56 protein-coding genes and 1 other RNA gene (2 of these 57 cut by a window edge) are annotated in these 54,711 nt (G+C 69.4%); 27 read left to right on the top strand and 30 right to left on the bottom strand.

Annotated elements, in window-relative coordinates; all coding sequences use genetic code 11:
- Together ilvN and JJ685_RS10875 are read right to left on the bottom strand one after the other, a co-directional pair.
- Window positions 1–479, bottom strand: the 5' portion of a protein-coding gene (gene ilvN / locus JJ685_RS10870) for an acetolactate synthase small subunit (RefSeq protein WP_201674251.1). 13 nt of this gene lie to the left of the window's left edge; only the first 479 of its 492 coding nucleotides appear in the window; it begins with the start codon at window positions 477–479; its stop codon lies beyond the left edge, outside the window.
- A 214-nt stretch (window positions 480–693) separates the two neighbouring features.
- Window positions 694–2,469: an acetolactate synthase 3 catalytic subunit gene (locus JJ685_RS10875; protein WP_201674252.1), complete on the bottom strand. Its 1,776-nt coding sequence runs from the start codon at window positions 2,467–2,469 to the stop codon at window positions 694–696.
- A 278-nt stretch (window positions 2,470–2,747) separates the two neighbouring features.
- On the opposite strand from JJ685_RS10875, the gene JJ685_RS10880 reads away from it, so the two are divergent.
- The 6 genes from JJ685_RS10880 to JJ685_RS10905 are packed head-to-tail and all read left to right on the top strand — an operon-like array spanning window position 2,748 to window position 6,021.
- The gene (locus JJ685_RS10880) at window positions 2,748–3,314 is read left to right on the top strand and encodes an RNA polymerase sigma factor (protein ID WP_201674253.1); all 567 of its coding nucleotides are present in this window, start codon (window positions 2,748–2,750) and stop codon (window positions 3,312–3,314) included.
- On the top strand, window positions 3,311–3,727 hold the full coding sequence (locus tag JJ685_RS10885) for a DUF3619 family protein (RefSeq protein ID WP_201674254.1): 417 nt from the start codon (window positions 3,311–3,313) through the stop codon (window positions 3,725–3,727). The genes JJ685_RS10880 and JJ685_RS10885 overlap by 4 nt, the downstream gene beginning before the upstream one ends.
- Before the next feature lie 12 nt (window positions 3,728–3,739).
- Window positions 3,740–4,510, top strand: a complete 771-nt coding sequence (locus JJ685_RS10890) for a DUF3106 domain-containing protein (protein ID WP_201674255.1) — start codon at window positions 3,740–3,742, stop codon at window positions 4,508–4,510.
- Window positions 4,507–5,001, top strand: a complete 495-nt coding sequence (locus JJ685_RS10895; protein WP_201674256.1) for an RDD family protein — start codon at window positions 4,507–4,509, stop codon at window positions 4,999–5,001. Before JJ685_RS10890 ends, JJ685_RS10895 begins: the two co-directional genes overlap by 4 nt.
- Before the next feature lie 31 nt (window positions 5,002–5,032).
- Window positions 5,033–5,437: a diacylglycerol kinase gene (locus tag JJ685_RS10900; RefSeq protein WP_201674257.1), complete on the top strand. Its 405-nt coding sequence runs from the start codon at window positions 5,033–5,035 to the stop codon at window positions 5,435–5,437.
- Window positions 5,434–6,021 carry an LOG family protein gene (locus tag JJ685_RS10905; protein WP_201674258.1) on the top strand — a complete coding sequence of 196 codons (588 nt, stop codon included), beginning with the start codon at window positions 5,434–5,436 and terminating at the stop codon, window positions 6,019–6,021. The genes JJ685_RS10900 and JJ685_RS10905 overlap by 4 nt, the downstream gene beginning before the upstream one ends.
- 194 nt (window positions 6,022–6,215) lie before the next feature.
- Here the strand turns inward: JJ685_RS10905 and JJ685_RS10910 are convergent, their stop codons facing one another.
- Window positions 6,216–6,554, bottom strand: coding sequence for a P-II family nitrogen regulator (locus JJ685_RS10910; protein ID WP_201674259.1), 339 nt, complete (start codon window positions 6,552–6,554; stop codon window positions 6,216–6,218).
- A gap of 25 nt (window positions 6,555–6,579) precedes the next feature.
- Entirely contained in the window at window positions 6,580–8,244 is a 1,665-nt protein-coding gene (locus tag JJ685_RS10915) for an NAD+ synthase (protein WP_201674741.1), read from the bottom strand.
- A 7-nt stretch (window positions 8,245–8,251) separates the two neighbouring features.
- Here JJ685_RS10915 and JJ685_RS10920 point away from each other — a divergent pair, with 7 nt between their 5' ends.
- Window positions 8,252–9,484, top strand: coding sequence for a GNAT family N-acetyltransferase (locus JJ685_RS10920; protein ID WP_201674260.1), 1,233 nt, complete (start codon window positions 8,252–8,254; stop codon window positions 9,482–9,484).
- Between the two features lie 44 nt (window positions 9,485–9,528).
- On the opposite strand, the gene ppa is transcribed toward JJ685_RS10920, so the two are convergent.
- Window positions 9,529–10,071 carry an inorganic diphosphatase gene (ppa, locus tag JJ685_RS10925; RefSeq protein WP_201674261.1) on the bottom strand — a complete coding sequence of 181 codons (543 nt, stop codon included), beginning with the start codon at window positions 10,069–10,071 and terminating at the stop codon, window positions 9,529–9,531.
- A gap of 231 nt (window positions 10,072–10,302) precedes the next feature.
- On the opposite strand from ppa, the gene JJ685_RS10930 reads away from it, so the two are divergent.
- Complete coding sequence (locus JJ685_RS10930) at window positions 10,303–12,369, top strand: sodium-translocating pyrophosphatase (RefSeq protein WP_201674262.1); 2,067 nt, start codon at window positions 10,303–10,305, stop codon at window positions 12,367–12,369.
- Window positions 12,370–12,895: 526 nt separating this feature from the next.
- Here the strand turns inward: JJ685_RS10930 and JJ685_RS10935 are convergent.
- Window positions 12,896–13,480 (bottom strand): TetR/AcrR family transcriptional regulator, encoded by a 585-nt coding sequence (locus tag JJ685_RS10935; protein ID WP_201674263.1) that lies wholly within the window; start codon window positions 13,478–13,480, stop codon window positions 12,896–12,898.
- Window positions 13,481–13,538: 58 nt separating this feature from the next.
- Here JJ685_RS10935 and JJ685_RS10940 point away from each other — a divergent pair, with 58 nt between their 5' ends.
- Window positions 13,539–14,357, top strand: coding sequence for a metal-dependent hydrolase (locus JJ685_RS10940; protein WP_201674264.1), 819 nt, complete (start codon window positions 13,539–13,541; stop codon window positions 14,355–14,357).
- A 26-nt stretch (window positions 14,358–14,383) separates the two neighbouring features.
- Window positions 14,384–15,817: an aldehyde dehydrogenase family protein gene (locus JJ685_RS10945; protein ID WP_201674265.1), complete on the top strand. Its 1,434-nt coding sequence runs from the start codon at window positions 14,384–14,386 to the stop codon at window positions 15,815–15,817.
- Between the two features lie 49 nt (window positions 15,818–15,866).
- On the opposite strand, the gene JJ685_RS10950 is transcribed toward JJ685_RS10945, so the two are convergent.
- The 6 genes from JJ685_RS10950 to JJ685_RS10975 all read right to left on the bottom strand — a co-directional run bounded on the left by JJ685_RS10950 (window position 15,867) and on the right by JJ685_RS10975 (window position 21,010).
- A complete protein-coding gene (locus JJ685_RS10950; RefSeq protein ID WP_201674266.1) occupies window positions 15,867–16,442 on the bottom strand; it encodes a hypothetical protein in 576 nt (191 codons plus the stop codon).
- A 2-nt stretch (window positions 16,443–16,444) separates the two neighbouring features.
- Window positions 16,445–17,629, bottom strand: coding sequence for a M48 family metallopeptidase (locus tag JJ685_RS10955; RefSeq protein WP_201674267.1), 1,185 nt, complete (start codon window positions 17,627–17,629; stop codon window positions 16,445–16,447).
- Window positions 17,626–18,357, bottom strand: coding sequence for a hypothetical protein (locus tag JJ685_RS10960; RefSeq protein WP_201674268.1), 732 nt, complete (start codon window positions 18,355–18,357; stop codon window positions 17,626–17,628). The genes JJ685_RS10955 and JJ685_RS10960 overlap by 4 nt, the downstream gene beginning before the upstream one ends.
- A gap of 156 nt (window positions 18,358–18,513) precedes the next feature.
- The gene (locus JJ685_RS10965) at window positions 18,514–19,131 is read right to left on the bottom strand and encodes a hypothetical protein (protein ID WP_201674269.1); all 618 of its coding nucleotides are present in this window, start codon (window positions 19,129–19,131) and stop codon (window positions 18,514–18,516) included.
- The gene (locus tag JJ685_RS10970; RefSeq protein WP_201674270.1) at window positions 19,128–20,300 is read right to left on the bottom strand and encodes a M48 family metallopeptidase; all 1,173 of its coding nucleotides are present in this window, start codon (window positions 20,298–20,300) and stop codon (window positions 19,128–19,130) included. The genes JJ685_RS10965 and JJ685_RS10970 overlap by 4 nt, the downstream gene beginning before the upstream one ends.
- Window positions 20,297–21,010 carry a hypothetical protein gene (locus JJ685_RS10975; RefSeq protein ID WP_201674271.1) on the bottom strand — a complete coding sequence of 238 codons (714 nt, stop codon included), beginning with the start codon at window positions 21,008–21,010 and terminating at the stop codon, window positions 20,297–20,299. The genes JJ685_RS10970 and JJ685_RS10975 overlap by 4 nt, the downstream gene beginning before the upstream one ends.
- A gap of 239 nt (window positions 21,011–21,249) precedes the next feature.
- Between JJ685_RS10975 and moaA the strand changes: the two genes are divergently transcribed.
- The 4 genes from moaA to JJ685_RS10995 all read left to right on the top strand — a co-directional run bounded on the left by moaA (window position 21,250) and on the right by JJ685_RS10995 (window position 24,744).
- Window positions 21,250–22,365 (top strand): GTP 3',8-cyclase MoaA, encoded by a 1,116-nt coding sequence (gene moaA, locus JJ685_RS10980; protein ID WP_201674272.1) that lies wholly within the window; start codon window positions 21,250–21,252, stop codon window positions 22,363–22,365.
- A gap of 43 nt (window positions 22,366–22,408) precedes the next feature.
- Window positions 22,409–23,023, top strand: a complete 615-nt coding sequence (mobA, locus tag JJ685_RS10985; protein WP_201674273.1) for a molybdenum cofactor guanylyltransferase MobA — start codon at window positions 22,409–22,411, stop codon at window positions 23,021–23,023.
- Window positions 23,020–24,288: a molybdopterin molybdotransferase MoeA gene (gene moeA, locus JJ685_RS10990; RefSeq protein WP_201674274.1), complete on the top strand. Its 1,269-nt coding sequence runs from the start codon at window positions 23,020–23,022 to the stop codon at window positions 24,286–24,288. The genes mobA and moeA overlap by 4 nt, the downstream gene beginning before the upstream one ends.
- Window positions 24,289–24,381: 93 nt before the next feature.
- Window positions 24,382–24,744, top strand: coding sequence for a hypothetical protein (locus JJ685_RS10995; protein WP_201674275.1), 363 nt, complete (start codon window positions 24,382–24,384; stop codon window positions 24,742–24,744).
- A gap of 11 nt (window positions 24,745–24,755) precedes the next feature.
- Here the strand turns inward: JJ685_RS10995 and JJ685_RS11000 are convergent, their stop codons facing one another.
- From JJ685_RS11000 to JJ685_RS11030, 7 genes are all read right to left on the bottom strand, one after another.
- Complete coding sequence (locus JJ685_RS11000) at window positions 24,756–25,679, bottom strand: hypothetical protein (protein ID WP_201674276.1); 924 nt, start codon at window positions 25,677–25,679, stop codon at window positions 24,756–24,758.
- A 250-nt stretch (window positions 25,680–25,929) separates the two neighbouring features.
- Window positions 25,930–27,015: a WD40/YVTN/BNR-like repeat-containing protein gene (locus JJ685_RS11005; RefSeq protein ID WP_201674277.1), complete on the bottom strand. Its 1,086-nt coding sequence runs from the start codon at window positions 27,013–27,015 to the stop codon at window positions 25,930–25,932.
- Window position 27,016: 1 nt separating this feature from the next.
- Window positions 27,017–27,286 (bottom strand): MoaD/ThiS family protein, encoded by a 270-nt coding sequence (locus tag JJ685_RS11010; protein WP_201674278.1) that lies wholly within the window; start codon window positions 27,284–27,286, stop codon window positions 27,017–27,019.
- A gap of 198 nt (window positions 27,287–27,484) precedes the next feature.
- Entirely contained in the window at window positions 27,485–30,616 is a 3,132-nt protein-coding gene (locus tag JJ685_RS11015) for an efflux RND transporter permease subunit (RefSeq protein ID WP_201674279.1), read from the bottom strand.
- Between the two features lie 17 nt (window positions 30,617–30,633).
- A complete protein-coding gene (locus tag JJ685_RS11020; RefSeq protein ID WP_201674280.1) occupies window positions 30,634–31,989 on the bottom strand; it encodes an efflux RND transporter periplasmic adaptor subunit in 1,356 nt (451 codons plus the stop codon).
- A 175-nt stretch (window positions 31,990–32,164) separates the two neighbouring features.
- Window positions 32,165–32,611 carry a ribonuclease HI gene (rnhA, locus tag JJ685_RS11025; protein ID WP_201674281.1) on the bottom strand — a complete coding sequence of 149 codons (447 nt, stop codon included), beginning with the start codon at window positions 32,609–32,611 and terminating at the stop codon, window positions 32,165–32,167.
- Complete coding sequence (locus JJ685_RS11030) at window positions 32,608–33,396, bottom strand: class I SAM-dependent methyltransferase (RefSeq protein WP_236598877.1); 789 nt, start codon at window positions 33,394–33,396, stop codon at window positions 32,608–32,610. The genes rnhA and JJ685_RS11030 overlap by 4 nt, the downstream gene beginning before the upstream one ends.
- Between JJ685_RS11030 and gloB the strand changes: the two genes are divergently transcribed.
- The 4 genes from gloB (at window position 33,395) to JJ685_RS29805 (ending at window position 36,999) form a co-directional block, all read left to right on the top strand.
- Window positions 33,395–34,168, top strand: coding sequence for a hydroxyacylglutathione hydrolase (gloB, locus tag JJ685_RS11035; protein WP_201674282.1), 774 nt, complete (start codon window positions 33,395–33,397; stop codon window positions 34,166–34,168). The two genes, JJ685_RS11030 and gloB, sit on opposite strands and share 2 nt — an antisense overlap.
- Complete coding sequence (locus JJ685_RS11040) at window positions 34,165–35,775, top strand: transglycosylase SLT domain-containing protein (RefSeq protein WP_201674283.1); 1,611 nt, start codon at window positions 34,165–34,167, stop codon at window positions 35,773–35,775. Before gloB ends, JJ685_RS11040 begins: the two co-directional genes overlap by 4 nt.
- A gap of 158 nt (window positions 35,776–35,933) precedes the next feature.
- Window positions 35,934–36,392: a thrombospondin type 3 repeat-containing protein gene (locus tag JJ685_RS11045; protein ID WP_201674284.1), complete on the top strand. Its 459-nt coding sequence runs from the start codon at window positions 35,934–35,936 to the stop codon at window positions 36,390–36,392.
- Window positions 36,393–36,546: 154 nt separating this feature from the next.
- Complete coding sequence (locus JJ685_RS29805) at window positions 36,547–36,999, top strand: thrombospondin type 3 repeat-containing protein (RefSeq protein WP_236598878.1); 453 nt, start codon at window positions 36,547–36,549, stop codon at window positions 36,997–36,999.
- 10 nt (window positions 37,000–37,009) lie between these two features.
- On the opposite strand, the gene JJ685_RS11055 is transcribed toward JJ685_RS29805, so the two are convergent.
- The 5 genes from JJ685_RS11055 to dnaX all read right to left on the bottom strand — a co-directional run bounded on the left by JJ685_RS11055 (window position 37,010) and on the right by dnaX (window position 41,371).
- The gene (locus JJ685_RS11055; RefSeq protein WP_408015466.1) at window positions 37,010–38,047 is read right to left on the bottom strand and encodes an ABC transporter substrate-binding protein; all 1,038 of its coding nucleotides are present in this window, start codon (window positions 38,045–38,047) and stop codon (window positions 37,010–37,012) included.
- A 182-nt stretch (window positions 38,048–38,229) separates the two neighbouring features.
- The gene (locus JJ685_RS11060) at window positions 38,230–38,643 is read right to left on the bottom strand and encodes an MAPEG family protein (protein WP_201674286.1); all 414 of its coding nucleotides are present in this window, start codon (window positions 38,641–38,643) and stop codon (window positions 38,230–38,232) included.
- Window positions 38,644–38,645: 2 nt separating this feature from the next.
- Window positions 38,646–39,239, bottom strand: coding sequence for a recombination mediator RecR (gene recR / locus JJ685_RS11065; RefSeq protein ID WP_201674287.1), 594 nt, complete (start codon window positions 39,237–39,239; stop codon window positions 38,646–38,648).
- Between the two features lie 4 nt (window positions 39,240–39,243).
- Window positions 39,244–39,567 (bottom strand): YbaB/EbfC family nucleoid-associated protein, encoded by a 324-nt coding sequence (locus tag JJ685_RS11070; RefSeq protein WP_201674288.1) that lies wholly within the window; start codon window positions 39,565–39,567, stop codon window positions 39,244–39,246.
- A gap of 13 nt (window positions 39,568–39,580) precedes the next feature.
- The gene (gene dnaX / locus JJ685_RS11075) at window positions 39,581–41,371 is read right to left on the bottom strand and encodes a DNA polymerase III subunit gamma/tau (RefSeq protein ID WP_201674289.1); all 1,791 of its coding nucleotides are present in this window, start codon (window positions 41,369–41,371) and stop codon (window positions 39,581–39,583) included.
- A gap of 71 nt (window positions 41,372–41,442) precedes the next feature.
- Between dnaX and ffs the strand changes: the two genes are divergently transcribed.
- An RNA gene (gene ffs, locus JJ685_RS11080) (signal recognition particle sRNA small type) lies at window positions 41,443–41,539 on the top strand.
- A gap of 344 nt (window positions 41,540–41,883) precedes the next feature.
- Here ffs and JJ685_RS11085 read toward each other — a convergent pair.
- Both JJ685_RS11085 and JJ685_RS11090 read right to left on the bottom strand, forming a co-directional pair.
- On the bottom strand, window positions 41,884–42,879 hold the full coding sequence (locus JJ685_RS11085; RefSeq protein WP_201674290.1) for a Bug family tripartite tricarboxylate transporter substrate binding protein: 996 nt from the start codon (window positions 42,877–42,879) through the stop codon (window positions 41,884–41,886).
- Between the two features lie 216 nt (window positions 42,880–43,095).
- On the bottom strand, window positions 43,096–43,377 hold the full coding sequence (locus JJ685_RS11090) for a PsiF family protein (protein ID WP_201674291.1): 282 nt from the start codon (window positions 43,375–43,377) through the stop codon (window positions 43,096–43,098).
- A gap of 320 nt (window positions 43,378–43,697) precedes the next feature.
- On the opposite strand from JJ685_RS11090, the gene JJ685_RS11095 reads away from it, so the two are divergent.
- The 8 genes from JJ685_RS11095 (at window position 43,698) to JJ685_RS11130 (ending at window position 51,356) form a co-directional block, all read left to right on the top strand.
- Window positions 43,698–44,171 (top strand): hypothetical protein, encoded by a 474-nt coding sequence (locus tag JJ685_RS11095; RefSeq protein WP_201674292.1) that lies wholly within the window; start codon window positions 43,698–43,700, stop codon window positions 44,169–44,171.
- 147 nt (window positions 44,172–44,318) lie between these two features.
- The gene (locus tag JJ685_RS11100) at window positions 44,319–44,957 is read left to right on the top strand and encodes a hypothetical protein (protein WP_201674293.1); all 639 of its coding nucleotides are present in this window, start codon (window positions 44,319–44,321) and stop codon (window positions 44,955–44,957) included.
- 153 nt (window positions 44,958–45,110) lie between these two features.
- Window positions 45,111–45,443, top strand: a complete 333-nt coding sequence (gene trxA, locus JJ685_RS11105) for a thioredoxin TrxA (protein WP_201674294.1) — start codon at window positions 45,111–45,113, stop codon at window positions 45,441–45,443.
- A 184-nt stretch (window positions 45,444–45,627) separates the two neighbouring features.
- Window positions 45,628–46,893, top strand: coding sequence for a transcription termination factor Rho (gene rho, locus JJ685_RS11110; protein WP_201674295.1), 1,266 nt, complete (start codon window positions 45,628–45,630; stop codon window positions 46,891–46,893).
- Window positions 46,894–46,970: 77 nt separating this feature from the next.
- The gene (locus tag JJ685_RS11115) at window positions 46,971–47,777 is read left to right on the top strand and encodes an endonuclease/exonuclease/phosphatase family protein (RefSeq protein WP_201674296.1); all 807 of its coding nucleotides are present in this window, start codon (window positions 46,971–46,973) and stop codon (window positions 47,775–47,777) included.
- Window positions 47,778–47,875: 98 nt separating this feature from the next.
- Window positions 47,876–48,136 (top strand): type B 50S ribosomal protein L31, encoded by a 261-nt coding sequence (locus JJ685_RS11120; protein WP_201674297.1) that lies wholly within the window; start codon window positions 47,876–47,878, stop codon window positions 48,134–48,136.
- 87 nt (window positions 48,137–48,223) lie between these two features.
- Window positions 48,224–49,912, top strand: coding sequence for a hypothetical protein (locus tag JJ685_RS11125; RefSeq protein WP_201674298.1), 1,689 nt, complete (start codon window positions 48,224–48,226; stop codon window positions 49,910–49,912).
- A 91-nt stretch (window positions 49,913–50,003) separates the two neighbouring features.
- A complete protein-coding gene (locus JJ685_RS11130; protein WP_201674299.1) occupies window positions 50,004–51,356 on the top strand; it encodes an MATE family efflux transporter in 1,353 nt (450 codons plus the stop codon).
- Here the strand turns inward: JJ685_RS11130 and phoR are convergent.
- The 4 genes in view from phoR to pstB are tightly spaced (at most 16 nt apart) and all read right to left on the bottom strand, a layout consistent with a single transcriptional unit that may run on beyond the window.
- Entirely contained in the window at window positions 51,329–52,672 is a 1,344-nt protein-coding gene (phoR, locus tag JJ685_RS11135) for a phosphate regulon sensor histidine kinase PhoR (protein ID WP_201674300.1), read from the bottom strand. The genes JJ685_RS11130 and phoR overlap by 28 nt on opposite strands.
- Window positions 52,669–53,367 (bottom strand): phosphate regulon transcriptional regulator PhoB, encoded by a 699-nt coding sequence (phoB, locus tag JJ685_RS11140; protein ID WP_201674301.1) that lies wholly within the window; start codon window positions 53,365–53,367, stop codon window positions 52,669–52,671. The genes phoR and phoB overlap by 4 nt, the downstream gene beginning before the upstream one ends.
- Window positions 53,364–54,077: a phosphate signaling complex protein PhoU gene (phoU, locus tag JJ685_RS11145; RefSeq protein ID WP_201674302.1), complete on the bottom strand. Its 714-nt coding sequence runs from the start codon at window positions 54,075–54,077 to the stop codon at window positions 53,364–53,366. Before phoU ends, phoB begins: the two co-directional genes overlap by 4 nt.
- 16 nt (window positions 54,078–54,093) lie before the next feature.
- Window positions 54,094–54,711: the 3' portion of a phosphate ABC transporter ATP-binding protein PstB gene (gene pstB / locus JJ685_RS11150; protein WP_201674303.1), read on the bottom strand. 168 nt of this gene lie beyond the right edge of the window; 618 of the gene's 786 nt are visible here — the last part of the coding sequence; its start codon lies off the right edge, out of view; its stop codon occupies window positions 54,094–54,096.

Below are 54,711 nucleotides of genomic sequence, written 5' to 3' on the forward strand. Positions count from 1 at the left end.
ATGCGCTCGCCGCGGCCGATGCCGCTGGCGCCGGTGCGCACCGTCTCCAGGATGGCGCCGCGGTCGATGGCCTGCAGGAAGGCGTCGTTCTTGGACTGATCGCCGGTGAGCTCGATGGTGTAGCTCTTGTCGGTGACGTCGATGACGCGGCCGCGGAAGATGTCCGCCATGCGCTTCATCTCCTCGCGTTCCTTGCCCACCGCGCGCACCTTCACCATCATGAGCTCGCGCTCGGTGTAGCTGCCCTCGGTGAGGTCGACCACCTTCACCACCTCGATGAGGCGGTTCAGGTGCTTGGTGATCTGCTCGATCACGTCGTCGGAGCCGGTGGTCTGGATCGTCATGCGCGACAGCGACGGGTCTTCCGTCGGCGCCACGGTGAGCGATTCGATGTTGTAGCCGCGGGCCGAAAACAGGGCCACCACGCGGGACAGGGCGCCGGGCTCGTTCTCGAGCAGCACGGCAATGATGTGCTTCATGTCTGATTCCTCTTTTCGCCGCCCTCCCCCGCTGCCGGTAAGCAGCGGGCTCGGCGGGCAATAGATTCGTCTTCGGGTTGGTGAAAAACCGAATACCGAACGCAGGGGCGCAGAGATTACGCAGAGGACGCAGAAAAAACCTTCAAAAATCTTCTCTTTGCCTTTTCTGCGTCTTCTGCGATTCCTTTGCGTCCTCTGCGTTCGGCTGTCTTGTTTAAAGGTCTTCGGAACCGAGCAGCATCTCGGTGATGCCCTGCCCCGCCTTCACCATCGGCCAGACGTTTTCCGTCGGGTCGGTGCGGAAGTCCATGAACACGGTGCGGTCCTTCAGCTTGCGCGCTTCGCGCAGCGCCGGCTCCACGTCCTGCGGGCGTTCGATCAGCATGCCGACGTGGCCATAGGCCTCGGCCAGCTTCACGAAATTGGGCAGCGCGTCCATGTAGCTGTGCGAGTAGCGGCCTTCGTAGTCGAGCTGCTGCCACTGCCGCACCATGCCGAGGTAGCGGTTGTTCAGCGAGACGATCTTGATCGGCGTGTTGTATTGCAGGCAGGTCGAGAGTTCCTGGATGCACATCTGCACCGAACCCTCGCCCGTGATGCAGTACACCTCGGACTCCGGCTTCGCCAGCTTGATGCCCATGGCGTACGGGATGCCCACGCCCATGGTGCCCAGGCCGCCGGAGTTGATCCAGCGGCGCGGCTGCGGGAACTTGTAGAACTGCGCGGCCCACATCTGGTGCTGGCCCACGTCGGACGTGATGTAGGTCTCCACGTCCTTCGTCATGTTCCACAGCGTCTCGATCACGTGCTGCGGCTTGATCACGTCGCGGTTGCCGCGGTCGTAGCGCAGGCAGTCGCGCTTGCGCCAGCCCTCGATGGTCTCCCACCAGCCGCCCAGCGCGGAGGCGTCCGGCTTCGCGCCCGACTCCTTGATCTGCGAGATCAGCTCGTTCAGCACTTCCTTGACGTCGCCGACGATCGGGATGTCCACGCGCACGCGCTTGGAGATGCTCGACGGGTCCACGTCGATGTGGATGATCTTGCGCTCGTGCGCCGCGAAGTGCTTCGGGTTGCCGATCACGCGGTCGTCGAACCGCGCGCCCACGGCCAGCAGCACGTCGCAGTTCTGCATCGCGTTGTTGGCCTCGAAGGTGCCGTGCATGCCCAGCATGCCGAGGAACTTCGGGTCGGTGCCGGGCATGGCGCCCAGCCCCATCAGCGTGTTCGTGACGGGGTAGCCGAGCAGGCTGACCAGCGCGCGCAGTTCCTCGGTGGCGTTGCCCAGGACCACACCGCCGCCGGTGTAGATGTAGGGACGCTTGGCGGCCATCAGCAGCTGCACCGCCTTGCGGATCTGGCCGCTGTGGCCCTTGTGGACCGGCTTGTACGAGCGCATCTCGACCTTGTCCGGATAGCCGGTGTACGCCGTCTTGTTGAAGGACACATCCTTGGGGATGTCCACCACCACCGGGCCGGGACGGCCGCTGCGGGCGATGTGGAAGGCCTTCTTGAGCACTTCCGCCAGGTCGCGCACGTCCTTCACCAGGAAGTTGTGCTTGACGATGGGGCGGGTGATGCCGACCGTGTCGCATTCCTGGAAGGCGTCCATGCCGATCGCGGCCGTGGGGACCTGCCCGGTGACGATCACCATCGGGATCGAATCCATGTAGGCGGTGGCGATGCCGGTCACGGCGTTGGTCACGCCCGGACCGGAGGTCACCAGCGCCACGCCGACGTCGCCGGTCGCGCGGGCGTAGCCGTCGGCGGCGTGCACCGCGGCCTGCTCGTGGCGCACCAGCACGTGCTGGATCGTGTCCTGCTTGTAGAACGCGTCGTAGATGTGCAGCACCGCGCCGCCGGGGTAGCCCCAGACGTACTTGACGTTCTCGGCCTGGAGGCACTTGACGAGGATTTCGGCGCCGCGGAGGTCCTGGGTCTGGCCGGCCTGGGCGGCCGCCGCGGAGCTGAGCTCCGTCTTCGTGATTTCCATGATCAACCTTTCGGGTTTCGAACTACGAACCTTGGGGTGCCCCTTCGCCCGCTCTCGTGAAGCTGCGTCGGGACTTAGAGCACCAGGCCATGGGCGGGCGCGTCGCACCGCCGGACCAGGACTCGTTTGCCTTTTGACTTGCCGCGCCATTATCGCACTGCAACAGAAGAGCGCCCAGACCCCCTCCGCGGCGGTGCCATAATTTCCGACTGCCCAGCCGCACCTGCGGCCTGGGCGCCACATATAACCCGAAGCTCCACCGCCGCCCCCCGGACTCCTTGGCCACCGAACGCGAACTCTCGGACTTCCTGCAGAGCGTGGAACGACGCGCCTTCAAGCGCAGCGTCTACCACGTGCGTGACGAGGAAGCCGCGCTGGACATCGTGCAGGACAGCATGATGAAGCTGGCGGAGCACTACGGCGACAAACCGGCCGCCGAACTGCCCATGCTGTTTCAGCGGATCCTGTCGAACTGCACCCTCGACTGGTTCCGACGGCAGAAGACGCGCAACGCCCTGTTCTCCAACCTGAGCGACTTCGAGTCCGCCTCCGACGAGGGGGAATTCGACCTGCTGGAAACTTATACCGCTTCGGACCCATCCCAGCAGGTGGAGAGCGCGGAAGACGCCACGCGACGGGCCCAGATCTTGCGTGAAATCGAAACGGAGATTCTGGAGCTGCCCGCCCGTCAACGCGAAGCCTTCTTGATGCGTTACTGGGAGGACATGGATGTTGCAGAAACCGCTGCAGCCATGGGCTGCTCGGAAGGCAGTGTCAAGACGCACTGCTCCCGGGCGGTAGCGGCCCTCAGCAAAGCACTGAAGGCAAAGGGAATTCAACTATGACCAACACGGACTCACTGCTCGCCCAACGCCAGGCAGACCAGTTCGGCCGCGCGGTCGCCATGCGCCTGTCGGCCGGCTCCGAGGAGCTGCCGTACGAGGTCCGTGAACGTCTGCGGGCCGTGCGCGTGCGCGCCGTCGAAGCCCGCAGGAAGCCGGCCGTCGCGCCGGTCGTGGTCGGCCGCGGCCCGTCCGCGTCGCTGGCCCTCGAACGCAGCTGGCTGCATCGCATCGCCTCCGTCCTGCCGATCGTGCTGCTGGCGGCCGGCCTCGTCCTGCTCCACACCTTCCAGACGGAACGCCGCGCCAGTGAACTGGCCGAGGTCGACGCCGCCCTGCTGACGGACGATCTTCCGCCCGCGGCCTACGCCGATCCGGGATTCGTGCAGTTCCTGAAATCCGGGCGCGGCGAGTAACCTGCCCGGACCATGAGCGCCCGCGCCCGCCCGCAATTCGCCCTCGCCTGCGGCCTCCTCGCCGCCGGCGTGGTGCTGGGCGCCGTGGCGGCCGAAGGGGTCCCGCCCCCGCCCAATCCCGCCGTGGCTGCGCCGGCCCCGGTGCCGGCCGCGCCCGCCACGCCGTCGGTGGCCGCGCCGTCGGCGGCCGCGCTCGCCCAGAACAACAAGCCCTCGGTCTCCACGCGGGCGCCGATCCGCCCCGCGCAGGTGCGCAACGCCCCGGCGCCCCGCCCGGAATCCAGCCCCACCTGGGCCGAACTGACGCCCCAGCAGCAGCAATCGCTGGCGCCGCTGTCCGGCACCTGGCGCGTCCTGAGCGAGGCGCACAAGCGCAAGTGGCTGGCGCTGTCGCAGAACTACCCCACCATGCCGCCCGGCGAGCAGGCCCGCCTGCACAGCCGGATGGCGGAATGGGCGGCCCTGTCGCCCCAGCAGCGCACCCAGGCCCGCCTGAACTTCGCCGAAAGCCAGAAGCTCAGCCCGGACGACAAGCGCGCCAAGTGGGAGGCCTACCAGAACCTGTCGCCGGAAGAAAAGCGCAAGCTCGCGGCCGGCGCGGCGGCGGCCAAGCCGGCGCCGCCGCCCACCGCCGTGGCGGAGAAGCCGGTGCCGCAGCAGAAGCTGGCGCACGTCCCCAAGCCGAAGAAGGCGGATAACGGCAGCGCGAAGATCGCGGTCGTGCCCGGCCAGATCAACACCACCACCCTGCTGCCGCAGCCGCTAGCGCCGGTCCAGCCTTGAGCCCCTCGCTTCCCCTGGCCGCGCCCGGCCTCGCGCGGCGCCTCGCCTGCCTGTTCTACGATGCCTTCCTGGCCTTCGGGATCGCGCTGGCCACCGCCTTCGTCTTCTCCGTCCTCACGCAGATGCGGCACGCGCTGTCCGGGCGCGAGGCCCTCGGCGTGGTGATCGCGCTCGTGCTGGGCGGCTATTTCACCTGGTGCTGGACCAAGGGCCGCACCCTCCCGATGCAGACCTGGCGGATCCGGATCGTGGACCGCCAGGGCCAGCCGCTCACGCTGGCGCGCGCCTGGTGGCGCTACCTCCTGTGCACCGTCTGGGTCCTTCCGCCCATCGCATTCTTCGCCCACCGGCACCTGGCGGACTGGAAGCCGGTCACGGCCGCCCTCTTCGGCTGGGTCGCGTTCTGGGCCCTTCTGAGCCTGCTGCACCCGCAGCGCCAGTTCTGGCACGACGCCTGGGCCGGCACGCGCCTGGTCGATGCCGCCGGATGAGCGGGCCGGCGGCGTCGGCGACAATGGCGGGATGTCCCATCGCAAGGCGCTTCCCGAGTACGTGAACGAGCAGAAGGGCCGCACCGGCTTCAGCCGCGTGTGGCACGCCGCCGGCTATTCGATGGCCGGGCTGCGCGCGGGCTGGGAGGAAGCGGCGTTCCGGCTGGAAGCCTGCCTGTCCTTCGTCTTGGTTCCGCTCGCGTTCTTCCTGGGCCGCGGCTGGGTCGAAGTGGCCCTGCTGGCCGGTTCGGTGCTGATCGTGATGATGGTGGAACTCCTCAACACCGCCGTCGAGGCCGCCATCGACCGGATCGGCCCGGAACGGCACGAACTCTCCAAGCGCGCCAAGGACATGGGCAGCGCGGCGGTCTTCCTGGCGCTGCTGCTGGCCGGCGGCATCTGGCTCACGGCGCTGGTGCGCTTCTTCTCCGCATGAAACCTGCCTTTTCCCTCTGCGTGTACTGCGGCTCCCGGGTGGGCGCCGACACGCGCTTCGCCACCGCGGCGGCCGACGTCGGCCGCTGGATCGGCCAGCACGGCGGCCAGCTGGTCTACGGCGGCGGCAACAACGGCCTGATGGGCGTGATGGCCGATGCGGCGCTGGATGCCGGCGCCCGGGTGGTCGGCGTGATCCCGCATTCGATGGTCGAGCGCGAGTGGGCCAAGCGCGACTGCACCGAGCTGCACATCGTGGAGAACATGCACCAGCGCAAGAGCCTCATGGCCGAACGCGCCGACGCCTTCCTCGCCCTGCCGGGCGGCATCGGGACCTTCGAGGAATTCTTCGAGGCCTGGACGTGGAAGCAGCTCGGCTTCCACCGCAAGCCGGTGGGCCTGTTCGACCTCGGGGGCTACTACCAGCCGCTGCTGCACTTCCTGCAGGAAAGCGTGCGCAGCGGCTTCATGAGCGAATGGCAGCTGGACCTGCTCACGATCGGCAGCGACCTCGACGCCCTGCTCGCCAGCCTGGTCGAAGGCGCGCGCATGAGCCCGCGCGGGGTGGACACGTCGGAGATCTGAGGCTGCGGCCTGGGATGGGCCGCTGGATAAACCGAACAGCCGAACGCAGAGGGCGCAGAGGTTCCGCAGAGGACGCAGAAAAAACCCTTGAATACTATCGAGGTTTTTTCTGCGTCTTCTGCGTACCTTTGCGCCCTCTGCGTTCGCTGTTCGGTTTTTTCTAGCGGCCCATCAAGTGACTCGCCGCTTCAACCTCACACCGCCGATTCGTCGATCTCGCCGGTGCGGATGCGCACCACGCGTTCCACGCTGGTGATGAAGATCTTGCCGTCGCCGATCTTGCCGGTGCGGGCGGCGTTGACGATCGCGTCGACGCAGCGGTCCACGTCGTCGTCCTTCACCACCACCTCGATCTTCACCTTGGGCAGGAAGTCGACGACGTACTCGGCCCCCCGGTAAAGCTCCGTATGGCCCTTCTGGCGGCCGAAACCCTTGACCTCGGTGACGGTCAGGCCGGTGACGCCGCATTCCGCCAGGCCTTCGCGCACCTCCTCGAGCTTGAAGGGTTTGACGATGGCGGTGATCTGCTTCATGGATTCTCCAGGGGTGATGCGGTCGCTATGCGCTGAATTTGCCGGTAATAGGATAGCGCCAATCCTTGCCGAAACCGCGGTGCGTCACCCGGATCCCGATCGGGGCCTGGCGCCTCTTGTACTCGTTGATGCGAACGAGCCGCGCGACGCGTTCCACCGTCGCCCGGTCGTAGCCGGCGCCGACGATGTCCTCGATGCTCTGGTCGTTCTCCATGTAGCGCGAGAGGATGCCGTCCAGGATGTCGTAGGGCGGCAGGCTGTCCTGGTCCACCTGGTCGGGGCGCAGTTCGGCGCTGGGCGGGCGCGTGATGATCCGCTCCGGGATCGGGTTGGCGCCGGTCTTGTACGGGTCGTTGGCGTTGCGCCAGTTCGCGAGCCGGAACACGCTGGTCTTCAGCAGGTCCTTGATCACCGCGAAGCCGCCCGCCATGTCGCCATACAGCGTGCAGTACCCGGTGGCCATCTCGCTCTTGTTGCCCGTCGTCAGCACGATGCTGCCGAACTTGTTGGACAGCGCCATCAGCAGCACGCCGCGGATGCGCGCCTGGATGTTCTCCTCGGTCGTGTCCTGCGCGAGGCCGGCGAATTCCTTCTCCAGCGCCTGCAGGAAGGACTCGAACATCGGCTTGATCGAGATCTCGTCGTAGCGCACCCCCAGGCGCTTGCACATCTCGGCGGCGTCGAGCCAGGAGATTTCCGCCGTGTAGGGCGAAGGCATCATGACGGAGCGGACCTTGTCGGCGCCCAGAGCGTCCACCGCGACCGCCAGCACCAGCGCGGAGTCGATGCCACCCGAGAGCCCCAGCAGCACGCCGGGGAAGCCGTTCTTGCCGATGTAGTCGCGCACGCCCAGCACCAGCGCGTGCCACAGTTCCTCCTCGTCGCCGAGGTCGCCCACCATGGGGCCGGCCAGCCGGTACGAGTTCGCTCCCGGATGGACTGTCACGTAGAACAGGTCTTCCCGGAACGCCGGCGCGCGCGCGGCCAGCGTGCCGTCCGCGTTCACCGCGAAGGAACCGCCGTCGAAGATCACCTCGTCCTGCCCGCCCACGAGGTGCGCGTAGATCAGGGGCAGTTCCACGGCCTGGGCGCGCTCGACCATCCGCGCGATGCGCTCGCCGCTCTTGCCGACGTGGAAGGGCGACGCGTTCGGCACCACCAGCACCTGCGCGCCCGCCACGCGCGCGAGCTGCGCCGGCTCCTCGAACCAGGCGTCCTCGCAGATCAGCAGGCCGACGCTCACGTCCTCCACCTGGAACACGCAGGTGCCCTGCCCCTTGGTGAAGTAGCGGTACTCGTCGAAAACCTGGTAGTTGGGCAGTTCGCGCTTGGCGTAGGTCTCGATCACCTTGCCTTCGGCCAGCACGCTGGCGGCGTTGTAGCGCATCTGCACCTGCACGGACTTGCCGCGCAGGGCGCCGCCGCGCGGATGCCCCACGACCACGTGCAGGCCCTTCAACCCCGCGAGCTCGCGGGCCACCAGTTTCACGGCATCATCGCAGGCAGCGATGAAGGCGGGCCGCAGCAGCAGGTCCTCCGCGGGGTAGCCGCAGATCGAAAGCTCGGGCGTGAGGACGAGCCGGGCGCCGCGCTCGTAGGCGGTGCGGGCGGCGGCGATGATCTTTTGCGCGTTGCCAGCCATGTCGCCGACGACGACATTGAGCTGTGCAGTACAGATGGTGAGTGTCATTTCGGACATGCCAGACTTCTCGAACGATTATGTTACCCGCGTGCTGGGCGACCCGAGGGAGGTGGACGCGCCGGCCTGGAACGCGCTGCTCGCGCTCGCCGGCGGCTCCCCCTTCATGCGGCACGAATACCTCGCGGCGCTGCACGACAGCGGCAGCGCGACACGGGACGCGGGCTGGACGCCGCAGTTCGTGACGCTCTGGCGCGAGGGCGAACTGCACGCGGCCTGCCCGCTGTACCTGAAGAGCCATTCCTACGGCGAGTACGTGTTCGACTGGGCCTGGGCCAATGCCTACGAGCAGCACGGCGTGCGCTACTACCCCAAGGGCCTCACGGCCGTGCCGTTCACGCCGGTGCCGGGTCCGCGGCTGCTGGCGCGCGACGCGGACGCGCGCTCGGCGCTGGTGCGCGCCGTGCTGGACCTGTGCAGGAAGAAGAAGCTCTCTTCGTGGCACCTGCTGTTCGGCGACGAAGAGGACATCGCCGCCTGCAGCGGCGCCGGCCTGATGCTGCGCCACACCGTGCAGTTCCACTGGATCAACAGTGCCCCCACGCCCGGCACTGGCGTGTCCGCGCTGCCCCCCGAGGGGGCTGGTTCCGCCTTGGGGCGGCCCGGCGGCGAAACCGCCAGCTACGCCGACTTCGACGCCTTCCTCGCCAGCCTCACGCAGGAAAAGCGCAAGAAGATCCGGCAGGAGCGGCGCAAGGTGGCCGAGGCCGGCGTGACCTTCCGCCACGCACTCGGCGCGGAGATCACGACCAGCGACTGGGACTTCTTCTACCGCTGCTACGAGCGCACCTACCTCGAGCACGGCAACCCGCCCTACCTCACGCGCGACTTCTTCCGCCGCATGGCGGCGCAGATGCCGGAGAACTGGCTCCTGTTCGTCGCGGAGCGGCGCGGCCGGCCGATCGCGTGCAGCCTCATCGGCGTCGGCGATGGTGCAGCGTACGGGCGCTACTGGGGCGCGCTGGAGCGGGTGGACTGCCTGCACTTCGAGGCCTGCTACTACCAGCCGATCGCGTGGTGCATCGCGAACGGCATCGCGCGCTTCGAGGGCGGCGCCCAGGGCGAGCACAAGATGGCGCGGGCGCTGATGCCGGTGAAGACCACCAGCGCGCACTGGCTGGCGCATCCCGCGTTCGCCGACGCGGTGGAGCGCTTCCTGCAGCGCGAGGGGCGCGGGATCGAGGGCTACCTGGAGCACCTGGAGGCCCGCTCGCCGTTCCGGCAGGAATGAAAAAAGCGCCGCGGGGCGGCGCTTCGCTGGCTCTCCGGGCGGGATCAACCCTCCGGATGCTCCTTCTTGTACGCCTCGATCCCGTCGAGGACTTCCTTCTTCGCCGCCTCCGGGCCTTCCCAGCCCAGCACCTTCACCCACTTGCCGGGCTCCAGGTCCTTGTAGTGCTCGAAGAAGTGCGAGATGGTCTTCAGGCGCACCGGGTTCAGGTCCTCCGGCTGCTGCCACTCCGAGTACAGGCCCAGCACCTTCTGGATCGGCACCGCCAGCACCTTGGCGTCGTCGCCGGCTTCGTCCTGCATCTTCAGCACGCCGATGGGACGGCAGGGGACGACCACGCCGGGGATCAGCGGCACCGGCGTGATGACCAGCACGTCCACCGGATCGCCGTCGCCCGCGATCGTCTTGGGCACGTAGCCGTAGTTGGTGGGGTAGTGCATCGCCGTGCTCATGAAGCGGTCGACGAAGATGGCGCCCGTCTCCTTGTCCACCTCGTACTTCACGGGGTCTGCGTTCATCGGGATCTCGATGATCACGTTGAAGGCATCGGGAACGTTCTTGCCGGGGGTGACTTGGTCCAGGGACATGTGTGGTGCGGGTGAAGTGATGAAGGCGTGCTGAGGGGAAACCCTGATTTTAGTCAATGTCGCCCTCCTCTCAGCTGACAGTCGCTTGTTTGTAAATCTTCCACCTGTATAGTCGCCGCGTTGGCCAATCGGTCTCCCTGTCGTGCGGGGGTCACGAGGAAGCAACGCAGCGGGGGCTCCGCGGCGTTGGAGCCCTCACGAAGACTCAAGCGAAACGACAGGAGAAAATTGATGCAAGCCAACTCGGCGCTGCTGCTGGCGCTCGTTTGCGGACTCGCGGCCGTGATCTACGGTTTCTGGGCCCGCAGCTGGATCCTAAGTAAGGACGCGGGCAACGCCCGCATGCAGGAGATCGCGGCGGCCGTGCAGGCCGGAGCGGCGGCCTACCTGGCCCGCCAGTACCGCACCATCTCGATCGTGGGGGTGGTGCTCGCCATCCTCATCGCCGTCTTCCTCGACATGCAGACCGCCGTCGGCTTCATCATCGGGGCCGTGCTGTCGGGAGCCTGCGGCTTCATCGGCATGAACGTCTCGGTGCGTGCCAACGTGCGCACCGCGCAGGCCGCCACCACCGGCATCGGCCCGGCGCTGGACGTGGCCTTCCGCGGCGGCGCCATCACCGGCATGCTGGTCGTCGGCCTGGGCCTGCTGGGCGTGACCGCCTTCACCTGGTTCCTGATGGGCAACGGCAACCTCACGCCGGACCGCAAGCTGGGCACGCTGCTGACCCCGCTGATCGGCCTGGCCTTCGGCGCCTCGCTGATCTCGATCTTCGCGCGCCTGGGCGGCGGCATCTTCACCAAGGGCGCCGACGTCGGCGCCGACCTGGTGGGCAAGGTGGAAGCCGGCATCCCCGAGGACGATCCGCGCAACCCCGCCGTGATCGCCGACAACGTGGGCGACAACGTCGGCGACTGCGCCGGCATGGCTGCCGACCTGTTCGAGACCTACGCGGTGACGCTGATCGCCACGATGGTGCTGGGCGCCCTGCTGGTCGCCGCGGCGCCGGTCAACGCGGTGCTGTACCCCCTGGCCATGGGCGGCGTGTCGATCATCGCCTCGATCATCGGCTGCTTCTTCGTCAAGGCCTCGCCCGGCATGAAGAACGTGATGCCCGCGCTGTACAAGGGCCTGATCGTGGCCGGCGTGCTGGCGCTGATCGCCTTCTACTTCGTGACCATGTGGCTGATCCCGGACAACGCGATCGCCGCTTCCGGCAGCCAGATCAAGCTGTTCGGCGCCTGCGTCATCGGCCTGCTGCTCACCGGCATGCTGGTCTGGATCACGGAGTACTACACGGGCACGCAATACCACCCCGTGCAGCACGTGGCGCAGGCTTCCACCACCGGCCACGGCACCAACATCATCGCCGGCCTCGGCGTCTCCATGCGTTCCACCGCCTGGCCGGTGCTGTTCGTCTGCATGGCCATCGTGTCGGCCTACTACCTGGCCGGCCTGTACGGCATCGCCATCGCCGCGACCTCCATGCTCTCCATGGCCGGCATCGTGGTGGCGCTGGACGCCTACGGCCCGATCACCGACAACGCCGGCGGCATCGCCGAGATGGCGGAGATGCCTGCCTCCGTGCGCGACATCACCGATCCGCTGGACGCGGTGGGCAACACCACCAAGGCGGTGACCAAGGGCTACGCCATCGGCTCGGCCGGCCTGGCCGCGCTGGTGCTGTTCGCCGACTACACGCACAAGCTGGAAAGCTACGGCCGCCAGATCAGCTTCGACCTGTCGGACCCGATGGTGATCGTGGGCCTGTTCATCGGCGGCCTGATCCCCTACCTGTTCGGCGCGATGGCCATGGAAGCCGTGGGCCGCGCCGCCGGCGCGGTGGTGGTGGAAGTGCGCCGCCAGTTCCGCGAGATCCGCGGGATCATGGAAGGCACGGCGAAGCCCGAATACGGCGTGGCCGTCGACATGCTGACGCGCGCGGCGATCAAGGAAATGATGATCCCCTCGCTGCTGCCCGTGGTGGTGCCGATCGTGGTGGGCCTGGTGCTCGGCCCGAAGGCGCTGGGCGGCCTGCTGATGGGAACCATCGTGACCGGCCTGTTCGTCGCGATCTCCATGTGCACCGGCGGCGGCGCCTGGGACAACGCCAAGAAGTTCATCGAAGACGGCCACCACGGCGGCAAGGGCTCCGAAGCGCACAAGGCGGCGGTGACCGGCGACACCGTGGGCGACCCCTACAAGGACACGGCGGGCCCGGCGGTGAACCCGCTGATCAAGATCATCAACATCGTGGCGCTGCTGATCGTGCCGCTGGTGGTGAAGTTCCACGCGTAAGCGTCCTCCCCGCGCAGGCGGGGATCTCGAAGAAAAGCGGCCCACGGGCCGCTTTTTTTTGGTTCTTCGCCGATCTCCGGGGGTGCTGAAGAGGGTTCATTGCCGTCGGATGAGGGAAATCCACGGGTGCGCCGTGGCTTTCTTGCCGGACCAGAACGGGGCTGTCCGTCTCTGCGACTGTCCCCCGGCGCGGATGAGAGACGCGCCCCGGGGTGAGCGCCGCGCCCGCGCCTCCTCCTCTATGTCGCCGAGCCGGACAGCCCCGCTCTGGTCCTGCGTCGCGCCATGTTCGTCGCAGCAGCTCCGTTGACGCGTGCCGCAAGCCGTCCCCGAAGAGGCAGGTGCGCGGGGGGGGGGAACTGCCTGATCCGCGCGCTGCGCAGGACCAGGGCGCGGGCCACTGGCAAGGAAGCGAACCAGCGGCTCGCCGCGCCAATTCGAACCACAGCGCGCTCTCCGCCGAACGCTTCATGCCTCTCGCAAATCGGCGAAAGAAGCCTTTCTTGTCTTGGGAACCACGCAGGAGTCAGGGCCGCGTGACGGCCTTCAGGAACTGCGTCGCCGTCGCCGTCAACTGCGGCAGCTCGTCGACCTTGCCGTCCTCGATGGCCTGCAGCACGAGTTCGTGGATGCCTCCGATCACGGCGGTGGCGATCTCGTAGCTGATCGCGGGCTGCGTCGCCCTGCCCGCGCCCACCATCTGGATCAGGAAACCGGCGATCTCGCGATTCATAGTGCGGCGCGCTTCCAGGCCGTCGGGCCCGAGGCCCAGGATCTCGACGAACAGCGTGCGCATCAGCACCGGGTTGCTGGCCAGGCACTGCAGGTAGGCGCCGATGGCGTGCTCCACCTGCTGCTCCCAGTCCTGCGAGGGATCGATCGCCTCGCGCAGCACGCCCAGCGCATTGCGGCTGGCGGCCTCGTACAGGGCGACCAGGCATTCGGCCTTGTCGTGGAAGTGCTCGTAGAAGGTGCGGCGCGAGACGCTCGCCTCGCGCACGATGTCGGCAATGGTGGTGTCGCCGTAGCCCTTGGCGGCCACGGCCGTGGCCATGCCCCGCAGGAGGCGGCCCCGGTGTTCCTGCGACGTTGACAGTGCCCAATCGTGCATGCGAAGATTCCCGGTACTGTTTGGTACCGTGGCGCGGTACTTTTCCACACCCCTCATCATGACCGATCTCGTCGTTCGTCGCCTCCTCGTCGACATGAAGGCCCCCATCGCGCGGCATTGGTGCGCGGGAGACCCGTTCCGGACGGCGCTGTTCAATGCGCTCTCGATGAGCTTCCCCGTCGGCGAGCAGTTCTTCATCGACTCCGTGCGCCGGGGCCTCAAGGCCCTGCCCGCCGCCCGGCAGGAGAGGTTTCGCGCCGAGGTGCAGGGCTTCATCGGACAGGAGGCCACGCACCGCCGGCTGCACTCCCTGTACAACGCGCACCTGGAGCAGTCGGGTCTCGTCAACGAGTGGGAGGCGCGCGCCCGCGAGCGCCTGCAGCTGCTGGAGGGCCAGGACGTGCGCCACTGGCTGGCGATCACCGCGGCCAACGAGCACTTCACCGCCATCCTGGCCGATTTCCTCCTGCACCACCCCCACCTGCTGGGCGATCGCGACCCGCGGCTGGTCACCCTCTGGCTGTGGCACAGCGCGGAGGAATCGGAACACAAGTGCACCGCCTTCGACCTGTACCAGGCCGTGGGCGGCGACCACGCGTGGCGCATCCGGTGGATGAAGCGCATCACCACCATCTTCCTGCTGGACACGCTGCGCCAGACGCTTTCGAACCTGAAGCACGACGGCACCCTGTGGAGGTGGCGCACCTGGCGCAGCGCCGCCCGCTTCCTCTTTGGCAGGGAGGGCCTGGTGCGCCGGACGTACCGTCCCTGGCGCGCCTACTTCCGCCGCGACTTCCACCCCGACCAGCAGGACGCGGCCGCCTCGCGCCGCTGGCTCGCGGAGCACGCCCACCAGTACGTTCCCGCGGGCGCCTGACGCGGCGGGTGGCGCACAATCGCGCCATGCAGTTCCACTACATCGCGAACACGCCGGTGCGTTCCTCCACCGAGCGCACCCTGCCCGTCATCGATCCCTCCGACGGCCAGGCCTACGACGCCATCCAGCGCGGCACGCCCGAAGACATCGCCGCGGCGGTGCAGGCGGCGCGCCAGTGCTTCGAAGGGCCCTGGAGCCGCCTCAGCGCGGCGGAACGCGGCCGCCTGCTGATGCGCCTGTCGCTGAAGGTGGCGGAGCACGCGGACGAACTCGCGGCGATCGAGCAGCGCGATTGCGGCAAGCCCACGAAGCAGGCGATGGCCGACGCCGCGGCGCTGGCGCGCTACTTCGAGTTCTACGCCGGCGCATGCGACAAGCTGCACGGCGAGACCCTGCCCTACCAGGAAGGCTATACCGTGCTGACCTGGCGCGAGCCGCATGGGGTGACCGGGCACATCATTCCCTGGAACTACCCGATGCAGATCTTCGGCCGCAGCGTCGGCGGCGCGCTGGCCGCCGGCAACTGCTGCGTGGTGAAGCCCTCGGAGGACGCCTGCCTGTCGCTGATCCGCGTGGCGCAACTCGCCGCGGAGGTGGGCTTTCCCGCCGGCGCCATCAACATCGTGACCGGCTTCGGCCACGAGGTCGGCGACGCGCTCGCCCGCCATCCCGGCATCGACCACATCAGCTTCACCGGCAGCCCCGCGGTGGGAACCCTCATCCAGCAGGTCGCGGCGCAGCGGCATTGCCCCGTGACGCTCGAACTCGGGGGCAAGAGCCCGCAGATCCTGTTCGCCGATGCGGACCTCGACGCGGCGCTGCCGGTCGTGATCAACGCCATCGTGCAGAACGCCGGCCAGACCTGTTCCGCCGGCTCGCGCCTGCTGGTCGAACAAGGCCTCTACGAGCCCTTGCTGGAGCGCCTCGGCGAGGCCTTCGGCCAGCTGCGCGTGGGCCCCGCGGCGATGGACCTCGACGTCGGCCCGTTGATCCGCGCCACCCAGCAGCAGCGCGTGTGGGACTTCCTGTCCGATGCGCAGCATGCGGGCATCCCGATGGTGGCGCAGGGCACGGTCGTGGACGAGGCGCCGGAGTCGGGCTTCTACCAGGCGCCCACGCTGCTGCGCGGCGTGCCGGTCACGCACCGGCTGGCGCAGGAGGAGGTGTTCGGGCCGGTGCTCGCCGCCATGAGCTTCCGCGACGAGGACCACGCGGTGGAACTGGCCAACGCCACGCAATTCGGCCTGGTGGCCGGCATCTGGACGCGCGACGGCGCCCGCCAGCTGCGCATGGCCCGGCGCGTGAGGAGCGGCCAGGTGTTCGTCAACAACTACGGCGCCGGCGGCGGCGTGGAGCTGCCCTTCGGCGGCATGAAGTCCTCGGGCTACGGGCGCGAGAAGGGCTTCGAGGCGCTGTACGGGTTCACCACGCTGAAGACGGTCGCGATCCGGCACGGGTGAGTCGTCATCCCGCCCCGGCGGGATGACGCGCGCCCCGGCGTCGCGGCGGCTACCTGATCATCGCCGTCTTGACCACCGCCTCCGCCTTCGGCGCCAGGCGCTTGAAGAAGGAAAGCTCCGGCGCGTGGTAGGTGGCGGCGTAGAGCTCCTGGTTGCGCACGGTGGCCCAGCCCATGCCGCGCATCTGCAGGTCCGTCTTCTTGACGGTGACCTGGAACTCGAAGCGCACCCCGCTGCCGCCGGCGAAGGTGGCCGGCTCGATCCGGGTGATCTTCACCTGCGAGCCGTCGGCGGAATACATGATCTCGAACAGGCTCACCAGTTGGTCGGGCGTCATGCCGCTGGTGAAGGTCGGCGCGCGGGCGTCCTTCTGCCCCGCGGCAGCCGGCGGCATCGTCACGATCTGCTTGCCCGGCTGCACGCCGGCCCAGAGCCGCAGCTGGTCGAGCGAGGCGCCTTCCTGCGTCCAGACCTCGTAGGGCTGCCCGGGGTAGTTCAGCTTGTTCCAGGCCTCCGGCAGCTTGACGGACAGCTTGTTGTTCACCAGCTGGTCGCCGTCCACCTTCACGACCGCCGCACACCCGGCCAGCAGCAGCACCAACAGGATCGCAAGGAGTTTCTTCATGGTCATTTCACTTCGCTAAAGTAGGATTTGATGAGGCCGGCGTCCCCGGCCTCCGGCGCCAGCGCCAGGTATTTCTGGAAGGCCGCGTTGGCCGCCGCGCCGTCCTGTCGCGTGCGATGCAGCAGGCCCAGGGACCGGAACAGCTCGGGGGGCGCCTTCCCCAGCGAGGCGCCCTTCTGCAGGTCGGCCAGGGACGGGGCCAGGTCCTCGTCCTTGCCGCGTAGGCGCAGGGTCTCGCCGCGGGCGTAGAGGTACTGCGCATCCTCGGGGTTGAGCTTCAGCTTGCGGTTGAACAGCTCGAGGCTTTCCTCGAACTGGCCGCGCCGCAATTCTTCCTGCAGCCACTCGAGCCGATGCGGCGCCAGCACGCGATCGAGCGGCTCGGCGCCCAGCTCGCCCCCGCCGTCGCCGGCGAGCGTCAGCAAGGCATCGCGCCGGTCGCCCGCGGGCGGGTGCGAGGCGAACATGGCGCTGCGCTTGCCGACGTCGTCGCCGCCGCGGACCTTCAGCTCCGCCAGCAGGTCGTCCCAGATCTGCGCCGCCTGCCGGCCGTCGTAGCCCGCGTCGCGCATCAGGCGCATGCCGATCTCGTCGGCGCGCGCCTCCTGGTCGCGCGAGAAGCCCATGGCGCTGGCGGCCACGCCCAAGGCGGCGAGCGCGCCGGGCAGGCCGAACATGGCCAGCGCCGTGACCGCCGCCGCCTTGTTCTTCAGGTCGCGCAGGCGCTCCACCGTATGCCGCTCGAGGTAGTGCCCCAGTTCGTGACCGAGCACCGCGACGAGCTGCGCCTCGTTGTCCACGCGCAGCAGCAGGCCGGACCAGACCTGCATGCAGCCGTTCGGGGCCATCGAGGCATTGAACTGCGCCGTTCGCACGACGTAGAGGCGCACATCGCCGCAATGGTCGCCGCCGAGGCGGCACACCAGGTCGCGCAGGTAGCCGGTGAGCACCGGATCCCGCACGACGAGCGGGCTGCGGCGCAGGCGGGTCTCCTCGCGGTCCATCAGGGACCAGAGGCCGCCCTCGTCGGTGTCGAGCGCGGGGCGGGTGAAGCGCGGCGGCGACTTCCATGCGGCCGGCGCCTGCGCGAACGCCGCCGCGCCGAGTCCCAGCGCGCCGAACCCCGCGCAATGGCGGCAGGCGGAGCGCAGGAACGCGCGCCGGCCAGCCACTTCCGCAGAGCTCATTGAATTGCGGGGAAAGTCTTGAGCAGCGCGTCGACGGTCTCTTGCGCCGGTGCGGCCTCGCGCAGGTCGCCGGAGCCGCGCGCGAGGTTGTTGAACCAGACGATGCGGCCGGTCTTCAGGTCCACCAGCGAGGCATAGGCGACCTGCTGGCCGCCCGCCGGCACGACGGCCACCCCCATCAGCGCGCCGAAGACCGTCATCGCCACCATCGCCGCCTTGCGTTCCGCGCTGGCGTAGCTGTCACGCACCCAGAAGAAGAGCGCGTAATCGCCGTTGGTGCGATCGCGCAAGGGCTGCACGGCCTCGCCCAGGGTCCAGTCGAGGGTGCCGTTCTTGGTGGGCAGGGCCGGCATCTTCATCATGTGGTGCGCGAATACCGCATCCGCCACCGTCCCGTGCAGCGCGTTGAGCTGCCCGAGCTCGTCCAGCTCGGACTCCTTCAGCTCCTGGGTGGCGCCGCCAGCCACGTCCTTGCGTGCCAGCAGCGCGGCGCGGAAGTGCTTCTGGGCGGCGTCCGTCCAGTCCGCGCGGGGCTCCATCACGCCGCCTCCGCTCACGGAGAACAGTTCCATGTCGGCCGCGACGATCACCAGCTTGGAGCCGGCGGCGCGGGCCGTGAAGCCGGGTGCGAGATTGCGCGAAGGCGACTGCGCCTGGGCGCTGGCGCCGAAGGCCGCCAAGGCGAACAAGGATGCCGCGAGCGCGGCGCGGATGCGTCTTCCGTGCATTACCCCTCCTAGAACCGTTTGTAACGATTCTAGGAGAGGGCGTTCGGCGTTGCTGCGGATTTCCTTGCAGGTTTGCGCTTCCCGCAACAGCCTCCCCCAGAGGGAGGAAGTCGCTGGACGACAAACACCGCGGGGGCGCGACGGGCAACGGCCGGATCAGGAACGTGGCGAGGCGCGCACGTGCGCGGTCTTCACCACCTCCTCCGCCATCGGCAGCAGCCGCTCGTAGAACGACAGCCGCGGCGCCACGAAGGTCGCGGCGTACAGTTCCTCGCCCCAGACGGGGTCGGGGCGCGCGGCCACCCAGCCGACGCCGCGCATGTTCAGGTCGTCCGAGCGGCGCGCCAGCGTGAACTCGAAGCGCACGCCCGGCGTGTCGGCGAACACGGTCGGTTCCACCTTGGTGATCGTCACCGTGCCCGCGCCGGCATAGACCGCCTCGAACAGGCTCACCAGCTTCTCCGGCGTCAGGCCGGTGCGGAAGGTGGGCACGCGCGGGTCCCTGGCGTCGGCGGCGCGCGAGTAGCTCGCCCACTTCGTGACCAGCGGCTCGCCGGGACGCACGCCGCCCCACAGCCGCAGGTGGTCGAGCGGCATGCCCTCCTGCGTCCAGGTGTCGTACGGCGTCTTCTCGGAACGGTCCACGACCTTGTTCCACGCGCCCGGCACGTGCACGACCAGCCGATCGTTGACGACCTGCTCGCCTTCCATCCGGGCCATCGAGGTGCAGGCCGCCAGCGCGATCGCCAGCAGCAGGACGAGCAGGCGCTTCATGGCTTCAGTTCCGTGAGGTAGGCGCGCACCATGGCCGCGTCCGACGCCTTCGGCGCCTTCGCCAGGTAGCTCTGGAAGGCCTGCGCGGCGGCCACGGTGTCGCGACGCTCCCGGTGCAGGAGGCCCAGCGAGCGGAACGCCTCCGCCGGCGCCTGCGCCAGGCGGCTCGCGCGATCGAGGTCCTGCAGCGCGCGCTCGGCGTCGCCGCTGTCCTCGCGCAGCCGGTACACCTCGCCGCGCGCGAACAGCGCCTCGGCGTCCTTGGCATCGCGCTGGAGCATGCGGTCGAACAGCACCAGGCTCTCCTCGTACTGCCCGCGCTTGACCTCGTCCTGCAGCCAGCCCAGGCGCAGGGGCGCGATCGCCTTGCGGTAACGCTCCTCGCCGGTGTCGCCGCCGGCGCCGGCGGCCAGGGTGAGAAGTTCGTCGCGCCGGCCCGCGCTGGTGGGGTGCGTGTCGAAGATGTCGCCGCTCTTCCCCGCCTCCTTGCCTCCGGTGACCTTCAGTTCCTGCAGCAGGTTGTCCCACACGCTGGCGGCCTCGCGGGCGTCGTAGCCGGCGTGCCGCATCAGCCGCACGCCGATCCGGTCGGCGCGGCCCTCGTGCTCGCGCGAGAACGCGAACAGGCTGGCGGCCAGGCCCATTTGCCCGAGGAAGGTTCCGACGCCGCCCACCAGGCCCACCAGCGTGCCGAGCACCGCGGTGTCCTTCTGCGCGCGCAGCTGTTCGACCGTGTGCTTCTCCATGTAGTGCCCGAGCTCGTGCCCCAGCACCGCGGCCAGCTGCGCCTCGTTCTCGGCGCGCAGCATGAGGCCGCTCCACACGACCATCATGCCGTTCGGCGCCATCATCGCGTTGAAGTGCGGCATGCGCACGGGATACACGCGCACGTCGGGGCAGAAGTCGCCGGCCAGCTTGCAGACGAGGTCCCGCAGGTACTGCTGGAAGGCCTGGTCGTGGATGGTCAGCGGGCTGCGCCGGATGCGCTGCTCCTCGCGGTCCATCAGCCCCCAGAGGCCGCCCTCGTCGGTGTCCACCGCCGGGCGGGCGAAGCGCTGCGGCACCCGGATGCCGGAAAGGTCCTGCGCGTAGCCCGCGAGGCCGGTGAGCGCGCCCAAGCCGACGCAGTGCCGGCAGGCGGAGCGCAGGAAAGCGCGTCGATCGTTCATTTCAGTGCCGGGAAGTCCTTCAGCAGGACTTCGACCGTCTCCGTGGCAGTTCCGGGATCCCGCAGGTCGCCCCACAGGCGGCTGACCTGGTTGAACCACACGACGCGGCCGGTGTTCAGGTCCACCAGCGACGCGTGGGCGACCTGCTCGCCGCCGACGCTGATGGCGCCCATGAGGGCCAGCGCCAGCATGGCCATCTTGCGTTCGCTGCTGGCGTAGGTGTCGCGCACCCAGGTGAAGAGCGCGTAGTCCGCCCCGGTGCGTTCCTTCAGGGCCCGGACGGCGTCACCCATGGACCAGTCCAGCTGCCGCGACTTGGTCTGGAGCTCCATGCCGCCGTTGCGGTGGTGCATGGCGATCGCCTTGGCAACGGCCTGCTCCAGGGTGATGACCTCGGCCAGCTCGTCGGCGGCCGCCGCGTCCATCGTGGTGACGTCCGGACCCAGCAGCTTGCGCTGGGCTTCCAGCGCCGTCCCCATGTTCTTCTGCGCCGACTCGGTCCAGTCGGCCCGCGGTTCGACCACGCCGCCGGCGCTGATCGAGTAGAGCTCCATGTCGGCGGGGATGACCACGAGTTTCGAGCCGGCGGGGCGCGCGGTGAACCCCGGCGCCAGGTGCTTCGACCCAGCCTCGTCGGCCTGGGCTGCGCCCGCCAGCAGCAGCGCGGCCAGGAGCAGCGGTCGGGTGATGGGGGAAAGCCATGGGGGCATGTGGTACTCCTGCCTCTGGGATCGCGCGGGAACCCGAGAAAACCCGCACCGGGAAGAACAACACAGCGACTCTATGCAGCGCGCGCGCGGGGTAAAGAGGCGCGGCGCAACCGGATGCAAAACTGTCGCCGCGTGCCTAGTTTTCACGCACCCGTGCCTTTTCACCCACGAGGGCTTACCCGAAGGTCCGCGGAAGCCTCGCGCTTGGCCGGTTTTCCCGGCAGCCTCACAATCGGGGCATGGCTGAACGCGTGATTCCGCTGGTCGACCAGCGCCTGACGGCGCTGCGCGCCATGCTGCCCGAGCGCTCCATCCCCGCCACCGGCCTGCTGGCCGACACGCGCGGCCGGCCCCTGCGGGACCTGCGCATCAGCGTCACGGACCGTTGCAATTTCCGCTGCAGCTACTGCATGCCCAAGGAGGTGTTCGACAAGGACTACCAGTACCTGCCGCACGCGTCCCTGCTGAGCTTCGAGGAGATCACGCGCGTCGCCCGCCAGTTCCTGGCCCACGGCGTGCACAAGATCCGCCTCACCGGCGGCGAGCCGCTGCTGCGCAAGAACCTGGAGATCCTGGTCTCGCAGCTGGCGCAGCTGCGCACCGTGGACGGCACGCCGCCGGAACTGACCCTCACCACCAACGGCTCTCTTCTGGCGCGCAAGGCCCGGGCCCTGAAGGAGGCCGGCCTGCAGCGCGTGACCGTGAGCCTCGACGGCCTCGACGACGCGGTGTTCCGCCGCATGAACGACGTCGACTTCCCGGTCGCCGAGGTGCTGGAGGGCATCGCCGCCGCCCGCGAGGCCGGGCTCGGGCCGGTCAAGGTCAACATGGTGGTCAAGCGCGGCACCAACGACCACGAGATCCTGACGATGGCGCGCCACTTCCGCGGCAGCGGCATCGTGCTGCGCTTCATCGAATACATGGACGTGGGCGCCACCAACGGCTGGCGCATGGACGAAGTGATGCCCTCTGCCGAAGTGCGCGCGCGGATCGCCTCCGAGTTTCCGCTGGTGCCGCTGGACCCCGCCGCGCCCGGCGAGACGGCGCAGCGCTGGGGCTATGCCGACGGCGCCGGCGAGGTCGGCTTCATCAGCAGCGTCACGCAGGCCTTCTGCGGCGACTGCAACCGCGCCCGCCTGTCCACCGAAGGCAAGCTCTACCTTTGCCTCTTCGCCGCCAACGGCTACGACCTGCGCGCCCTGGTCCGCGGCGGCGCCAGCGACGAGGAACTGGCCTCCGCCATCGGTCACATCTGGCAGGGCCGCGACGACCACTACTCCGAGCTGCGCGGCACCCTCGCCGCCGACACCGGCACCGGCGCCCGCCGCGTGGAAATGAGCTACATCGGCGGATAGGTACCGCCCGGGCCCGCTGCGGGCGGCGGGTAACATCGCCGCCATGATCCACAAGGAAGACATCACCGGCCTGGTCCTCGCGGGCGGCCGCGGCACGCGCATGGGCGGGGCCGACAAGGGCCTGCAGAACTTCCGCGGCATCCCGCTCGCGCTGCACACGCTGATGCGCCTGGGGCCCCAGGTGGGCGAGGCGATGATCAACGCAAACCGCAACCTGTCGGCCTACGAGTCCTTCGGCGTGCCGGTCTGGCCGGACGCGACCGCCGACTATGCCGGCCCGCTGGCGGGCTTCCTCACCGGGCTGGAGCGCTGCGAGACGGCGTACCTGGTGACCGTGCCCTGCGACACGCCGCTGTTCCCGCAGGACCTGGTCGCGCGCCTGGCGGAGGCGCTGGCGCGCGAGGACGCCGAGATCGCCATGGCGGCGGCGCGCGAGGAGGACGGCGCGATGCGCCCGCAGCCGGTGTTCTCGCTGATGCGGCGCGAGCTGATGGAAAGCCTGGTCCGCTTCACGCAGGGCGGCGGCCGCAAGATCGACGCCTGGACCGGCCAGCACAGGACGGTGCTGGTGCCCTTCGACCGCCCGGGCGACGAGCCCTCGGCCTTCTTCAACGCCAACACCCTGGCCGAACTGCACCGGCTCGAGCAGTCCTCGTGAACCCCTCCATCGAACAGATCGCGGCGCAGCTGCAGGGCTACGACCCGCAGGCGCTCAGCGCCGACGCCGTGGGCGAGTTCCTGGCCCGCCTGGTGGCGCCGGTCCGGGGCACGGAACAGGTCGGCGTGTTCGACGCCCTGGGCCGCGTGCTGGCCCGCGACCTCGTCTCGCCGATCAGCGTGCCGCCGCACGACAACTCCGCCATGGACGGCTTCGCCTTCGACGGCGCGCAGCTCGCCGCCGGCGCGCTGCCGCTGCAAGTGGTGGGCACGGCGCTGGCGGGCAAGGCCTGGCAGGGCGAAGTGCGCCCCGGCCAATGCGTGAAGATCATGACCGGCGCCATCATGCCGGCGGGCCTGGACACGGTCGTGCCGCAGGAATTCACGAAGACGCTGGCGGACGGCCGCATCGAAGTCCCGGCCGGCCTGCTGCAGCGGGGCGACAACCGCCGCTGCAAGGGCGAGGACCTGCTGGAAGGCCGCCCCGCGCTGGCGGCCGGCGAGCGCCTCGGGCCGGCGGCCAGCGGCCTGGTCGCGAGCCTGGGCATCCCCCGGATCGAAGTGGTCCGGCGCCTGCGGGTCGCCTACTTCTCCACCGGCGACGAGATCCTGAGCCTGGGCGAGCCGGCCCGCGAAGGCGCGGTGTACGACAGCAACCGCTACACGGTGCACGGGCTGCTGCGGCGCCTGGGCTGCGAGGTGATCGACCTCGGCGTGGTCCGCGACGAGCCCGCCCTGCTGGAGCAGGCCTTCCGCGACGCCGCCGGCCGCGCCGACGCGATCATCACCAGCGGCGGCGTCAGCGTCGGCGAGGCGGACTACACCAAGGCCATGATGAAGAAGCTGGGCGACGTGGCGTTCTGGAAGATCGCGATGCGCCCCGGCCGGCCGATGGCCGTCGGACGGATCGGCGATGCGGTGCTGTTCGGCCTGCCCGGCAACCCGGTGGCCGTGATGGTGACCTTCCTCGCCTTCGTGCGCCCTGCCCTGTTGCGGATGATGGGCGCGCGCTCGAGCGCCCCCGTCTACCTGAGCGCCCGCAGCGCCGAGGCCATGCGCAAGAAGCCGGGCCGCACCGAATACCAGCGCGGCATCGTCACCCGGGCGGCCGACGGCGGGCTGGAAGTGCGGACCACGGGCAACCAGGGCTCCGGCGTCCTCAGCTCGATGGTGCAGGCCAACGGGCTGATCGTGCTGCACCACGGCCAGGGCAACGTGGCTGCCGGGGAGCCGGTCGACGTGATGATGTTCGAGGGCGCGCTCTAGCGACCGGCCGTCGGTCGACAACCCCCCAAATGGGGGATGGTCTTGCGATCGCCTTCAAAGTTACTGTTACTATCTGTTTCTATTGGAGAGGTCATGAAACAGTGGTACCTGGCCGCGCCGGTCCTCGGGTTGGTGGCGGTCTGTGGAGGGGCACTCGCATCGTTCGGCAGCCGCGCACCGGCGCAGGAGGTCGCGCGGGAATCCCTCGACCTCCTCAAGGCCATGCGTGCGCGCAGCGCCACCGCCCAATCCTACGTGGCCTCCTGCGTGACGGCGATCGCCGCGGCGCAGCGGCAGGCCGTCCGCAAGGACTCCTCCCCCGCAGTCATCCACGGCACCTGGAACGAGGCGGCGGGACGCTGCCGCGGCATGGCCAACACGGTCTGTGAAGTCTGGGCGCTCGAAGCCCCCCGCGAAGCCTGCAGCCGGATCCGCTCCTTCGAACCCGTGATGTAAGGCCGTCCGCCTCAGGCGAACCAGGTCGCGTATTCGGAAGGCGCGGTCGCCAGGTTGGCCTGCGCTTCCGCGGCCAGGCGCCGCGCGAGGGTCTTCATCGGCACGTGTTCCCCGGCCTCGGCCGCGCCGACCAGCCGCGCGGCGGAGACCGTCGTCTCCAGCACCTCTCCGGCGGACAGGGTGCGCTCCAGCCGCGCCCACCACAGCAGGGCCTGCATCCAGTTGGTCTCGGGCAGCCGCGGGATGCGCCGCAGGCACCCCAGGTAGTGCCGGTCGGCGCCCTCGGCGTCGCCCGTCCGGCTGGCCAGGAAGCAGCTGGCGAACTCCAGCAGGAACAGCCCGGGGTCGGCGGAACCGCTCACGAGGCTCCCGGCCGCGCCCTCCTTCACCAGCGCCCACTGCCTCGCCAGCAGGTTCGAGAGCGCCGACAGGTCCACGCGATGGCCCCGCATGCGCATCTCCGCGCAGCGCAGCACCTCGGTGAAGCCGGCGTTGGCGAGCGGCTGGAAGACGGCCGCCCGCGACCCGGCATCCTCGGGCGCGAGTTCGCAGGCCGCGTCCAGCACCCCGTGCGCGCTGCAGTACTGGCCGCCCCAGGCGGCCGCCACGCCGCGGTAGTTCAGGCCGGCGGCGGGGCGCCGCGCGATCCCGTGCGCGCCGGCGGCGGCATCCTCCGCAGCGCGCACTGCGAGGTTCTCGTTGCCCAGCGCGCTGTCCAGGTAGCTCAGGGTCAGCATGGCATCCGACAGGCCGTCGGGATCCTGCTCCCGCGTGAACAGCTCGCGCGCCCGCCTGGCGAAGCGGTGTCCCCACGCGAAGCTCGATTGCAGCGCGAGCACCTGCGAGAGCAGCAGCGAAGCCCCCGCTTCCAGGTGCGCGTTGCGCGCCACCACGGCGGCCGAGAGCACCTCCTGCGCGCCCGTGCGCGCCTCCATCCAGTCGCCTGCCCGCCAGGACCGGCGCGCCGTTTCGAGCTGATGGCGCATCAGCGAATGACCCACACCTGCCACACCGACTCCGCGTTGAGGAAGCGCGAATGATGAAGGCGTGCCCCGATTGCGCAAGCGCGATCGGCTGCGCCAGATCAAACTTTCGCGCTTCCGCGGCAGGAATGTGAATGCATCACAGGCAACTCTCGCGCGATCGGAGGATTGCGTCCGCGCGAAGGGCGATCCCGCGGGATCCTTACGCGAAACGCACGCTCGCGATCGGCGGCAGGTCGCGCGACACGCACTGCCAGTGCGCGCCGCCGTCCCCGCTGACCCACAGGCCGCCGGTGGTCGATCCCATCGCGAGCGTCTCGCCGTCGTCGGCGCAGGCCAGCGCGTGGCGGTACACGAGGTGGTAGGCGTCGCGTTCCGGCAGGCCGGCGCCGTGGGTGCGGAAGCCGGCACCGCCGTCGCGCGTCTCGTTCACCACCATGCGGCCATCGACCGGCATGCGTTGCTGGTCCGAATGCGCGGGCACGAACCAGGCGCGCTGCGCGTCGCGGGGATGCGCGGCCACGACGAAGCCGAACGCACTGGGCGCGGGGGTGCCGAGCGGCTGCCAGCTGTGGCCGCCATTCGTGGACCGGTAGATGCCGGAATGGTGCTGGGCCCACAGCACGTCGGGCTGGGCGGTGCAGGCGGCGATGCGGTGCACGTCCTGGATGTTGCCGTCGAAGCGGCGCTCGGGCGGCATGTAGGCGCCGGCGTCGAAGCCGTCCGAGGTGTTGGCCCAGGTGGCGCCGCCATCGCGCGTCTGCCACACGCCGCCGCAGGAAATGGCGAGCGTCACGTGGGCGGGGTCCCGTGGGTCCACCGCGATGGAGTGGATGCCCGCGTGGTCGTAGCCGCCGCCGAACCATTCGCGCCGTTCGGGGCGGTTCCAGAGGCTCTCGACGAGCGTCCAGCTCTCGCCGCGGTCGTCCGACACGAACAGGCCGGCCGGCATCGCCCCCGCCCACAGGCGAGCGCCCCCGGCCTCCAGGCTCCACACCAGGTCGACCGTCCAGGGCGTCGGATCATCCTTCAGCGGACCTTCCGTGGGCTTGGGCGGGAAGGCGGGCGCGGCGGCGTCGTGCCAGCTCGCGCCGCCATCGGTGCTGCGCTTGAGCTTCACGCCGAAATGGCCCAGGCGCAGGGCGGCGTAGCGCGTGCCGTCGGCGGCATCCGCCAGGACCTGCGTGACCGGCTCCCCGGGAAACTGCGCCTGTCCGAGCTGCCAGTCCGCGCCGCCGCGGCGGACCGTGAAGAGACCCTTGCGGGTCGCGACCAGGATGTCCTGCATGTCAGCCTCCGGTGAGCGCCTGGATCACCAGCACGCGGTCCCCGGGACCCAGCGCACGCGCCAGCGCCGTATCGCGTGGCAGCATGTCGCCGTTCAGGAAGACGGCCACGTGCTTGCGCACCGCACCCTGTTCGTCGAGGACGTAGCCCCGCAGCCCCGGCGCAGCGCGGAACGCGGCCTGGAGCGCCGCGCCGAGCGACTCCGCCTGCACCTCCTGCTTCGGGCAGGCGACGTGGCGGGTGAGCGCGGGAGCGAATTCGACGGTGGGCATGGCGGAAGAACCATTCCACATCGGGCCGCGGTGTGTGGTCAAGCGGGGCTGTCACAACCCGACAGCCGAACGCAGAGGGCGCAAAGGTACGCAGAGGGCGCAGAAGAACATCCATTCAAAGGATTCTTCTGCGTTCTCTGCGAACTCTCTGCGCCCTCTGCGTTCGGCTGTCAGGTTTTTACAGCCTCGTGAACCGACCTACTTCGCGATCAGGTCGCCGTGGTGCAGCGGCGCACCGTGCGGCTGCTCGTTCGCCTCGGCCTTGTTCGCGCCCGGAACCTCCTTGCGCGCGAACAGCGTGTACATGGTCGGCACCACGAACACCGTCAGCAGGGTGCCCAGCGACATGCCGCCCACGATCACCCAGCCGATCTGGATGCGGCTCTCGGCGCCGGCGCCGTCGGCCATGGCCAGCGGCACCGCGCCCAGCACCATCGCGCCGGTGGTCATCAGGATCGGGCGCAGGCGCTGCGAGGCAGCCTTCACCAGCGCGTCGACCATCTCCAGGCCCTGCTCGCGCAGCTGGTTGGCGAACTCCACGATCAGGATCCCGTGCTTCGTGATCAGGCCCACCAGCGTGATCAGGCCGATCTGCGAGTACACGTTGAGCGAGCCTCCGCTCCACTTCAGCGCCAGCAGCGCGCCCACCATGGACATCGGCACCGACAGCATGATCACCAGCGGGTCGACGAAGCTCTCGAACTGCGCCGCCAGCACCAGGAAGATGAACAGCAGCGCCAGCACGAACACGATCGCCAGCGCGCCCTGCGAGCTGCGGAACTCGCGCGAGGTGCCGTTCAGCTCGGTGGTGTAGCCGGGCTTGAGCACCCTCGCCGCCGTCTGGTCCATGAACTGCAGGGCCTGGCCCAGCGAATAGTCGGGCGCCAGGTTGGCCGTGATCGCCACCGCGCGGCGCTGGCCGAAGTGGTTCAGCTCGCGGGGGCTCACGCTCTCGTGCGCCTTCACCAGCGCCGACAGCGGGATCATGGTGTCGTTGCGCCCGCGCACGTTGATGGTGTCGATGTCCTCCGGCGTCGAGCGCCCGCTGGGCCGCGTCTGCACGATCACGTCGTACTGCTCGGCGTCGCGCTTGTAGCGGGTGACCTGGCGGCCGCCCAGCATGGTCTCCAGCGCGCGCGCCACCACCTCGACGCTCACGCCGAGGTCGGCCGCCTTGGCGCGATCGACCTCGATGCGCAGCTCCGGCTTGTTCAGGCGCAGGTCCACGTCCACGTTCTGGATGCCGGGGTTCTTCGCGATCTCGTCCAGCATCTGGCGCGTGACGCGGTTGAGGTTCTCGTAGCTGTCCGAGGTCTGGATCACGAAGTTGACGGGCCGCTCGCGGAAGCCCTGGCCCAGCGAGGGCGGCGTGATCGGGAAGGCGTTCACGCCCGGCAGGACGTTGAACTTGGGCCCCATCTCGCGCGCGATCTCCAGCGTCGTGCGCTTGCGCTTTTCCCAGTCCACCGCGCGGTAGACCACGCTGCCCTGCGACACCGTGGGGTTGCCGATGTTGGCGAAGATGCGGTCGAACTCGGGATAGGCCTGGCCGATGCGCTCCAGTTCGCGGGCGTAGCGGTTGGTGTAGTCCAGCGTCGCGCCGTCCGGCGCGTTGATGTTGGCCAGGATGGTGCCGCGGTCCTCCAGCGGCGAGAGCTCGGACTTCATCGTCGGCCACACCGAGGCGATCACCACGCCGGCGGTGATCATCACGCCGACCACCAGCCAGCGCGCCTGCAGCAGCCGGCCGCCGCCGAAGCGCGCCGTGACCACCCAGCGCAGCGCCCGCTCGTACGCGTTCGTCAGCGCGGTGAGCCACTGCTCCATGTGGGCGTCGAACCAGGTGTGCTTGTTCGTGTGCCGCAGCAGCTTGGAGCACATCATGGGCGTGAGCGTCAGCGCGACGAAGCCCGACACCAGCACGCCGCCGGCCAGCGCCAGCGCGAATTCGACGAACAGGCGCCCCGTGCGGCCCGGCGTGAACGCCAGCGGCGCGAACACCGCCACCAGCGTCATCGTCATGGAGATGATGGCGAAGCCGATCTCGCGCGCGCCCTTGATCGCGGCCGAGAACGGGTCCAGCCCCTCCTCGATGTGGCGGTAGATGTTCTCCAGCATCACGATGGCGTCGTCCACCACCAGGCCGATGGCGAGCACCAGGGCCAGCAGCGTCAGCGTGTTGATGGTGAAGCCGAACAGCGCCATCAGCGCGAAGGTGCCGACCAGGCTCACCGGGATGGTGACGATGGGGATGATGGAGGCGCGGATGGTGCGCAGGAACACGAAGATCACCAGCGCCACCAGCGCCACCGCCTCGCCGATCGTGTGGTACACGTTCTTCACCGAGCGGTCGATGAACAGCGAGTTGTCGTTGGCGACTTCGACGGCCACGTCGGACGGCAGGTCCTGCTTGAGCTTGGGGATGATGTCCCGCACGCCCTGCGCGAGGCTCAGCGGGTTCGCGGTGGCGTTGCGGATCACGCCGGCGGAGATCGCGTAGCGGCCGTTCAGGCGCACGGCGCTGCGCTCGTCGGCCGCGCTTTCCTCCACCCGGGCCACGTCGCGGATCTTCACCGGGAAGCCGTTGACGTTCTTGACCACGATCTCGCCGAACTGCGCCGGGCGCACCAGGTCGGTCTGCGAGGTGACGCTGAACTCGCGCTGCTGCGATTCGATGCGGCCGGCCGGCACTTCCAGGTTGCTGCGGCGGATGGCGTCCTCCACGTCCTGGGTCGTGAGGCGGAAGCCGGCCAGCTTGTCCGGTTCCAGCCAGACGCGCATGGCGTACTTGCGCTCGCCGTAGATGCGCACGTCGGCCACGCCGCTCACGGTCTGCAGCCGCGGCTTGACGATGCGGTTGACCAGGTCGTTGATCTGCAGCGGGTTGAGCGTGTCGCTCGTGAAGGCGAGCCAGATCACCGGGAAGGCGTCGGCCTCCACCTTGGCGATCACCGGTTCCTCGATGGCCTGCGGGAGGCGGTTGCGCACGCGCGAGGTGCGGTCGCGCACCTCGGCCGCCGCCGTGTCGGCGTCCTTCTCGAGCCGGAAGCGCACCGTGATCTGGGCCTGTTCCGCGCGGCTGATGGAGGTGATGACGTCGACCGCGTCGATGCCGGCGATGGAGTCCTCCAGCGGCTTGGTCACCTGCGACTCGATCACCTCGGCGGAGGCGCCGGGGTACTTCACGCTGACGGTGACGTTCGGCTCGTCGATCTTCGGGTACTCGCGCACCGTCAGCCGGCTGAAGCTGACCAGGCCCACCAGCAGCACCAGCAGCGACAGCACGGTCGCGAAGACCGGCCGGCGGATCGCTATCTCGGGGAGTTGCATGGAACGCTCCTGGCGCTTCAGCCCGCGAGGGACGCGCGCTTGGCCTCGGGACGGGGTGCGGCCGGCACCGGGGCGGGCGACGGCGCCTGCGGCGCGCGCGGCTTCGCGGCCGGCGCGCGGGGCGCATTGAGGGACAGCGCACCGCAGGGGTTGCCCGGCTCCGAAGCCACGACGTCGGCGCCGGCGACGGACCTGCGGCCGCCCGCCTCTCCGCCCGCCTGGGCCTCGCCGCCGGCCCCCCGGGGCAGGTCCAGCACGCGGACCACGGTGCCGTCCTTCTGGATGCGCTGCTGGCCGGCCGTGACGACCAGGTCGCCCGCCTCCAGCCCCTCGGTCACTTCGACCTTTCCGGGCTGGCGGAGGCCGACCTTCACCTCCACGCGCTGGGCGATGCGGCTGTCGCTGTCCGGCCCCGGCGCCAGCCGGTAGACGAACTGCCGGCCGCCCTGCGGCACGATCGCTTCCTCGGGAACCACGCGGGCGCCCTCGCGCACGCCGAACACCGGCGTCACGCGCGCGAACATGCCGGGGCGCAGTTCCAGGGCGCGGTTGTCGATGCAGCCGCGCACGCCCACCGAGCGGCCGTTGGCGTCCAGCAGCGGGTCGACGGCCTGGATCAGCGCGGTGAAGCGCCGGCCCGGCAGCGCGTCGAGGTCCACCAGCGCCGTCTGGCCGGGGCGCACCTTGGTCTGGAAGCGCTCGGGCAGGCGGAAGTCGACGTACATCGCGTCGAGGTCCTCGATGTTCACGATGTCGGCGCCGTCCTTGAGGTAGTCGCCCACGCTGATGTTGCGGATGCCGGCGATGCCGTCGAAGGGCGCCACGATCTTCAGCCGCGCGAGGGTGGCCTGGGCGAGCGCGAGCTTGGCCTGGGCGACCTGCACGTTGGCCGCGCTTTCGTCCACCGCGCGCTGGGCGATGAACTTCTCTTCCACCAGTTCCTGGTTGCGCTTGTGGTTGGCGCGCGCGATCGACAGTTCGGCCTCGGCCTGGTTCACCTGCGCCACCGGCAACTGGTCGTCCAGTTGCACCAGCAACTGCCCCCGCCGCACGCGGTCGGCGTCGCGGAAGTTGATCCGCGTCACGCGGCCCGACACTTCCGGCCGCAGGATCACGCTCTGGCGCGAGCGCAGGCTGCCTACCGCGGCCGCGTCGTCCGTGAGGCGCTGCAGTTCCACGCGCGCGACTTCCACCGTCGGGGCCCGTGCGGGGCCGGTGGCCGCGCCGGCGACGGGCGCGCCGGCGGACGCGGCCTTGCCTGCGGCCGCCGGGTCCTTCGGGCCTTGCGGCTGCTGCTGGTACCACCAGGCGGCGCCCGAGGCAGCCGCGATCACGACCGCCGCGACCGCGGTATGGATGGACTTCAATGCCATGTAAGCTGATCCGTGGAAAATGCTGATGCGCGCGAGCGCTGCCGCCTCCCGGGCGGTGAACGCCGCAATGTAACAGCAGGTGTGCGGCCCAGCATCGGCTTCAGCCCTGAGGCCCTGCCGCCAGGCGGTCCGTTCGGCTCTTTTACCTTGCGTTTACACGGCCCGCGACCGGCGGTCAGCGGCGCTGCGCACCCTGCACCCCGAGATTGGCGAGCGCGTCGGCCCGCTCGTTGCCGGGGTCCCCGTTGTGCCCGCGCACCCAGCGCCAGTCGACCACGTGGCCGCCCTTCGCCAGCAGCTCGTCGAGCCGCTGCCACAGCTCCTGGTTCTTCACCGGCTGCTTGCTGGCCGTCTTCCAGCCCTTGGCCTTCCAGCCGGGGAGCCATTCGGTGATGCCTTTCAGCACGTACTGGCTGTCCAGGTACACCGTGACCGCGCAGGGCCTCTTCAGGGCCTCCAGCGCCTGGATCACGGCCATCAGCTCCATGCGGTTGTTGGTGGTGCTGGGCTCGCCGCCGTACAGCTCCTTCTGGTTCGTGCCGGAGCGCAGGAGCACACCCCAGCCCCCCGGACCGGGGTTGCCCTTGCAGGCCCCGTCCGTGTAGATCTCGATCTGGTTCATTCGACAGTACTATGCTCGCGCCGCTCGTGGCGGCTGCGATTGGTGACGGGCACGGGCGCCGACGCGATGCGCTTCGCGCGCTTCCAGGCGGGGCCGATCATGGTGACCCCGCGCACGCGCTTGACGGCGACGATGAAGTACACCGCGCCGAAGATCGGCCACGAGCGCTCCCCCACCGGGTCCATCCAGGCGAAGCGATCCAGCCATTTCTCGCTGGAGAAGGCCGGGCGCCAGCAGCCGAAGCTGCTGGTCTCGACCTCGAAGCTCAGGAGCCGCAGCCAGTCGCGCAGCCGCCAGTAGCCGATGAAGTCGCCCGCGTCGGGCAGGTAAAGTTCGCCGAAGCCGAAACGGCGGTAAAGGTGCGCGCGCCGCTGCCTCAGGCCCCACAGGCTGGCCGGATTGAGGCAGCAGATCACGAGCTTGCCTTCGGGCACGAGCACGCGCTCGACCTCGCGCAGCGTCGTGTGCGGGTCCAGGTTCAGTTCCAGCGAGTGCGGCAGCACCACCAGGTCGAGGCTGTTCTCCTCGAAGGGCAAGGCGCTGAATTCGGTGACGATGTCCGGCTTGACCGGGCCCCGCACGGCCTGGGCTTCGGTGAGCGCCAGCCACTTGTGCGGCATGCGGTTGGCCTGCAGCGCATCGAGTTCGGGCAACCCCATCTGCAGCGCGTGGTAACCGAAGATGTCAGCCACGGCGCGGTCGAACTCGGCCCGTTCCCAAGCCAGCAGGTACCTGCCGGGAGGGGTTTCGAACCACTGCTGCATTCCTATAATCGCGTCGCTCATGAACTTGATCCCGCTGCCTGCCTTCCAGGACAACTACCTGTGGCTGCTGCACGACGGACAGCGGGCGCTGGTCGTCGACCCAGGCGACGCCGAGCCGGTGCGGAAATTCCTCACGGAGCGCGGCCTGCAACTGGAAGCGATTCTAGTCACGCACCACCATCCGGATCACATCGGGGGCGTCGACGCCCTGCGCGATGCCACCGGCGCGCGCGTGTTCGGCCCCGCCCGCGAACGCATCCCCGAGCCGCTCCAGCGCCTCGCGGAGGGCGACCGCATCGAGGTGCTGGGCCTCGCCTTCGAGGTGCTCGAGGTGCCCGGCCACACCGCCGGCCACATCGCGTACTTCTGTAAAGACGTGGACGGCGCCCCCCTCCTGTTCTGCGGCGACACCCTCTTTTCCGGCGGCTGCGGGCGGCTGTTCGAGGGAACGCCGGCGCAGATGCTGGACTCCCTGGGCAAGCTGGCGGCGCTGCCCGGCCATACGCGCGTGTGCTGCACCCACGAATACACCCTCTCAAACCTGAAATTTGCCACAGCCGTCGAGCCGGGCAATATGCGGCTGGACCATTACCGGCAACAATGCGAGCAACGGCGCTCGCGCGGCGAGCCCACGCTGCCTTCCACCATCGCGGTGGAACGCGACATCAATCCATTCCTGCGCACCGGCGTTGCGGCCGTGGCGCAGGCCGCCCATGACCACGACGGGGCGGACGTAGCAGATCCGGTCGCGGTCTTCGCGACCCTGCGCCACTGGAAGAACGGGTTCAGATGACGAAGTACAAGCTGCTCGCCCTCACCGCCATGCTGGCGCTCGCCGGCTGCGCCACCACGTCCGGCAACGCGCCGGTCGCCGATCCCGAGCCGAGGAAGGAGCCGCCCGCTCCGAAGGTGGCCGAGGCCACCCCGCCCCCGCCGCCGGCCTTCATTCCCTCCGGGCCGCTGTCCGCCATCCAGCCTTCGGACCTGAGCTCGCAGCCGGTGGCGCCGCTGGAGCCGCCGCCCGACCTGTGGTCCCGCATCCGCGGCGGCTTCAAGATGTCCAACCTCGATGGCGAGCTGGTGCGGGCGCAGGAGCAGTGGTACGCCAACCGGCCCGACTACCTGCAGCGCATGACGGACCGCTCGCGCAAGTACCTGTTCCACATCGTCGAGGAACTCGAGCGCCGCAACATGCCCACCGAGCTGGCGCTGCTTCCCTTCATCGAGAGCGCGTTCAACCCGCAGGCCGTCTCCAGCGCGCGGGCCGCCGGCATGTGGCAGTTCATGCCCGCCACCGGCAAGGACTTCGACCTGAAGCAGAACTTCTTCCGCGACGACCGCCGCTCCGTGCTGGAGTCGACCCGCGCCGCGCTGGACTACCTGCAGAAGCTCCACGGCATGTTCGGCGACTGGCACCTGGCGCTCGCCGCGTACAACTGGGGCGAAGGCAACGTGAGCCGTGCGATCCAGCGCAACCAGCGCGCCGGCCTCGGCACGGGCTACGCCGACCTCCGGATGCCCGACGAGACGCGCAACTACGTGCCGAAGTTGCAGGCGGTGAAGAACATCATCTCGGCCCCGGAGCAGTTCAGCGCCGAACTGCCCGTGATCAACAACCACGCCTACTTCCAGTCGGTGACGCTGCAGCGCGACATGGACGTCGAACTGGCCGCCCGCCTGGCCGACGTGAAGCTGGAGGACTTCAGGGCGCTCAATCCGCAGATCAACCGCCCGGTGATCCTGGCGGCGGGCACGCCGCAGATCCTGCTGCCCTGGGACAACGCCACCGTCTTCAAGCGCAATTTCGAGGCCCACAGCGAGGGCAAGTACGCGAGCTGGACGGCCTGGACGGCGCCTTCGACCATGAGCGTGACGGAAGCCTCGCGCCGGGTGGGCATGGCCGAAGGCGACCTGCGCTCGGTGAACAGCATCCCGCCGCGCATGTTGATCAAGGCCGGCTCGGTGCTGATCGTGCCGCGCCGCAGCGCCAACCAGAGGGACGTGCCGGACCACGTCGCCGACAACGGCCAACTGAGCTTGGCCCCCGAGATCGTGACCCGGCGCACGGTGGTGAAGGCCGGCAAGCGCGACACGGTGGCGAGCGTGGCCCACCGCTACAAGCTCAACCCGGTGCAGGTGGCCGAATGGAACCGCCTGCCTGCCTCGGCCGCCTTCAAGCCCGGCCAGCAGGTGGTGCTGCACCTTCCCATTCGCACGGTCGCCCGCGCGGCCGCGCCGATCCGGGTCAACGGCAGGGCCGTCGTGCCCACTTCCACCCGTGCGCCCGCTCCGGTCCGGGCACAGGCGACGCACAAGCCCGCGGCGAAGCAGGCGGGTGCCAAGCCCGCTGCCAAGGCCGCGGCAGGCAAGCCCGTCCCGGCGAAGAAGAAGCACGGCTGAGGCCCGCGCAGGTGCACGCCGCGTGAAGCGGCGTGTCAGCGCGTAACGCGCCTGTCCTCGCGCAGGACGACTCCGACGGATGGCCGCGCCGCAGGCTGATGCCGCACCGGCCGCGCAGCCGCGACAGTCATGGCATCCGTCAATTCAAGGAGTCTCACATGCAACGCAAGTCTCTGCTCGCGGCCGCCTTCGCCGCTGCGCTGATGGGTTTTGGCGCCGCCGCCCAGGCGCAGTACACCGCGATCGTCTCCGTGGCACCCCCGCCGCCGCGCCACGAGGTCGTTCCCTCCGCGCGCGAAGGCTGGGTCTGGGCGCCGGGCCACTACGAGTATCGGGGCAACGAATACGCGTGGGTCGAGGGCCACTGGCTGCGCGATCGTACGGGCTACGAGTACCGCGAGCCGCGCTGGGTGCAGCGTGCCGACGGCAGCTGGATCCTGGTGGGCAACAACTGGGAGCGCCGGATGGCCGAACGCGAGGCGCGGCAGTTCGCGCGCAACCACCCCGAGGGTGACTTCGACCACGACGGCATCGCGAACCAGTACGACCGCGACATCGATGGCGACGGCGTCCCGAACCGGCGCGACCAGTTCCCGTACAACCCGCGCCGCAGCTGAGGCTGAAGCCGGGATCTCCATGGGGCCTGCGGGCCCCTTTTTCATGCGCGTCCCCGGTTGCGGGATCTCTCCGACACCGGGAGCAGCCGCCTGCCCATCGGTCGTCCGCAAACCGCCCCCACTCTGGGAGCGATGTGAATCAAGGAGTGCAAGCATGAAAAGAGTCCTCGCAGCCACCCTCGCCGCTTCGCTGCTGGCCTTCGGCGCCGCCGCCCAGGCGGCCCAGGCGTACTCGCCCTCCGGCGACATCGACCGGGACGGCATCCAGAACCGCTACGACGGCGACCGCGACGGCGACGGCATCGCGAACCGCAGCGACCCGCAGCCGAACGTCTTCAACCCGACGCGGCTGGTGCGCGGCTACGACATGGACCACGACGGCATCGCGGACCACAGCGATCGCGACCGCGACGGCGACGGCATCCCGAACGCGCGCGACCCCAACCCCAACGTGCCGAATGGACGCCACATCGCGCGCGTGGACCGCTTCGGCCCGAACGGCGACTTCGACCACGACGGCATCCTGAACCGCAACGACCGCGATCGCGACGGCGACGGCGTGCGCAATGCGCGCGACCGCGCGCCGGACGACCCGCGGCGCGCCTGAGCCTCGCGGCTCACGCCTTGTACTTCTCCTTCGCCCGGCGGGCGAAGTCGTTGGTGAAGGTGCGCGACAGGTCGATCCTCTCCGGCTTGACCGTCGGATCGAAGCTGGCCAGCGCCTTCAGCGCGGTGCGCGCGCCGTCCTCGGGCAGGAGGCCGTCCAGCGCCAGCGCTTCGCGCACGCGCGTGAACGAAGCGAGGTACAGCGCGCGGTCGCCGAGCAGGTAGCTCTCGGGCACGGTCTTGATGATGTCGCTCGGGCCGGCGGTCTGCAGCCACTTGAGCCCGCGCACGATCGCGTTGGCCAGGCCCTGGCAGGTGTTGGGGTTCTGCTTGACGAAGTCGGCGCGCGTGTAGAAGCAGGCCGCGGGCATCGGGCCGCCGAACACCTCCTGCGTGCCCTTGAGCGTGCGCGTATCGCTGACGATGCGCACGTCGCCCTTCTGTTCCAGCATGGTCATCACCGGCTCGGTGTTGCTCATGGCGTCGATCTGCCCCGAGCGCAGCGCCGCCAGCGCGCCGGCGGACGTGCCGACGCCGACGTAGCTCACCTCGCTGGCCTGGATGCCGGCCCGCGAGAGCACGAGGTTGGCCACCATGTTGGTCGACGAGCCCGGCGCGGAGACGCCGATCTTCTTGCCGCGCAGGTCCGCAAGGCCCCTGTAGTTGGGAATCCCCTTGGTGGACACGCCCATCGCGATCTGCGGGGCGCGGCCCATGAGCACGATCGACTGGACGAACTGCTTCTTGGCCTGCATGTGGATCGTGTGCTCGTACGCACCGCTCACCACGTCGGCCGAGCCGCCCACCAGGGCCTCCAGCGCCTTGGCGCCGCCGGCGAAGTCGGCGATCTCGACATCGAGGCCTTCGGCCTTGAAGTAGCCCAGTTGCTCGGAGATCGTGAGGGGGAGGTAGTAGAAGGCGGCCTTGCCGCCGACCGCGATGGAGACCCTTCTCTTCTCCGGCCGGCCCTGCGCCCGCAGCGCCGGCACCGCAACCGCCGCGGCAGCCAGCAGTGTGAAGGAGCGCCGACTCAACACTGTCCTCTTCATGGGCATCCCTCGGTGTCGTCTTCTTATGGATGCAGGAGCGTAGTGCGCTCTTGTGTGCACCGCATCAGGACCATCCCCTGAGGGTAAATACGGGGCGCGCCGCGCCAGGCCGCCATGCGGCCTGGCGGCGCCCGCAGGGGCCTTAGGGCCGCTGCTCAAGACGCGTGCAAGGAGTGCCTAGGCTAGTGCCAGCCGCTCAGGAAGATCCCGAGGTTCGCGAGGAAGGCCAGCGCCCAGATGGCGGAGCGCGCGGTGGGGAATCCGGCCACGTACATCACGATGTAGATGATGCGAAGCGTGACGAAAAGGACCGCCAGGATGTCCAGCCGCGTCTGCGGCGCGCCCACTTGGTGGGCGATGATCACGGCGCCGATGAAGAAGGGCAGCGCCTCGAAGCTGTTGCCCTGCGCCGCGTCGGCGCGCGCCTTCCAGCCCGCCTGGCGCGCCAGCCAGCCGCGCGGGTCGCTGTTGTCGTAGCCGCCGGCAACGCGGGGCTTGCCGAAATCCCGGAACTTGGCGAGATAGCTGCAGGCATAGGGCAGCAGCACCGCGATCAGCACGCACCAGTGCGCGACGGTGAACCGCGCGTAAGTCATCGTTATCTACTCCTCCTGTCGACCAGCGCGTGCGCGATGGTCCCCAGATCCACGTATTCGAGTTCGCTGCCCGCGGGCACCCCTCGCGCGAGCCGAGTCACCTTGAGTCCACGCTGCTTCAGCGCCTCCGCGATCACGTGCGCCGTGGCCTCCCCTTCGGCCGTGAAGTTGGTGGCGAGAATCACCTCCTGCACCTCGCCATCGGTGGCGCGCGCGAACAGCTTTTCCAGGCCGATGTCCTTGGGGCCGATGCCGTCCAGGGGACTCAGCTTGCCCATGAGGACGAAGTAGAGCCCGTTGTAGGCCTGCGTGCGTTCCACCGCGGCCTGGTCGGCCGGCGTCTCCACCACGCACAGCTTGCCGCGATCGCGCTGCGGGCTGCGGCAAGTGGCGCACACCTCGTCTTCGGTGAAGGTGTGGCACAGGCTGCAGTGGCGGATGCGCGCGACGGCCTGCTGCAGCGCCTGCGCGAGCACCTGGGCGCCCTCGCGATCGTGCTGCAGCAGGTGGAAGGCCATGCGCGAGGCGGACTTCACGCCCACGCCCGGCAGGTGCCGCAGCGCCTCGACCAGCGCCTGGAGGGAAGGTTCGGCCAAACGCTCAGAAAGGCAGCTTCATGCCGGGGGGCAGGCCCGCGGTGAGCTTGCCCATCTTCTCCTGCGTGGTCTCTTCGGCCTTGCGCACGGCGGCGTTGAAGGCGGCGGCCACGAGGTCTTCCAGCATGTCCTTGTCGTCCGCGAGCAGGGTCGGATCGATGGTCACGCGCTTCACGTCGTGCTTGCAGGTCATCACGACCTTCACGAGGCCGGCGCCGGATTCGCCGGTGACCTCGATGAGGGCCAGCTCCTCCTGCGCCTTCTTCAGGTTGTCCTGCATTGCCTGGGCCTGCTTCATCAGACCTGCCAGCTGTCCCTTGTTGAACATGGTTTCGCTCTCTTCAGTGTTTCTCGACGGGCTTGATGCTGCCCGGCACGATTTTCGCCCCAAACTCGCGCTGCATCTGCTGCACGAACGGGTCGTTCAGGATGATCTGTTCGGCCGCCTGCTGCCGCCGCGCCGCCGCCGCGGCATTGCGCCTGGCCGGGCTGTCGCCCACGGCGCCGACCTCGACCGACAGGTCCACGGCGTGGCCGGCCGCCTGCAGCGCCGTCTTCAGGCGTTCGCGGGCGGCGGGCTGGTTGAGGGACTCGCGCTCCACCCGCAGCATCCAGTGGCCCTCGTCGCGCGCCACCAGCTGCGCCTGCAGCGCGAGTTCGCGCACGAGCGCGGTGATGGCCTCGCGCTCGACGAGCTGCTGCACGGTGGCATACCAGAAGTCGCCGTCGGGGGTGGTGACCACGGTGGGGGCGCCGGAGGTCGCTTCGCGCGCGGGCTCGGGCGGCACGCGGACCGGGACGCCGACGATGTCGCCAGTGTCGGAGGCGGGTGAAGCGGGAGCCGCGGGCGGGCGGGCGCCGGCCTGGCGCGGTTCGACGACGGGGAGGACGTGGCCGGGAGGGGCCGCGGGGCGCGGTGACGGGGCGTCCGCGACCGGCTGCGGACTGCTCGCCGGTTGGAGGTGAGCGGCGACAGGACGAACGCCAGCGCCCGGGCCCGCCTCACTCCTCTTCAGAGTTTTTTTTTGAGCCGCCCCCGGCTTGAATGCCAGCAGCCGCAGCAACACCATCGTGAGTGCCGCGTATTCGTCCGGCGCCAGCCCCAGCTCCGCCCGTCCATGCAGGCAGATGCTGTAAAGGAGCTGCGTCTCGTCCGCCGGCAGCAGCTCCGCGAGCCGCGCGATGGTCGCGCCTTCTTCGTCGCCGGCATCGGCCGCTTCCGGCACCGCCTGCAGCACCGCCATGCGCTGCAGGACCAGGCTCATCTCCTCGAGCGCCGCGCCGGCACTGAGGCCATGCAGGCGCAAGTCCTCGGACGTCTCCACCACGGTCTTGCCGTCGCCCTGCGCCAGCGCCTCGACGAGGCGGAACACGTGGCTGCGGTCCACGCTGCCCAGCATCTGGCGCACCGCGGGCTCGCGCAACTGGCCGCCGCCGAAGGCGATCGCCTGGTCGGTGAGCGACAGCGCGTCGCGCATCGAGCCGCGCGCGGCGCGGGAGAGCAGGCGCAGCGCCTGGGCGTCGGCCGGCACCGCCTCGGCTTCCAGCACGCGCACCAGGTGCTCCTGCACGGTCTCCGGCGCCATGGGGCGCAGGTTGAACTGCAGGCAGCGCGAAAGGACGGTCACCGGCACCTTCTGCGGATCGGTGGTCGCCAGCACGAACTTGAGGTACTCGGGCGGCTCCTCCAGCGTCTTCAGCATGGCGTTGAAGGCGTGCCCCGTGAGCATGTGCACTTCGTCGATCATGAAGACCTTGAAGCGGCCCTGCACCGGCTTGTAGACCGCCTGCTCCAGCAGTTGCTGGACCTCGTCGACGCCGCGGTTGGAGGCCGCGTCGAGCTCGGTGTAGTCGACGAAGCGGCCGCTGTCGATGTCGGTGCAGGCCTGGCACACGCCGCAGGGCGTGGCGGTGATGCCGCCCTGCCCGTCCGGGCCCTGGCAGTTGAGCGACTTGGCGAGGATGCGCGAGACGGTCGTCTTGCCGACGCCGCGCGTGCCGGTGAACAGGTAGGCGTGGTGCAGCCTCCGCTGCTCCAGCGCGTTGGTGAGAGCCTGCACCACGTGCTCCTGGCCGACCATCTGGGAGAAGGTCCGGGGCCGGTACTTCCGGGCGAGCACGAGGTAAGACATGCGCCCGATTCTAAGGGGGGGCTTCCGCCCCTCCCGGCGCGGTGCTCGCGCTCTCGCCTACAATACGCCCTGACGGGCCTCCCCGCATGGTGAAGCGGCCAACCGGGTCAGGTGGGGAACCAAGCAGCCCTAACTGTGGAGCCAGTGCCGGGGGTAAGGCTCGTCTTCAATACCCCAGCAGACGCCTCTTTGGATCAAGGACTTGGCTTCGGCCAGGCCCCTCCAGGAGGCGGCTGTGTCACCTGCCTGTGTCACCTCGGGTGTCACGTTATCAAGGTGGATCACCCTGATGGCGTCCCTGACCGGGCTTTTTTTCTCCCGCGTATCTGAGGGTCATGCTGCCCGCCGGCCACCCTGCCGCGGCAAGGTACGCTGAGGCCCCAGTCACCCGCAGCTTCGAAACGTGTTCGAGGTAGTCCCATGGGGTCCGGTGCACCCCGCTCGTTACACCCACGCATTCCAAGGAAGCGGACGCGCAGAGCAGAGCAGCGACGTGTCGGGCGGGCCAGCGCTCACTCGGGCCGAATGCGCGTGGTCTTGACGACCTTCTGCCAGCGCGGGACTTCGCGGGCGATCTGCTGGGTGAGCGCCTGCGGCGAGCCCGGCGTGGCTTCGACAGCCCGGTCCGCGAAGTCGGTCAGCAGCGCCTCGGACGCCAGCGCCTTGTTCAGGTGCTCGTTCAGCAAGGCGATGATGTCGCCCGGGGTGCCAGCGGGCGCCAGCAGCCCGTACCACTGATCCGTCTCGAACTCACGGGTGGCCGGCAGGCTTTCCGCGATGGTCGGCACGTTCGGCAGCAGGGGGAGCCGTTTCGTGCTGCCGACCGCCAGCGCGCGCACCTTGCCCATGCGGATCAGCGCCATCAGGCCGGGAGTACCGGTGAAGACGACCTGTACGCCATCGGACAGGAGTTCCTTCACGGAATCGGCACTGCCACGGTAAGGGATGTGCAGCATCGGCGCGCCGGTCTGCAACTTGAGCATTTCCATCGTCGCCTGCGCGGTGCTGCCGCTCCCCGGCGAGCCGTACGCGATACGGCCCGGGCGTGACTTCGCCAGTTCCACCAAGTCCTTGAGCGAGCGCGCGGGAAGCGAGGACTTCACCGCAAGGAGGTTGGGGACGCGGGCCACCAAGCCGATGGGCACGAAGCTGCTCAAGGGGTCGTACGCGAGGTTGGGGTAGAGGGCGGGGGCGATCGCCAGCGTGCCGACGTGCCCCATAAGCAGCGTGTAACCATCCGCGGGCATGCGCGCGACGCGCTCTGCCCCGAAGACGCCGCCGGATCCAGGCACGTTGTCGATGACGACCTGCTGGCCGAGGCTGCGCGCCAGCGCCGCGCCAAGTGCATGCGCCAGAAAATCGTTGGAACCGCCAGGCGTGAAGGGCACGACGATATGCAGCGCGCGCGAGGGGTAGCTCTCCGCGAGGGCTGGCCAAGCCAGCGGGAGTGTGCAACCGGCCGCAAGACCCAGTACAGCACGGCGATTCAGGGTCGGAAGCGGCGGCATATGTCAATCATCCAGAACGATGAAGGATACAGCGGGTTCCGGACGCGCCCGCACCCGCGCTCAGGGGTAACCGGGTTGGGTTCACGAAGGATGGATTTCAGGCTGTTCCAGGCGCCCGCCGCATTCGCATCTGTGGCGCCGACGACTCCGGTATCGACGCCAGCGGTTTGCAGCACCAGCTTGCAGAACCCCGCGTGCCGCGCACCGCCTGCTGCATCAACCCCTCTGGCACTCCGCCATGAACTTCCTGCGCTCGTCGGCCTTCTTGTACTGGGCCGCCTCGTTGCAGGACTTCATGACCTCGCCCTGGCGCTTCCTCCCCTCCGACAGGCAGGAGGAGACGAACCTGTTCCTGTCCTGCCCCTTCAGTTCCCTGTAGTGGGCCTCGGCGTTGCAGGTGGTCGCGAGTTGCTGCTGCGGCGTGGGCTCCTTCAGGTCTGTCGCCTGCACGCCGATGGAGATCACGGTCATGGCGACGACCGCGGCGATCTTCTTCATGATGATGGATCCCGGGATGATCCCGGATTCGATCACGGCAGCCAGCCGATGGACAAGCCGCCGGGCGAGCCGTGTTGAGGGAGGGTCAAATCCTGCGACTCGAGGTCCCGCAGCATCCTTCGCGCCATCGCGCCTGGCCTTGGAGGCAGGCCAATGTTGCCCCGCAGGCCCCATGTTCCACCACGATGCCGCGGTCCTGCGAACAATTTCACGGAAGCCTCTGCCGCCGGCCCGCCCATCGGATGCATCGTTGGCGCGCCGCATTCCCAGACGAGAAACATCCGATTACATTCGTCTCCAACGACGAGGAGGAAGGGAACGTGGCAGGTTCATCGGGCAGTGCACCCGGATCGATGTCCAGGCCGGCGCCGGGGCACGAGATCGAGGTGGTCGAGAAGAACACCGACACGTCCTGGGCGCTGTTCCAGGCCCTGCTGAACGAGCAGGAGCGCGGTTTCGGCAAGACCGAGCCTGCGGAGCTGCAGTCCGCGAATCCCGCGGCCGCCTCTCCCAGCCTCGCCATCGACACGGTGTTGCAGGAGGCGCGCCGCAACAACCGCGTGTGCCCGCAGCCCCTGGCCTGGCAGCGCCTCTACGACTGGCTCCCGAACAAGACACCCCAGCTGGGGAAGGTGCCCGCCTCGCGCGCCGAGTGGGACCACATGCCCGCCCTGGAAAAGCGCATCCGCCTGTGCGAGCACATCGAATGGGCGGCCGCGCAGGGGGTGTTGCACCAGGTGCACGAAGCCCTCAGGAAGCTGCCCGAGGACCGCTGGCACCACATCGGGGAATAGCCGCAGCGGCACGTGCGCGCCATCCGTCGGCTGTCCTCCACCTTCCGGGCGACCGCCGGGCACCTTCTTACAACCACCACTGCCAACTTCCCACAAACTTCCCGTACTGCCCTGCCTAGACTGCGCTGCATCACTGGGAGGTGAGCAATGGAGAAGGCCGCTACCGCCGGCAGAAGGACCGCCGGCGCACCGAGGAAGCTGCACCAGGCTGTCGGCGCCTTGCTGGCGCTGAGTGCGGCTTGCCCGGCCGTGTGGGCGCAGGAGTCCGGGCAGCCGCCTGCCGAGATCCTGCTGGCGCAGGCCCCGACGGACCCGGCCGTGCGGGTGCAGGTGCAGACGAGCGCGCTGCCGCGCCTCGAGGCGCCCGACTCCGGCTTCCAGGCTCCGCGGATCGACGTTTCCCTGTTCCCCGGCACGCGGCCCTCGGGACTGGGCGCCCTGGTGGGCATGAGCGGCTTCACGGTGCGCCAGACGCCGCAGCCGATCGGGCTGCAGTCCCAGCGGCCGAGCATCGACCTGGGCCTGCGCTTCAGCCAGCGCGTGCAGAGCCAGCAGGTCGACATCATGGCCTGGCGGCGCATGAGCTCCGACGACGACGCCTACGCGCTGGTCACCTCGCGCCAGCCCGTGTACGGCGCGCGCGTGGAAATGAACCTCTCCACCGCCGGCAAGAGCGGCCTCGCGGCAGACCTCGGCTTCGTCGGCCTGCAGATGGAAGGCGGTGCGCGCATTTCCATCAAGCGCAAGAACGGCGGCCCGATGGTCTACTACCGCTCCAACTTCTGAGCCAGGCGGCACGGCGATTCCGCCGCGCCGCTTTCCCCTATCGCCGCGATAGGGGACTCCATTCCTCCACGCCGGAAGTGCTGCCCGGTTTCTGTCACAATTTCCGTGCCGCGGCTTCAGCGCCAAGCACACCCGAAACAAGAGGAATACCCGATGGCCAGCGACCTGATCAAGCACATCTCCGATGACTCCTTCGACTCCGACGTCCTGAAGGCCGACAAGCCGGTCCTGGTGGACTACTGGGCGGAGTGGTGCGGCCCGTGCAAGATGATCGCGCCCATCCTCGACGAGGTCTCCGTCGCCTACAAGGACAAGCTGCAGATCGCCAAGATGAATGTCGACGAGAACCGCGACGTGCCGGCGCGCTTCGGCATCCGCGGCATCCCCACGCTGATGCTGTTCAAGGACGGCCAGCTCGCCGCCACCAAGGTGGGCGCGATGAGCAAGGCGCAGCTGACGGCCTTCCTCGACCAGCAATTGGCGTGAACGAGCCATTCGGACGACAACGGGGCCCACGGCCCCGTTTCTCATTTTTTGCTGCATAATCCGGCCCAATCACTGATCCGCCGGCTTCGTCGGGCCAGTTCGAATTCCCGGTTCGCAGGGCACCTCTCGTCCTGCAAGCAACCTCCCCCAAGCCAACACGAAAACTCCCCACAGGGGTAACTCCATGCACCTGAACGAACTCAAGGCGCTGCACGTCTCGGAAGTCCTCAAGCAGGCCGAAGAGCTCGAGATCGAGAACACCGGCCGCATGCGCAAGCAGGAGCTGATGTTCGCCATCATCAAGAAGCGCGCGCGCGCGGGCGAACAGGTCTTCGCCGACGGGGTGCTGGAGATCCTGCCGGACGGCTTCGGCTTCTTGCGCAGCCCCGACACGAGCTACACCGCGAGCACGGACGACATCTACATCTCCCCCTCGCAGGTGCGCCGCTTCAACCTGCACACGGGCGACATGATCGAGGGCGAAGTCAGGACGCCGAAGGACGGCGAGCGCTACTTCGCGCTGACCAAGCTCGACAAGGTCAACGGCGGCCTACCGGAGGACAACAAGCACAAGATCATGTTCGAGAACCTGACGCCGCTGTTCCCCCGGGAACAGATGCGTCTGGAACGCGACAACCTCAAGAGCGAAGAGAACATCACCGGCCGGGTGATCGACATCATCGCGCCGATCGGCAAGGGCCAGCGGGCGCTGATCGTCGCGCCGCCCAAGAGCGGCAAGACGGTGATGATGCAGCACATGGCGCACGCCATCGCCGCCAACTACCCGGACAGCTACATGATGGTGCTGCTGGTGGACGAGCGGCCCGAGGAAGTGACGGACATGCAGCGCTCGGTGAAGGCCGAAGTGATCGCGTCCACCTTCGACGAACCGGCCGCGCGCCACGTGCACGTCGCCGAGATGGTGATCGAGCGCGCCAAGCGCCTGGTCGAACTGAAGAAGGACGTGGTGATCCTGCTCGACTCGATCACCCGCCTCGCCCGCGCCTACAACAACGTCGTGCCCTCCTCCGGCAAGGTGCTCACCGGTGGCGTCGACGCCAACGCGCTGCAGCGGCCCAAGCGCTTCCTGGGCGCGGCGCGCAACGTGGAGGAAGGCGGCTCGCTGACCATCATCGCCACCGCGCTGATCGACACCGGCTCGCGCATGGACGAAGTGATCTTCGAGGAGTTCAAGGGCACGGGCAACAGCGAACTGCACCTCGACCGCCGCCTGTACGAAAAGCGCGTGTTCCCCTCGATCCAGCTCAATCGCTCCGGCACCCGCCGCGAGGAACTGCTGCTGGCCCCCGAGGTGCTGCAGAAGACCCGCATCCTGCGCCAGTTCATGTACAACATGGACGAGATCGAGGCGATGGAGATGGTGCTGAAGTCCATGAAGGCCACGAAGTCCAACGTGGAGTTCTTCGACATGATGCGCCGCGGCGGCTGAGTTCCTCCCCCCCGCGAACGCAAGAAGCCCGGCGCCGCCGGGCTTTTTTCTTGCGCGTTCCGCAGCATCATCGGCCCATGAAGCTCGTGACCTGGAATACGCAGGAATGCAGGGGCATCGACGGCCAGGTGAGCTGCCCCCGCATCGTCGAGGGCGCCCGAGCGCTCGCGGACTTCGACGTCCTGTGCCTGCAGGAGATCTCGGACAACGATCACGGCGCATGCCAGGCCGCGGAGATCGCGGGACTGCTGCCCGGCTTCCGCATCTTCTTCGGCGCCGCGCAGGACACCTGGGAGGACGGCCAGCGCAAGCGCTTCGGCAACCTCGTCGCAACCCGGCTGTCGGTCGCCCAGGTGCAGCACCATGCACTGCCCTTCCCCGTCGACGCAGGCACCGAATCCACGCCGCGCATGTGCACGGTGGTCACGGTGCTGGTGCCCGGACTGGGGCCGGTCCGGATCATGACCACGCACCTGGAGTTCTATTCGAAGCGCCAGCGGCTCGCGCAGGCCCGCGCCCTGCGCGCACTGCACCTGGAGTACTTCGACCAGGCGCAGTCCCCGCCGAAGGGCGCCCGGAACCTCGCCGCCGAGGCCATTCTCTGCGGCGACTTCAACAGCCATCCGGCCACCGAGGAACACGCGGCGGTGGCCGAGGCTTCGGAGCGCAGCACCCTGTGGGACAGCTGGGACCTGGTGCACGGCGGCCGCCCGCGCACGCCCACCTTCTGCGTCCACGAGCAGCGCTACCTGCCCCGGCCGGTCGCCTTCGACTTCGTGTTCGTCACCGACGGCCTGAAGGACCGCGTCCGGCGCCTGGAGGTCGACAGCGCCACCCGGGCCTCCGACCACCAGCCCCTGCTGCTGGAGCTGGATGCAGGTTGAGGCCGGCGCCTGCCGGCGCGGACCGGTTATAATCTTCGGCTGCCCTGGAAAGTACGCCGGATGTCCCGGCGCGGCTCCCGAAACCAGACGAGGACACCATGAAAGAAGGCATCCACCCCAACTACCGCGAAGTCTGCTTCGTGGACCTGTCGAACGGCTTCAAGTTCGTCACCCGCTCCTGCGTGGGCACGCGCGAGACCGTGAAGATGGACGACGGCCGCGAGCTGCCGCTGTTCAAGCTGGACACCTCCAGCGAGTCGCACCCCTTCTACACGGGCACCCAGAAGTCCGTCAACGACATGGGCGGCCGCGTGGACAAGTTCCTGAAGAAGTTCGGCAACAAGGCCGCCGCCAAGTAATCCGGACGCTCTTCCCCAGGAAAGGCAGCTACGGGCTGCCTTTTTTGTTGCGCGGGGCGAACGCCGCCCTGTGACAAACTCCCGCGCGTGACCCAGCCCACCCCCGCCATCGTCGCCCAGAGCGCCGTGCGCCGCCTGCCCAGGCTGGCGCTGCTGCTGTTCTGCGCGGCCTACGTGCTGCCCGGCTTCCTCGGCCGGGAGCCGTGGAAGAACGCGGACATCATGGCGTTCGGCTACATGTACGAGCTGGCCGCCGGCCGGGCGCACTGGCTCAGCCCGGACCTGCTCGGTCAGCCGCCCGAGTTCGAGGCCCTGCTGCCCTACTGGCTCGGTGCCTGGTTCATCCGCATCGCGCCGCCGTGGCTGGCGCCGGACCTCGCCGCGCGCATCCCCTTCATCGCGCTGCTGGTGCTGACGCTGTTCGCCACCTGGTACGGCGTCTATTTCCTGGCCCGCACGCCCGGCGCGCAGCCGGTGCCCTTCGCCTTCGGCGGCGAGGCCCATCCTACCGACTACGCGCGGGCCATCGCCGACGGCGGGCTGCTGGCGCTGATCGCCTGCCTCGGGCTGGCGCAGCTGTCGCACGAAACCACGCCGGCACTGGCGCAGCTCGGGTTCACCGCGCTCACCTTCTACGGCCTGGCGGCGCTGCCCTACCGCATGACGCTGCCGGCGATCTGCCTCGGCGCCGGCCTCCTGGGCCTGGGCCTGAGCGGCGCGCCGGCGATGGCCAGCCTGTTCGCCCTCGGCGGCGCGGTGCTGCACTTCACGGGTGCGCCCAGCGACGCCTCCACCGACACGCGCGGCAGCCGCGGGGCCGCGATCGTCATCGCGGTCGCCCTCGCGGCCGGCGCGGCCGCCGCGGCCTTCGACATGTGGGAGTGGCGCCTGAGCCCGCTGCCCTTCGGCGCCACGCGAGACTGGCTCTCCATCAGCCGCCTGCTGGCCTGGTTCACCTGGCCCGCCTGGCCGCTGGCCTTGTGGACGGTGTGGCGCTGGCGCCGCCAGCTCGGGCGCCGCCACGTCGCCCTGCCGCTGTGGTTCGCGGTGGTCTCCATCTTCACCTCGGTGCTGGCGCCCAACCCGGACCGCGCGCTCCTCCTCGGCCTGCCGGCGCTGGCCACGCTCGCCGCCTTCGCGCTGCCCACCTTCAAGCGCAGCGTCTCGGCGCTGATCGACTGGTTCACGCTCCTGTTCTTCAGCGGCTGCGCGCTGGCCATCTGGGTGATCTGGATCTCGATGCAGACGGGCGTGCCGCCCAAGCCCGCGGCCAACGTGGCGAGGCTCGCGCCCGGCTTCGTGCCGTCGTTCTCGCTGCTGCCCTTCGTGGTGGCGCTGGCGGCCACGCTGGCGTGGATCGCGCTGGTGCGCTGGCGCACCAAGCGCAGCCGCGAGGCGATCTGGAAGAGCCTGGTGCTGCCGGCCGGCGGGTCGGCCCTCGGCTGGCTGCTGGTGACCACGCTGTGGCTGCCGGTGCTGGACTACGCCCGCAGCTACGCGCCCCTGGTGAGCCGCGTGCGCGCCCGCATCGATGCCCCCGGCTGCGTGGAAGTCTTCGGCCTGACCCGCGCGCAGATCGCGGCCCTGCGCTACCACGGCGCGCTGGACGTGCGCATGGCCGGCGCGCCCAGCGCCTGCCCCTGGCTGCTCGCGGCCGAACCGCTGCAGTCCTCGGTGCCCATGGCTTTCGCGCCCGACCGCTGGACGCTGGTCGCCCGCGTCCAGCGGCCGACGGACAAGACCGAGAACGTGCTCCTGTACAAGAAGGCGCCTTGAGCGCCGCCCGGCCGCCCGAAGGCGCTCGCCCCCTCCGCTTGCGGAGGGGGGTGGCGGAGCACGAAGTGCGGAGCCTGGGGGAGGTTATCTCTTGAGCGAAAGAGGCATCATTGCCCGCCACGCCGCGACGGTGCTGGCGGGCCAGCTGGCCACCATGGCCTTCGGCGTGACCGACACGATCGTGGCGGGCCGCTACTCGCAGCAGGCCCTGGCCGCGCTGTCGGTTGGGTCGGCCGTCTACATCACGGTGTTCGTCGCGCTGATGGGATCGCTGCAGGCGTTGCTGCCGATCTGGGCCGAGCTGCACGGCGCGCGGCGCGGCGCCGAACTCGGGCGCTCGGTGCGGCAGGCGCTGTACCTCGTCGCGCTGGCCAGCCTGGCCGGGGTCCTCGGGCTGCTGTTCCCCAACGCGCTGCTGCAGGGCACGCAAGTGCCGCCGGCCCTGCAGGACGACGTGCGCCAGTACCTCTCCGTGCTGGCCCTGGCCCTGCCTGCCGCGCTCCTGTTCCGCCTGTACAGCACGCTGAACCAGAGCCTGGGACACCCCCAGCTGGTCACCTGGCTGCAGCTCGCCTCGCTGGCGCTGAAGGTGCCGCTCACGATCTGGTTCGCCTTCGGCGGGGCCGGCGTGCCGCCCCTGGGCGCCGTGGGCTGCGCCTGGGCGACGGTGGTCGTCAGCTACCTGTTCCTCGCCGTCGCCGTGTGGATGGTGCGCACCAGCCCGCTGTACCGGCCCTACGCCGTCTGGCAGCCGGTGGAGCCGCCGCACTGGCGCACGATCGCGGACTTCGCGCGGCTGGGCGTGCCGGCGGGGCTCGCCATCATGGTGGAGGTCACCTCCTTCACGCTGATGTCGCTGTTCATCGCGCGCCAGGGCACGCTGGCGGCGGCGGCGCACCAGATCGCGGCCAACCTCGCCGCGGTCATGTACATGGTGCCGCTGTCGATCGGGATCGCCACCAGCGCGCGCGTGAGCTACTGGCTGGGCGCGGGCGAGGCGAAGAAGGCCCGCGGCAGCATCCGCACCGGCTTCCGCATCGGCCTCGTGCTGGCGGTGGCGATGGGCTGCGCGATGCTGCTGGGGCGCGGCGGCCTGGCGGCGCTCTACTCCGCGGACCGGCAGGTCGCGGCGGTGGCGACCGGCCTGCTGGCCTGGGTCGCGCTCTATCACTTCGGCGATGCGATGCAGGCCCTGTGCGTGTTCGTGCTGCGCTCCTACCGCGTGACCGTGGCGCCGCTGGTGGCGTACTGCGTGCTGTTGTGGGGCGTGGGCGTGCTCGGCGGCTACCTGCTCGCCTATCGCGGCCTCGGCGCCTGGCCGGCGCAGCAGGACCCCTCGGCCTTCTGGATCGGCAGCAGCTTCGCGCTGGGCCTGCTGGCCGTGATCCTGCCGCTGATCCTGTGGCGCGCGGTGCGTCAGACGCGCATCGCGGTGCCGGCCTGAACTTCGGCCGGCACGGCACGCACCCGCGCCGCCGGCAGCACGATCGCGAAGGTGGAGCCCTGGCCCGGCGTGCTGGCGATGCGCAGCTCGCCTCCGTGCCGCTGCACCACGTGCTTGACGATCGCCAATCCCAGGCCGGTGCCCCCCGTTTCGCGCGAGCGGCTGCGGTCGAGGCGGTAGAAGCGTTCCGTCAGCCGCGGCAGGTGCTCGGGCGCGATGCCCGGCCCGGTGTCGCGCACCGACAGCACCACCCGGCCGCCCTCGCCGGCCTCGGCCTGGACTTCCACCGCGCCCCCGGAAGGCGTATAGCGCACGGCGTTGCTCACCAGGTTGGACAGCGCGCTTTGCAGCTCGCCGGGCGCGCCACCCAGCGCCAGCGGCGGCGCCGGGGCGAAGCCCAGACGCAGCGCCTTGCCCTGCGCCGCCGCGAGCGCGCGCGCGTCCTGCTCGCACTGGGCCAGCAGGGCCTGCAGCGCGATCCACTCGCCTTCGCCCGGCGGCGGGCTGCCTTCCAGCCGCGACAGCGTCAGCAGGTCGGCGACCAGCATCTGCATGCGCTGCGTCTGCTGCGCCATCATCCCGAGGTAGCGGTCGCGCTCCTCGCGCGAGAGCTCGAGAGTCTGCAGCGTCTCCACGAAGCCGGACAGCACGGTCAGCGGCGTGCGAATCTCGTGCGAGACGTTGGCGACGAAGTCGCGCCGCATGGTTTCGGCCTGCTCCAGCGCCGTCACGTCGCGCGACAGCAGCAGCCGGCGGCCCTCCCCGTAGGGATGCACGTGCACCGCCAGCCGGCGCGGGCGCGAGGCGCTGCTGGCGGGTGCGTCGATGGCGACGTCGCCCGCATAGTGGCCAGCGTGGTAGTACTCGGTGAAACGGGGATCGCGCAGCAGGTGCGTCACGTGCTGCCGCAGGTCGCGCTGCAGCTCCAGGCCCAGGTGCGAGGCCGCGGTCTGGTTGAACCACTCGATGCAGCCGCGCGCGTCCACCAGCACGACGCCGTTGGGCGAGTTGCGGATGGCGTCGAGGAAGGCGTGCAGGCGGCGCTCGGCGTCTTCGGCGCGCTCCTCGCGCGTCGCGAGCCCGCGCCGGGCGCGGGCGGCCAGCCGGCCCCACCAGCCGCCACCGGTCGGGGCGCCGCGCAGCTGGCCGGCCTCCAGCCAGCGCAGCACGCGCGCGGCGGCCACGGCGTCGAGGGCGAACCACAGCGCGGCGCCGAGCGCCACGCCGAGTGCGGCCCCGGGCCATGCGTCGACGAGCCAGCCGGCGCCCCCCCCGCCGCCGAGGAACAGCAGGAAGCCGAACGCCCGTGGGGTCACGCGCTCCCCGGTTGCGCGGTGATGCGGTAGCCCGCGCCGCGCACCGTCTCGACCAGCGCGCCGGCCGGGCCGAGCGCCTCGCGCAGGCGCTTCACGTGCACGTCCACCGTGCGCTCCTCGATGAAGACGTGGTCGCCCCAGACGCGATCGAGCAGCTGCTGGCGCGTGTGCACGCGCTCCGGGTGCTTCATCAGGAAATGCAGCAGCTTGAACTCGGTGGGCCCGAGCTTGAGCAGCCGGCCCTGCCAGCTCACCCGGTGCGTGGCCGCGTCGAGCGTGAGGCGGTCGATGGCGACGCTCTCCTCCGTCTTCTCGGGCGCGCGCCGGCGCAGCACGGCGCGGATGCGGGCGAGCAGTTCCTGGGTGGAGAACGGCTTGGTGATGTAGTCGTCGGCGCCGGCGTCCAGCCCGGCCACCTTGTCCGGCTCGTCGCCGCGGGCGGTGAGCATCAGGATCGGGATCGCGCGCGTGCGGGCCTCCGTGCGCCAGCGGCGCGCGAGCTGCATCCCGCTCGCACCGGGCAGCATCCAGTCCAGCAGGATCGCGTCCGGCAGCATGGTGTCGATCTCGCGCTGCGCGGCCTCGCCGTCCTCGGCCCAGACGGGGCTCAGCCCGTTGTGGCGCAGGTTCACGGCAATGAGCTCGGCGATGGCGGGCTCGTCTTCCACGATGAGGATGCGGGGCTGGTTCTTCATCCGCGGGATTTCACGGTCGATTCGATCTGGTCCATGGTACTGTGCCGCACATCGGCGCCCTTGACCACGTAGATGATGCACTCGGAGATGTTCTTGGCGTGGTCGCCGATGCGCTCGATGGCCTTGGCGACGAACAGCAGGTCCAGGCTGCTGGAGATGGTGCGCGGATCTTCCATCATGTAGGTGATGAGCTTGCGCACGAAGCCGTCGAACTCCTTGTCCAGCAGGTCGTCCTCCTTCAGGATCGCCACGGCGGCGTCGCAGTCGAGGCGGGCGAAGGCGTCGAGCGACTTGCGCAGCCCGGCCGAGGCGAGGTCGGCCGCCACGCCCAGCTCGCTGGCGGGCAGCGTGCGCACGGCGGCGCCCTTGCGCAGGATGGACTGCACCATGAGGGCGACGCGCTCGGCCTCGTCGCCGACCCGCTCCAGGTTGGCGGTGACGCGCGAGATCGCCATCAGCAGCCGCAGGTCGCGCGCGGTGGGCTGGCGGCGGGCGATCACGGAGGAGAGCTCGCGGTCGATCTCCAGCTCCATGAGGTTGACCCGGTGCTCGGTCTCGAGCACCTGCCGGGCGGCCTCCTCGTTGAAGTGCGCCAGCGAGTAGATCGCCTGCCGGATCTGCGACTCCACCAGGCCGCCGAGTTCCATGACCCGGGAGGACAGCGAGTTGAGGTCGCTGTCGAATTGCGTGGACAGGTGCTTGTCGACCATGGCTTGCCTCCCTCCTTCAGCCGAAGCGGCCCGTGATGTAGTCCTCGGTCTCCTGGCGCCGGGGCTTGAAGAAGATCTGCTCCGTCTCGCCGACCTCCACCAGGTAGCCCAGGTACATGTAGGCCGTGTAGTCGGACACCCGCGCGGCCTGCTGCATGTTGTGCGTGACGATGACCACCGTGTAGTCCTTCTTCAGCTCGATGATCAGTTCCTCGATCTTGCCGGTGGAGATCGGGTCCAGCGCCGAACAGGGCTCGTCGAGCAGCAGCACCTCGGGCTTGATCGCGATCCCGCGGGCGATGCACAGGCGCTGCTGCTGGCCGCCGGAGAGGCCGGCGCCGCTCTGGTGCAGCTTGCCCTTCACCTCGTCCCACAGCGCCGCCTTCTCCAGCGCCCATTCGACCCGCTCGTCCATGTCGGCGGCGCCCAGGTTCTCGAACAGGCGCACGCCGAAGGCGATGTTGTCGTAGATCGACATCGGAAAGGGCGTGGGCTTCTGGAACACCATGCCGATCTTGGCGCGGATCAGGGCCACGTCCTTCTTCGACGTCAGCAGGTTCTCGCCGTCGAACCGGACCTCGCCCTCGGCCCGCTGGTCGGGATAGAGCTGGTACATGCGGTTGAAGGTGCGCAG

The organism is Ramlibacter monticola (genome assembly GCF_016722785.1).
Taxonomy (GTDB): Bacteria; Pseudomonadota; Gammaproteobacteria; order Burkholderiales; family Burkholderiaceae_C; genus Ramlibacter; species Ramlibacter monticola.

Coding starts and splice junctions, on each gene's coding strand:
- JJ685_RS11055 (WP_408015466.1), bottom strand. CDS start 38,047: ATGAAGAGGACAGTGTTGAGTCGGCGCTCCTTCACACTGCTGGCTGCC.
- JJ685_RS10975 (WP_201674271.1), bottom strand. CDS start 21,010: ATGCCCCCATGGCTTTCCCCCATCACCCGACCGCTGCTCCTGGCCGCG.
- JJ685_RS11060 (WP_201674286.1), bottom strand. CDS start 38,643: ATGACTTACGCGCGGTTCACCGTCGCGCACTGGTGCGTGCTGATCGCG.
- JJ685_RS10905 (WP_201674258.1), top strand. CDS start 5,434: ATGAAACCTGCCTTTTCCCTCTGCGTGTACTGCGGCTCCCGGGTGGGC.
- JJ685_RS11015 (WP_201674279.1), bottom strand. CDS start 30,616: ATGCAACTCCCCGAGATAGCGATCCGCCGGCCGGTCTTCGCGACCGTG.
- JJ685_RS10945 (WP_201674265.1), top strand. CDS start 14,384: ATGCAGTTCCACTACATCGCGAACACGCCGGTGCGTTCCTCCACCGAG.
- JJ685_RS11020 (WP_201674280.1), bottom strand. CDS start 31,989: ATGGCATTGAAGTCCATCCATACCGCGGTCGCGGCGGTCGTGATCGCG.
- JJ685_RS10950 (WP_201674266.1), bottom strand. CDS start 16,442: ATGAAGAAACTCCTTGCGATCCTGTTGGTGCTGCTGCTGGCCGGGTGT.
- JJ685_RS10915 (WP_201674741.1), bottom strand. CDS start 8,244: ATGACACTCACCATCTGTACTGCACAGCTCAATGTCGTCGTCGGCGAC.
- rnhA (WP_201674281.1), bottom strand. CDS start 32,611: ATGAACCAGATCGAGATCTACACGGACGGGGCCTGCAAGGGCAACCCC.
- rho (WP_201674295.1), top strand. CDS start 45,628: ATGCACCTGAACGAACTCAAGGCGCTGCACGTCTCGGAAGTCCTCAAG.
- JJ685_RS10875 (WP_201674252.1), bottom strand. CDS start 2,469: ATGGAAATCACGAAGACGGAGCTCAGCTCCGCGGCGGCCGCCCAGGCC.
- JJ685_RS10965 (WP_201674269.1), bottom strand. CDS start 19,131: ATGAAGCGCCTGCTCGTCCTGCTGCTGGCGATCGCGCTGGCGGCCTGC.
- JJ685_RS11010 (WP_201674278.1), bottom strand. CDS start 27,286: ATGCCCACCGTCGAATTCGCTCCCGCGCTCACCCGCCACGTCGCCTGC.
- JJ685_RS11000 (WP_201674276.1), bottom strand. CDS start 25,679: ATGGAGGCGCGCACGGGCGCGCAGGAGGTGCTCTCGGCCGCCGTGGTG.
- JJ685_RS11030 (WP_236598877.1), bottom strand. CDS start 33,396: ATGAGCGACGCGATTATAGGAATGCAGCAGTGGTTCGAAACCCCTCCC.
- JJ685_RS11100 (WP_201674293.1), top strand. CDS start 44,319: ATGGAGAAGGCCGCTACCGCCGGCAGAAGGACCGCCGGCGCACCGAGG.
- JJ685_RS11090 (WP_201674291.1), bottom strand. CDS start 43,377: ATGAAGAAGATCGCCGCGGTCGTCGCCATGACCGTGATCTCCATCGGC.
- JJ685_RS10940 (WP_201674264.1), top strand. CDS start 13,539: ATGACCGATCTCGTCGTTCGTCGCCTCCTCGTCGACATGAAGGCCCCC.
- JJ685_RS11005 (WP_201674277.1), bottom strand. CDS start 27,015: ATGCAGGACATCCTGGTCGCGACCCGCAAGGGTCTCTTCACGGTCCGC.
- gloB (WP_201674282.1), top strand. CDS start 33,395: ATGAACTTGATCCCGCTGCCTGCCTTCCAGGACAACTACCTGTGGCTG.
- mobA (WP_201674273.1), top strand. CDS start 22,409: ATGATCCACAAGGAAGACATCACCGGCCTGGTCCTCGCGGGCGGCCGC.
- phoU (WP_201674302.1), bottom strand. CDS start 54,077: ATGGTCGACAAGCACCTGTCCACGCAATTCGACAGCGACCTCAACTCG.
- JJ685_RS10910 (WP_201674259.1), bottom strand. CDS start 6,554: ATGAAGCAGATCACCGCCATCGTCAAACCCTTCAAGCTCGAGGAGGTG.
- JJ685_RS10930 (WP_201674262.1), top strand. CDS start 10,303: ATGCAAGCCAACTCGGCGCTGCTGCTGGCGCTCGTTTGCGGACTCGCG.
- phoB (WP_201674301.1), bottom strand. CDS start 53,367: ATGAAGAACCAGCCCCGCATCCTCATCGTGGAAGACGAGCCCGCCATC.
- JJ685_RS11045 (WP_201674284.1), top strand. CDS start 35,934: ATGCAACGCAAGTCTCTGCTCGCGGCCGCCTTCGCCGCTGCGCTGATG.
- JJ685_RS10900 (WP_201674257.1), top strand. CDS start 5,033: ATGTCCCATCGCAAGGCGCTTCCCGAGTACGTGAACGAGCAGAAGGGC.
- JJ685_RS11070 (WP_201674288.1), bottom strand. CDS start 39,567: ATGTTCAACAAGGGACAGCTGGCAGGTCTGATGAAGCAGGCCCAGGCA.
- JJ685_RS10960 (WP_201674268.1), bottom strand. CDS start 18,357: ATGCACGGAAGACGCATCCGCGCCGCGCTCGCGGCATCCTTGTTCGCC.
- JJ685_RS11040 (WP_201674283.1), top strand. CDS start 34,165: ATGACGAAGTACAAGCTGCTCGCCCTCACCGCCATGCTGGCGCTCGCC.
- JJ685_RS10995 (WP_201674275.1), top strand. CDS start 24,382: ATGAAACAGTGGTACCTGGCCGCGCCGGTCCTCGGGTTGGTGGCGGTC.
- JJ685_RS10890 (WP_201674255.1), top strand. CDS start 3,740: ATGAGCGCCCGCGCCCGCCCGCAATTCGCCCTCGCCTGCGGCCTCCTC.
- JJ685_RS10955 (WP_201674267.1), bottom strand. CDS start 17,629: ATGAGCTCTGCGGAAGTGGCTGGCCGGCGCGCGTTCCTGCGCTCCGCC.
- moaA (WP_201674272.1), top strand. CDS start 21,250: ATGGCTGAACGCGTGATTCCGCTGGTCGACCAGCGCCTGACGGCGCTG.
- JJ685_RS11115 (WP_201674296.1), top strand. CDS start 46,971: ATGAAGCTCGTGACCTGGAATACGCAGGAATGCAGGGGCATCGACGGC.
- JJ685_RS10970 (WP_201674270.1), bottom strand. CDS start 20,300: ATGAACGATCGACGCGCTTTCCTGCGCTCCGCCTGCCGGCACTGCGTC.
- JJ685_RS11120 (WP_201674297.1), top strand. CDS start 47,876: ATGAAAGAAGGCATCCACCCCAACTACCGCGAAGTCTGCTTCGTGGAC.
- dnaX (WP_201674289.1), bottom strand. CDS start 41,371: ATGTCTTACCTCGTGCTCGCCCGGAAGTACCGGCCCCGGACCTTCTCC.
- ppa (WP_201674261.1), bottom strand. CDS start 10,071: ATGTCCCTGGACCAAGTCACCCCCGGCAAGAACGTTCCCGATGCCTTC.
- JJ685_RS10885 (WP_201674254.1), top strand. CDS start 3,311: ATGACCAACACGGACTCACTGCTCGCCCAACGCCAGGCAGACCAGTTC.
- JJ685_RS29805 (WP_236598878.1), top strand. CDS start 36,547: ATGAAAAGAGTCCTCGCAGCCACCCTCGCCGCTTCGCTGCTGGCCTTC.
- JJ685_RS10920 (WP_201674260.1), top strand. CDS start 8,252: ATGCCAGACTTCTCGAACGATTATGTTACCCGCGTGCTGGGCGACCCG.
- JJ685_RS11085 (WP_201674290.1), bottom strand. CDS start 42,879: ATGCCGCCGCTTCCGACCCTGAATCGCCGTGCTGTACTGGGTCTTGCG.
- JJ685_RS10935 (WP_201674263.1), bottom strand. CDS start 13,480: ATGCACGATTGGGCACTGTCAACGTCGCAGGAACACCGGGGCCGCCTC.
- trxA (WP_201674294.1), top strand. CDS start 45,111: ATGGCCAGCGACCTGATCAAGCACATCTCCGATGACTCCTTCGACTCC.